The sequence below is a fragment of the Burkholderia sp. Bp9012 genome (genome assembly GCF_003853825.1).
GTDB lineage: Bacteria > Pseudomonadota > Gammaproteobacteria > Burkholderiales > Burkholderiaceae > Burkholderia > Burkholderia diffusa.
Genome location: NZ_QTQA01000010.1, coordinates 221,422 through 279,092 on the forward strand (window position 1 = coordinate 221,422; position 57,671 = coordinate 279,092).

Sequence of the window (57,671 nt, forward strand, 5' to 3'; positions counted from 1 at the left end):
GCGCTGAAACTGTGCTTTCCCCTGGGCCGAAGATGTGTGTACGGAAAACCCGTTGCGGGGCCGCGAGGCCCTCAGCTGTACTGCTTTCCGCACCGCGACGCTGTGCATCCGCCGCACGGCCGAACGCCCGTACCATCGACTCGTAGCCTGCCGGTGGCGAGCCGGCGCGACACCGCGCACCACCCCGGCATAATTCGCGCCCATCGCTCGGCGCACGCGCCGAGCGATCTCCCAGGAGAAAACAGCATGGAGCCCAACGACTGCCCCGACGATCCGGCCGGGAGCTGCGCGTGTCACGTGACGCGTCATCGTGCCGGCGAAACATGGGACACCGTCGATCGCGTCGTCGACGAAACGCCGGTTGCACTCGTGTTCAACGGCATCGCACACGCGGTGATGATGGCGACGCCGATCGACCTCGACGCGTTCGGCCTCGGCTTCGCGCTGAGCGAAGGGATCGTCGAGCGCGCGTCGGACGTCTTCGACATCGAAAGCGAATATCGGCCGACCAGCGCCGAAGTACGGCTGACCGTATCGCAGCAGGCGTTCATGGCGCTGAAGGCACACCGGCGCGCGCTGGCCGGCCGCACCGGCTGCGGTGTCTGCGGGATCGAAAGCATCGCGCAGCTCGACCTCCATCCGCCGCGCATCGCGGCCGCGGGTGCGGCGGCCGGCATCGGTGCCGACGCCGTCGCGCGCGCGGCCCGCGCGTTGCCGCAGCGGCAGCCGCTGATGCGGGCGACCGGCGGCATCCATGCGGCCGCATGGTGCGACAGCGACGGCGCCGTTCAGGAAGTCTTCGAGGACGTCGGCCGCCACAACGCGCTCGACAAGCTGATCGGCTGGCTCACGCGGCGTCGCGCCGACCTGAGCGCGGGCTTCGTGTTCCTGTCGAGCCGCGCGAGCTACGAGCTCGTGCGCAAGGCGGCGCGCGTCGGCATCCCGATGATCGCGACGATCTCGGCGCCGACGTCGCTCGCGATCGACGTCGCGCGCGAAGCCGGCGTGCGGCTGCTCGGCTTCTGCCGCAACGACGGCTTCGTCGAATACGTGTCGCCCGACGCGCTCCCGCTACCCGAACCAACGCGTGCGCTCACCGCTTGATGAAACCCCTGACCGATTTCGATACCGCCCAACGGCAGTTCGCCGCCGCGTTCGCGCCGCCGCATGCGGCCGTCTCCATTCCGGTCGAGCAGGCGGCCGGCCACGTGCTCGCCACGCCGCTCTCCGCCGTGCTCGACCAGCCGCCCGCCGACCAGAGCGCGATGGACGGCTATGCGGTCCGTCACGCCGACCTCGAACACGGCGAGCCGCTGCGCGTCGCGCAGCGCTGCTACGCGGGTGACGCGCCGTCGCCGCTGGCACCGGGCACGGCAGCGCGGATCTTTACCGGCAGCCTGATTCCGCCCGGTGCCGACACCGTCGTGATCCAGGAGCACGCGCGCGAGCAGGACGGCGGCGTCACGTTCGACGCACCGCAGCGCAGCGGATCGCATATCCGCCGCCGCGGCGAGGAAGTGCGCGCCGGCGACCTGCTGATGCCTGCCGGCGTGCGGCTCGGCGCGATGCACGTCGGCGTCGCAGCCGCGCAGGGTTGCGCGCGCATCGCCGTGCGGCCGCCGCTGCGGGTCGGCATCCTGACGACCGGCGACGAACTCGTCCCGTGCGGCGAGCCGCGTGCGCCCGGGCAGATCTACAACTGCAACGCGCCGATGCTCGCGGCTCTGGTATCGGGAACCGGTGCCGGCGTCACCGCGAGCGAACACGCCGCCGACACGCCGGCCGCCGTCGATCAGGCACTGCGCGAAATGGCCGCGCGCTGCGATCTGGTCGTCTGCGTCGGCGGCGCATCGGTCGGCGACAAGGACCTGCTGCGCCCCGCGCTGACCGCGCTCGGCGCGTCGTTCGTGGTGTCGGGCGTGCGGATGAAACCGGGCAAGCCCGTCGCGCTCGCGCGGTTCGACGAACGGCCCGTGGTGCTGCTGCCCGGCAATCCGGGCGCGGCGATGATCGCCTTCGCGCTGTTCGTCGCGCCGCTGATCCGCTGTCTGCAGGGACGCGACGACTGCCTGCCGGCCGTACCGTCGCTGCCGATCGACATCGACGCCGAACCGGATGCGCAGCGCGAACGCTTCGTGCGCGTGCGCCGCACCATCGACGCCACCGGCGCGCCCGTCCTCGACACACTGCGGCAGCAAGGCGCCGGCACGCTGCAATCGCTGCTGCAGGCGAGCGGGCTCGCACGGCTGCCGACCGGCCGACGCATCGCACGCGGCGACGCCGTGCCGTATTACGATTTCGCGCACTGGCTCGCATGAGCACGAACATGAGCATGCGGCGGCTCGCCATGCCCACCTTTCGCGCATCCAGGATGACGAACTGTATTCCTGTATTCCAGGCGGGATTGTGTCTCTGCCGATGGAATCCGGCGACCTATCCTCACGATGAGGCTCGTCACGACCCGTACGCCGACACGTCGGCACACGCACGGCCGATCGGCGACGCCGTTCCGCTCACTTCCTGCAGGCAGACGAACCCATCGTGAATGCCATCGCTTCCGCGCCGGCCGCCGCCGAATCCGGCAGCGCATCGCCCGGTGCCTTCTCCCGCCCGCTCGACACGCTCGCGCGGCCGCTGCGCGATCTGCGGCTGTCCGTCATCGACCGGTGCAATTTCCGCTGCGGCTACTGCATGCCGCGAGACAGCTTCGGTTCCGACTATGCGTTCATGCCGTCGTCCGAGCGACTGTCGTTCGCGCAAATGGAGAAGATCGCGCGCGCGTTCGTCTCGCTCGGCGTCGAAAAGATCCGCATCACCGGCGGCGAGCCACTGCTGCGCCGCAACCTCGAAGCGCTGATCGAACGGCTGGCGACGCTGACGACCGTCAACGGCAAGCCTATCGAAATCGCGCTGACGACCAACGGTTCGCTGCTCGCCGCCAAGGCACGCGCGCTGCGCGATGCGGGGCTGTCGCGCGTGACCGTGAGTCTCGACGCGATCGACGATGCCGTGTTCCGCCGGATGACCGACACAGACGTGCCGGTGGCGCGCGTGCTGGCCGGCATCGAGGCCGCGCAGGCGGCCGGGCTCGCGCCCGTGAAGGTCAACGCCGTGATCGAGCGCGGCGCGAACGACGGCCAGATCCTGCCGCTCGTGCGCCACTTCCGTCATAGCGGCGTGGCCGTGCGCTTCATCGAATACATGGACGTCGGCGGCGCGAACGCGTGGTCCGGCGACAAGGTCGTGCCGGCCGCGCGGATGCGCGAAATCATCGAAGCGAGCTATCCGCTCGTGCTCGTCGGCGAACCGGGACACGATGCCACCGCGATCCGCTGCCGGCACATCGACGGCGCGGGCGACGTCGGTTTCATCGCGAGCGTGTCGCATCCGTTCTGCGGCACGTGCTCGCGCGCACGCGTGTCGGCCGACGGCCAGCTCTATACATGCCTGTTCGCGATGCAGGGCACCGACCTGCGGCCGTGGCTCGACGATGCCGAATCGATCGACCGCCTTGCCGACACCGTGCGCGCGCGATGGATGCGGCGCGACGACCGCTATTCCGAACGGCGGGCCACGCGTGCGGCCAGGCCGTCGGGCAAGACCCATCCGATCGTGCGCATGTCGCTCGTCGGCGGCTGACGGGCTGCCGCGCGAAGCGGAGCGCACCGCCTACTGGAGAACCGTCATGACCAGATTCACCGAATCCCGTGCCGCGTCATCCGACGATCCGTCGCGTGACGGCGGACATTCCGAACCCGTCGACCCACACACCGAGCCGCCGCCGGCGATCGCAGCCGGCTTCGAGGTGCGTGTGCAGTACGCGACGATCGACGCCGGCGCCGAGATCGCGCCGTTCATTCGCAATCCGAATGTCGGCGCGGTCGTGAATTTCCTCGGTGTCGTGCGCAACGAAGGCGACGTCGACGACGTGATCGCGCTGGAAGTCGAGCACTATCCGACGATGACCGAGCAGGCGCTGTGGAGCATCGTCGAGGAAGCCAGCGCGCGCTGGCGGCTCGAGGCGGTCAGGATCGTGCATCGCGTCGGGCGCATTCCGCTCGGCCACGCGGTCGTGATCGTCGTGGTGGCCGCCGCGCATCGCGCGCCGGCGTTCGATGCGTGCGAATTCATCATGGACTTCCTGAAGACGCACGCGCCCTTCTGGAAGAAGGAGATCCGGCACGACGGCGTGGCCGGCTGGGTCGAGCCGAAGGCGCATGACGATCAGGCGATGCGTCGATGGGGATGAACGTGCCGGCCAACGCCTTTCCGATTCCGCCGATATCACCGACTTCACCGATTTCGCTCGGGACATCGCAATGAAACTGACGATCAAATACTTTGCGAGCATTCGCGAACAACTGGATACCGACGAGGAAGTCATCCAGATCGATGCGCATGAGCTCACCGTCGACGCGCTGCGCGCCACGCTCGCCGCACGCGACGCGCGCAGTGGTGAAGCGCTGCGGATAGACCGGCCCGTGCGCGCGGCCGTGAATCGCGAGATGGTGACCGGCGGATTCGTCGTGCGGGAGGATAGCGAGGTGGCGTTCTTTCCGCCGGTGACAGGCGGGTGATTCGTGCACATCCAGCGGCGACTGACAGATCGTAGCCGCTCGATGCGCAACGGGCTGGCTAATAGAGCCCGCGAAGAAAATCCGGAACCGGATGGTCGATCGAAGCGAGATAATCCGCCATCGCACCGGCCACTTTCCGCACGGCCGGACCCGCGGTCATCCGTTCGCGCCAGGCGAGCAGGTTCGGTGTCTCCGCCGTCATCGGCGCGCCCTTGCGCGCGCCGAACAACTGCGCCATGTAGAACGCGGTGTCGGCATACGAATAGCTTTCGGCGAGGAATTCCCGGTCCGCCAGCACGCGCTCCATGCGTCGACAGTATTGCCCCGCTTCGTCGCGTGCGGCCTGTGCCGCGGGATGATCCGGCGTCTCTTCGAGGCCCATCAGCCGGATCACGTGCGGAAAATAAACCTCGATCGAGCACGGTGCGCGGAAGCTGCTCGGATATGGTGCGGAGTTGAACGTGCTCGCGCTGCGGGAACTCGTGGTTCGATTGACCGACGAGGTTGCAGCGACGAAGGCGCTGTACTCACCCGCGCCGCTAACGATAGACGACGCTCCAACATTCGCGGCGTGATCAGCGCGAAGTTGCTCGCACTCGCCGTGTTCACCGCGCACACCACCGTGATGGGCGCTTTTCGGACGCCGCCGCCGGTCGAGACCGCCTGGATCGGCATCGGTGTCTTCATCCTGCTCTATCTTGCTCGTCGCGCTCGTCATCCGTTGGGATCCTGAAGCTTCCTGACCTCGACCGGTACGCCTCTGAATTTTCCACATAATGAAATCGCGCCGGTCGAGCGAATGCCTCCTCTGCGACCTGCGTACGCCCCACAGCGCCCCGATCCGCGGTCACTCCCTGCACCACGCCGCTACCTAATCCGCCGAATTCTTCCGCAAGGTGCGCCGCGACAGCACGCGTTTCTCGACGTCCCACATTCAACTCTTATATAAGACATAAGACATTTGACGCCTGACCATATTGGGATTAGAATCCCGTCCAAGCAGTGAAGCAGTGTCCGGAACAGCAGCCTCGGCGTGCCTGGAAAGCCCTTCCCCTGAAACGCAATCTCAGCAGGTCCCCCCATGCTTGAAAACTTTCGTGCTCACGTGGCCGCCCGCGCCGCGCTCGGTATTCCTCCCCTGCCGCTGACGGCTCAGCAAACCGCCGAACTGGTGGAACTGCTGGCGAACCCGCCCGCAGGCGAAGAGCAGACGCTGCTCGACCTGATCACCCACCGCGTCCCCGCCGGCGTCGACGAAGCCGCGCGCGTGAAGGCCGGCTTCCTGGCCGCCGTCGCGAAGGGCGAGACGGCCTGCCCGCTGATCTCGCGCGAGCGCGCGACTGAACTGCTCGGCACGATGCTGGGCGGCTACAACATCCAGCCGCTGATCGAGCTGCTGTCCGACGACGCAGTCGCGGCCGTCGCTGCCGACGCACTGAAGAAAACCCTGCTGATGTTCGACCAGTTCCATGACGTGAAGGAACTCGCCGACAAGGGCAACGCGCACGCGAAGGCCGTGCTGCAGAGCTGGGCCGACGCCGAATGGTTCACGAGCCGTCCGGAAGTGCCGGAAAGCCTGACCATCACCGTGTTCAAGGTCACGGGCGAAACCAACACCGACGACCTGTCGCCGGCCCCGGACGCCACCACCCGCCCGGACATCCCGATGCACGCGCTGGCGATGCTGAAGAACGCGCGCCCCGGCATCACGCCGGAAGAAGACGGCAAGCGCGGCCCGGTCAAGTTCATCGAATCGCTGAAGGAAAAGGGTCATCTGGTCGCCTACGTGGGCGACGTGGTCGGCACCGGCTCCTCGCGCAAGTCGGCCACCAACTCGGTGCTGTGGTTCACCGGCGAAGACATCCCGTTCGTCCCGAACAAGCGCTTCGGCGGCGTGTGCCTCGGCGGCAAGATCGCCCCCATCTTCTACAACACGATGGAAGACGCCGGCGCGCTGCCGATCGAGCTCGACGTGTCGCAGATGAACATGGGCGACGTGGTCGAACTGCGCCCGTACGAAGGCAAGGCGCTGAAGGACGGCAACGTGATCGCCGAATTCCAGGTCAAGTCCGACGTGCTGTTCGACGAAGTGCGCGCCGGCGGCCGCATTCCGCTGATCATCGGCCGCGGCCTGACCGCGAAGGCGCGTGAAGCGCTCGGCCTCGCACCGTCGACGCTGTTCCGCCTGCCGCACCAGCCGGCCGACAGCGGCAAGGGCTTCTCGCTCGCGCAGAAGATGGTCGGCCGCGCATGCGGTCTGCCGGAAGGCCAGGGCGTGCGTCCGGGCACGTACTGCGAACCGAAGATGACCTCGGTCGGCTCGCAGGACACCACCGGCCCGATGACCCGCGACGAACTGAAGGATCTGGCCTGCCTCGGCTTCTCGGCCGACCTCGTGATGCAGTCGTTCTGCCACACCGCCGCTTATCCGAAGCCGGTCGACGTGAAGACGCACCAGACGCTGCCGAACTTCATCAGCACCCGTGGCGGTATCGCGCTGCGCCCGGGCGACGGCGTGATCCACTCGTGGCTGAACCGCATGCTGCTGCCCGACACCGTCGGCACCGGCGGCGACTCGCACACGCGCTTCCCGATCGGCATCAGCTTCCCGGCAGGCTCGGGCCTGGTCGCGTTCGCGGCCGCCACCGGCACGATGCCGCTGGACATGCCGGAATCGGTGCTGGTCCGCTTCAAGGGCAAGATGCAGCCTGGCGTCACGCTGCGCGACCTCGTCAACGCGATTCCGCTGTACGCGATCAAGCAGGGCATGCTGACGGTCGCCAAGCAAGGCAAGAAAAACATCTTCTCGGGCCGCATCCTCGAAATCGAAGGCCTGCCCGATCTGAAGGTCGAGCAAGCGTTCGAACTGTCGGACGCATCGGCCGAGCGTTCGGCAGCCGGTTGCACGGTGCACCTGAACAAGGAACCGATCATCGAGTACCTCAACAGCAACATCACGCTGCTGAAGTGGATGATCGCGCAGGGCTATCAGGATCCGCGCAGCCTGCAGCGCCGTATCGTGGCGATGGAGCAGTGGCTGGCCGACCCGCAACTGCTGTCGCCGGATGCCGACGCCGAATACGCGGCCGTCATCGAGATCGACCTGGCCGACATCCATGAACCGATCGTTGCGTGCCCGAACGATCCGGACGACGTGAAGACGCTGTCCGACGTCGCCGGTGCGAAGATCGACGAAGTGTTCATCGGTTCGTGCATGACCAACATCGGTCACTTCCGTGCCGCATCGAAGCTGCTGGAAGGCAAGCGCGACATCCCGGTCAAGCTGTGGGTCGCGCCGCCGACCAAGATGGACCAGAAGCAACTGACGGAAGAAGGTCATTACGGCGTGTTCGGCACGGCCGGCGCCCGCACCGAAATGCCGGGCTGCTCGCTGTGCATGGGCAACCAGGCGCAGGTGCGCGAAGGCGCGACGGTGATGTCGACGTCGACCCGCAACTTCCCGAACCGCCTGGGCAAGAACACGAACGTGTACCTCGGCTCGGCGGAACTGGCGGCAATCTGCTCGCGTCTCGGCCGGATCCCGACCAAGGACGAGTACATGGCCGACATGGGCGTGCTCAATGCCAACGGCGACAAGATCTACAAGTACATGAACTTCGACCAGATCGAAGACTTCAAGGAAGTCGCCGACACCGTGCAGATCTAAGCATGCGGTCGAGCTACGGCGGGCTGTGCCCGTCGTGGCGACACGCAATGGCGCCACGGGCTGAATGCCTGCGGCGCCATTTTTTTATGCTGCCGGCATCGCGCATCGATCCGGCTCACGCGTCAGACCATCGTCCTCAGCCAGTCGCGCAGCGCCCACTGCGCGCTCCCGTCCTTCACGGGCGCCGGCGTCAGCAGACAATAGTGCGAGCCGTCCTCAACGAAACCCATCGGCGCGACCAGCACGCCGCTTTCGAGGTCATCGCGAACGAGATGCCACGGACCGATTGCGACACCCAACCCCGCGACGGCCGCCTGAAGGCTGAAATAGAAATGGTCGAACACCTGCCCGCGCCCGCTGCCCGGCGGTCGATGCGCGGCCGCCGCCCATTCCTTCCACGCGTCCGGCCGTGTCCGGGCATGCAGCCGCGGCACGCCGCGCTTCAGCGCGCGACCGTCCCGGCTGCCGGAAAACCACCTGTCCACCTTGTCGGGCCGGCACACCGGCCCCACCCTTTCTGCGAACAGTTTCTCCGCGTGATAACCGTCGGGCCACGCAAAGTCATTGCGGCGGATCGCCATGTCGATGCCGTGGTCGAACGAGAACGGGCCACCCGCCGCGGCGAGGTGGATGTCGACGCCCGGGTACATTGCCTGGAAGTTCGGCCAGCGCGGGATCAGCCAGCGCATCAGCAGCGTGGGTTCGCACGACAGCACCGAACGCTGCGCACGGGCCGCCTCGGTCCGCAATTCATGCGCGGTCTGCCTGATCAGATGCAGACCTTCGTGGACGGCCTGCGCCAGCTTGCGGCCCGCATCGGTCAGGAACACACGGCGACTGCGCCGCTCGAACAACGCCACGCCCAGATCGTCTTCGAGCAGGCGCACCGCGCGACTGACCGCGCCGTGCGTCACGTGCAATTCATCGGCGGCGCGGCTGAAATGCTCATGGCGCGCCGCCGCCTCGAAGCAGCGCAGCGCCATCAGCGACGGCAGACTGGCGCGGACATTCTGTGACTCCAACTCACCATCTTGGTCAGAAATCATCGCTTTTCCTGGTGAACCGTGATCCCTAATATTGGCGCATCACGGTGAAAATCAAAAGGACAATGCAATGACAGAATGGATACTCGTAGTCACCATCACTTTACTCGCGGTCATCAGCCCGGGGCCGGATTTCGCGATGGTCACGCGCAACAGCCTGATGCTCTCGCGCCGGTCGGGCTTGCTCACCGCATGGGGGATCGGGCTGGGCGTGACGGTACACGTGAGCTATACGCTGCTCGGCGTAGGCCTGCTGATCCGTCAATCCCTGTGGCTCTTCAATACCGTGAAGCTCCTCGGGGCGATCTACCTGATCTACCTCGGCGCGAAGATGCTCGCAGCCAGGCCCGCGCGCGGACAGCCCGTAACGCCTGCCGCGCCGCTGTCCGATCTGGCGGCGCTGCGCACCGGTTTCCTGACCAATGCGCTGAATCCGAAAACCACCGTGTTCATCGTCAGCCTGTTCATGCAGGCCGTTCGCCCCGATACGCCATTGATCGTGCAGATCGGTTACGGCCTGTTCATCGCGCTTGCGCATGCGGGCTGGTTCAGCCTGGTGGCCGTCTGCTTCTCCGCCCGGGCCGTCCGCGATCGTTTGTTGTCCTTACGTCACTGGATCGACCGCACCTTTGGTGTCCTGCTCGTCGGCTTCGGGATCTTGCTGGCCGTTGCGCGCGGCAGTCGCTGAGCATCACGCGCTCGACCGGATCGACGCACCTCGCGCGCGTGTCCGGGTTTCTGCGCGTAAGGGCCGGCCGATCGCCGCGCTCCGCCGTCCGGGCCGATGCGTGCGACGCGCACCGGCCTTCGCTTCATCGCACGCACGAGGCGGCGAGCTTCCCGACCGCGATCACCGCCCGCTCGATCTCCGGCGACCATGGGCTGCTGTAGTTCAGCCGGATGAAGTTCCGGTAATTGTCGGTGATCGAGAACATGTAGCCGGGGCCGATCGTGATTCCCTGCTCCAGCGCGAGCTGATACAGCCGCATCGCGTCGACCTGCACCGGCAACTCGACCCACAGCACGTAGCCGCCGGCCGGGCTGGAGATGCGCGTGCCTTCAGGGAAGAATCGCGACACCATCGCGCGCATCAGGTTCGCCTGCTGCGCATACGCCTTGCGCAAGCGCCGCAGGTGATGCTCGTAGCCGTCGCGTTCGAGAAACTCGGCGATCGCAAGCTGCGGCAGCGACGGCGTGGCCAGCGTGTTCAGGAACTTCAGCTTCTCGACCTGATCGCGATACCGGCCCGGCAACGCCCAGCCGACCCGGTAAGCCGCCGTCAAGCTCTTCGAAAACGATGCGCAATGCAGCACGATCCCGTTGCGGTCGTAGGACTTCAGCGTGCCCGGATGCGACTCGCCGAAATACAGTTCGTTATACACACCGTTCTCGATGATCGGCATGTCGACGCGGGTCGCGAATTCCACCAGTTCGCGCTTGCGCTCGTCGGGCATCTGGAAGCCCAGCGGATTCTGGAAATTCGGCATCACCATGCACGCGGCGATCGGCTGCGACTTTGCGATTGCCGCCAGCGCGGCGATATCGATCCCGTATTCCGGATGCGTCGCGACCTCGATCGCCTTCATCCCCATCCGCTCGATCGCATGCAGCATCGCGTAGAACGTCGGCGACTCCACCGCGATCGTGTCACCCGGTTTCGCGACCGCCTGCAGGCACAGGTTGATCGCCTCCGTCGCGCCGACCGTCACGATGATCTCGTTCGGGTCGACCGACATGCCGTTTTCCAGGTAGCGCCGTGCGATCTGCCGGATCAGGCGCGGATGGCCGGGCGGCAGCCCGTCGGTCACGCCCCACAGCGACTTGTCCCGGCCGGCCGCATACGCGTAGCGGTTCAGCTTCTCGAACGGAAAGAGGCTCGGATCCGGATACGGCGAACCGAGCGGCACCGCGTCGTCGGTGCCGATCGAGCGCAACGTCGACAGCACGAGCCGGCTCATGTCGACCGACGACGAAATCGCGATCGGCTTCGACGGCCGCAGATCGCGCACCGGCGCATGGTTGTCGTCGCGACGCAGGTTCACGAAGTAGCCCGACTGCGGACGGCTTTCCAGCAGCCCGCGGCTTTCGAGCAACAGGTACGCGTGCAGCACGGTCGTGATGCTGATCCGGTGCTGCTGGCTCGCCTGCCGCACCGACGGAATCCGGTCGCCGTGCCGGTACACGCCCTGGCGGATCAGACGTTCGATGTCGTCCGCGAGTTTTTCGTAGAGCTTCATTGCGTGCTCCCCGCCGCCCAGCGCATGCGCGCCGCCGCCCCGTGCACGCCCGTTCCGTGCGTGTGCTGCCTGCTGACCAGGCTGTCGTGATGCCTGATTGCTCCCTCGGGTTTTGCCTTTTCCATCGCAGTGGCTCGCTTTTGAAGATGCGCCGGAAGGCCCGTGATGTCTGGGCCTGCGGCACTGTGCACTTGATGATGGAATCTTAAAAGCAGAACAGTTGACGCAGAGTACACACATCGGACACGCACAGAAGAGTACAGTTCGGCGCGAATTCGCGCCTTCGGGCGAACTGTACGTCTTACGAATCTGGTGCGGGGAGCGGCGACCGGAGAGCAATACGACTTGACGCGCAGCGCCGTGGGCGCTGGCTGGTCATGCCCGACCGGCCAGACGGGAAAAGGTCGAGGCGGCCCGAGCTGCACCGCCATGAAGATGGCGCGAGAGCGATGGGGCGTGCGGCACGGGCGGCGGCGAGCCGAAGATGAAGGGCTCGGGACGAGATGCGGACGCTGCCCGGTGGCGCAACGCGCTGCGGCTGTTCACCTGCGCCCGGTGCGGGCACCGACGTCGGTCTGCCCGACACGGGGAGCGAACCGGCAGTATCGTCGCTACCGTGGACGAAACGCTGCCGCGACGTCGATGTGGTTGCGGGGTTGCCGGCGCAAGCGGCGCGCGTCAGACCGACCCGAACAGCGCGCGCGGCCGGTCCTTCAGTGTGCCGGCCAGAATCCGCAGCCCGTTCACGAGTTCGTCGCGCGTCGCCGGGCACGCGAGGTTGATGCGCACGCCGTGCTCGATTTCCGCGCGATCAACCGCGAACGTCGACGACGGCATCACGATCACGCCGCGCGCCTTCGCGTTCGCGGCGAAGTCGTCGGCGCGCCACGGCGGTGGCAGTCGCAGCCACACGAACATGCACGCAGGATCGGACTTCAGCTGCCCGGCCGGCAGCAGTTCCCGCGCGAGATCGACGCGCGCGCGGATCTCCGCGAGTTGCGCGGCCATGATCCGCTCGGCGGTGCCGTCCTCGATCCATACCGTCGCGATCAGCATCGACGTGGGCGCGGGCATCCATGCGGTCGTGCGCACTGCTTCCGCGCACAGCGCGACGCTATCGCGCGGGCAGCTCAGGTAGCCGAGGCGCAGCCCCGGCGCAAGAATCTTCGACGTCGCGCCGATATGGAACGTCAGTTCGGGGCACAGCCCCGCAATCGCCGGCAACCGGTCGCGCACGAGCGGGCCATACACGTCGTCCTCGATGATCGTCACGTGATGGCGCCGCGCGATGTCGACGAGCGCCATCCGGCGCGCGAGGCTCATCGTCGTCACGGTCGGGTTCTGCAGGTTCGGCACGACGAAGATCGCCTTGACCGGCATGCGCTGGCAGATCCGCTCGATCTCGTCGGGCAGCAGGCCGTCGTCGTCGGCAGGCGCGCTGACGATCTCGAACTGGAACACCGGCGCGAGCGCCTTGAGCCCGTAATACGTGAGGCGATCGGCGACGATCACGCCGTCGGTGCCGATCAGGCTGTTCAGCACCGCATACAGCCCGTGCTGCGCACCGCTCGTGACGACCACCTGGTCGCTCGACGGCGCGAAGCCGGGCGCGGCAAGCCACCGCGCGCCGGCCGCGCGCGCCCAGTCGGGCCCCTGCGGCGGCTGGTATTCCTGCAGCGCGACGAAACGCGGGTCGTTCGGCAGCGTGGCGAATGTCTGCGCGAGGCTCGCGAGAAAATCGCCGGTCGCCGGGCGATTCACGGTCAGGTCGATCACGCCGTTGCCTGCCGCGAGCGACGCACGGGCCGGCGCGATGCTCGGCATCGCGCCGCCGGTGACGAGCGAGCCGCGGCGCTTGCTGCCGATCACGAGGCCGCGCAACTGCAGTTCCTTGTACGCGCGGGACACGGTCGACACGTTGATGCCGAGCTCGGTCGCGAGCTGGCGCTGCGGCGGCAGGCGGCTGCCGGGCGGATACATGCCGTTGCGGATCTCCGCCTCGATCGAGCTCGATACCTCGACATAAGTCGGCCGCTTCGCCTGCACCGGCGCACCGCCGTCGCGCTCGCCGGAAAGTTTGTCTGATGCCATTTATCGCCTGTGACCACACAAAAAACGTTTGTCTGCCATTTTCACCTGCCCAGCGATTGTATATGACATCCCCTCCCCGTCAAACGCCAGCGGAAAAGTCTGTCGAATCAACCGATTCAAATCGGGTAAACACTAGCACCACACAATCTGATTTTGATTGCACACAAAAAATTACTGTGTGATTCTTAATCTCAACTTTGTGTGAATCATGTGTGCCGGAGGGGATGCGTCATGGCGAACGTCGCCATCGTGGGTGCAGGCTTCATCGGGCTCGGCGCGGCGGCATGGCTGCAGCGCGACGGGCATCGCGTGACGCTGTTCGATCCGGCCGGCGTCGGCCACGGCGCGTCGTTCGGCAACGCCGCGACGTTCGCGCCGTACGGCTGCGTGCCGGTGAACGGCCCGTCCGTGTTCCGCAACATCCCGCACTTCCTGTTCGCCGCCGACAGCCCGCTGCGCATCCGCTGGCCGTACCTGCTGCGCGGCGCGCCGTGGCTCGCGCGGTTCCTGCTCGCATCGACGCCCGCGCACCACGCGCAGAGCGCAAGCGCGCTGGCCGCGCTGCTGTCGCGCGCCGCCGACGGCTATGCGCCACTGCTGTCCACCGCGCGGCTTGCGGCGTTCGTGCGGCCGCGCGAATGCCTGTACCTGTACGCGCGGCAGGCGTCGTTCGATGCCGCCGAGCCGTCGCTCGCGCTGCGGCGCCGGCTCGGCGTGCCGTTCGAGCTGCTCGACGCGAACGCGATCCGCCGGCTCGAGCCCGCGCTCGCGCCGATCTTCTCGCGCGGCGTGCTGTTCGTCGGAAGCTGGCATTTCTCCGATCCGCACGGGTTTCTCGGCGAACTGTTCGCGCATCTGGCAACCGGCGGCGCGACGCTCGAACGCGAGCGCGTCGAGCGGATCGAGCCCGTCGGCAACAGCGTGAACGTGCATGCGGGCGGCTCGGTGCGCGCCTTCGATCACGTCGTCATTGCCGCGGGCGCCCGCTCGCGTGAATTCGCAGCCGCGTGCGGCGATGCCGTGCCGCTGGATACCGAGCGCGGCTATCACGTGCAATTCGCCGCGCATGAGCAGATCGTCACGCGGCCGGTCGGCTGGGCCGAGCGCGGCTTCTATATGACACCGCTCGACGAAGGATTGCGCGCGGCCGGCACCGTCGAACTCGGCGGCTTCGACGCGCCGATGAACCGCTCGCTCGTCGCGCTGCTTACGCGCTCGGCACGCGAGGCGCTGCCGTCGCTCGGCGCACCGACGCGCAGCTGGCTCGGCTTCCGGCCGACGCTGCCCGACGGCGTGCCGGTCATCGGCCGCGCACGCGACAGCACACGCGTGATCCACGCATTCGGTCATCAGCATCTCGGCGTGACGCTCGCCGGCATCACTGGGCGGATCGTCGCCGACCTCGTCGCCGAGCGCTCGCCACCGCTGGACCTCACGCCATACCGGACCGCGCGATTCTGACGCGCGCCGCGATTTCAACCACTGCAAGGAGGCATGCATCATGAATCGTCGTAACTGGCTGGTTTGGCTGGCCGTCTGCTCGATCGGCACGGTCGCCGCGTCCGCGCAGGCCGCGGCCCCGGAAACCATCAAGATCGGCTTCGCCGGCCCGCTGACGGGGCCCGTCGCGCGCGTCGGCAAGGACCTGCAATACGGTGCGCAGCTTGCGCTCGACGAGGAGAACGCGAAACATCCGATCATCGGCGGCAAGCCGGTACGTTTCGTGCTCGACGTGCAGGACGACCAGGCCGATCCGCGCATCGCGATCCAGGTCGCACAGAAACTCGTCGACGACGGCGTGGTCGGCGTGATCGGCCACTACAACTCAGGCTGCAGCATCCCCGCGTCGGCCGTCTACAAGCAGGCGAACGTCGCGATGATCACACCCGGCTCGACCAATCCGCAACTGACGATGCAGGGCTTCAAGAACGTGTTCCGCACGATGGGGCACGACGGCGTCGGCGGCGTGGTGGCCGGCCGCTTCGCGGTCGAGCAGCTCAAGGCGAAGCGGATCGGCATCATCGACGATCGCACCGCATTCGGCCAGGGGCTTGCCGACGCATTCGAGAAAGGCGTCAAGGACGCGCACGGCAGCATCGTCGGCCGCGAATACACGAACGACAAGGCCGTCGATTTCCGCGGCATCCTGACGACGATGAAGAGCAACAACGTCGACCTGCTGTTCTTCGGCGGCCTCGACGAACAGGGCGCGATGCTCGTCAAGCAGATGCGCTCGCTCGGCATCCGCGCGCAACTGTTCGGCGCCGGCGCGTTGAAAAGCAATGCGTTCCTGAAGATCGCCGGCAACGCGGGCGAAGGCACGCAGGATCTCGAGCCGGGCCCGGCGCTCGACAAGCTGCCGTCCGCCATCGCGTTCGCGCAGCGCTACAAGGCGCGCTTCAACCAGGACGTCGAGCTGTATGCGCCGTTCGCGTACGACGCGGCACTCGCAATGATCGCGGCCGTTCGCAAGGCCGATTCGGTCGATCGCGGCAAGATCGTCGCGAGCCTGCCGGGGGTGTCGGTCACGGGCGTGACGGGGAAGATCTCGTTCGACGAACGCGGCGACCTGATCAAGCCGCCCTACACGCTGTTCCGCGTCGAACAGGGGCAGTGGCACAGCATTCGCACGGTCGGCGGCGCGTCGAACTGATCGGCGCCGAGCAGCCCGGCAGCAGGCGGCGTCATCGCGCCGCCTGCTGCCGCTGCACTTCCTGTGCCTTCATCTGCAGATACGCCCCACGCTCGACTTCGTGCAGTTGCTTCGGATACTGCTCGGTCGCGTCGAACCAGCGCGCAAGGCGCTGGTCGAGCGGCTTGTCGAGCGTCGCGAGATACGTGTCGATCGCGAGGTAGTAGCGCATCGTGTTGCGCTCCAGCAATCCGCGCACGCCGCCGATGTACTGCGGCTGCGTCGCCGATGCGCCGCTGGCTGCCGTGAACCCGACCTTGTCGCTGCCGACCGTCGCGAGGTAGGTCTTCATCGCCATGCGGCCGACGGCGCCGAAGCCGTACGAATACGTCAGGTGCAGAAACGTGCGCGACGCGCCGACCGGCACGGCCTCCAGCGCGATCCGGTAGTCCTTCGTGCCCATCGGGCCGCTGTCGGCGGTCAGGTCGACCTGAAAATAGTCAGGCGTCGCGGCGGCCACGCGGTAGCGGAACTGCACGCGATAGGTATCCGACAGCTTCTGCTCGATCTTGCGGCCGAGGTTCACGTCGAGCACCGGGCCGTCGCTGCCGGTCGACGCGTGACAGTACTTCGTGTTCAGGTGCAGGATCAGCACCGCGCACCAGTTCGCGGGGCCCTGCGCGGGATCGTTGAGCTTGCCGTTCACGACGGAAAACGGATAGTCGACGACCGCGTAAATGTCGCCCTTCAGCGACGACGACGCCTCCGACGATTCGAGGTATAGCGGCCGGTGAAACGCGTTGTCCTTCAGTTGCGCACCGAGGCTGTGGTAACGGTCGAGCAGCGCCGCCGCGCCGTCCGCGCCGAACGACAGCGCGCACCAGCCGAGGCACAGGGCTGCGACGAGCGCGTGCCATGCGCGGCGCGCATATCGCGGTGCTTGCGGATGTTCGGATGTCTCCATTCTTGTGCTCCAGCGGGGGCGCGATGGTCGCGCACATGGTTCACAGAATACGCCGACTGCTATCGACCCCGCTTCACCGGCACCGGCAGTTGCGCAGCAGTGATCCGGATCAGCGTCGACAGCCATTCGCGGTCGTCCCCGATGACGAGATGCGGCTTCGCCGTCGGATACGGTGGCGCTTCGTCGCAGGTGCCGAGAAACGCACGCCCGTCAGGCGTCGGCTTGACGAACAACCGGTCGTCGCACACCAGCGCGACCATCTTGCCGTCGCAGTAGATGCCGTACTCGCCGAACATCTTGCGCGCCGACACGGTACCCGCTGCAGCCATCTGCTCGACGACGAAATCGACGGTTCCCTGACTCGATGCCATCCATCCGCTCCGTTACCGAATAACCCTTCTGACCGTTACCGACGCGGTGTCGTTCCGTTCAGATTTCATGCGATCACGCGCGCGCCCTGCTCATTTGTCAGCCGAAAACGCACTCGACATCTGCCGTGCCCGCTTCACATCGTCCCCGTGCAGATAAATCGACGTCGTCGAGATCGACGCATGCCGCAGGTTGTCCCGCACCGTCGTCAGCTCCGCGCCGCGCGCGAGCGCATGCGTCGCATGCGTATGACGCATCCAGTGCGGGCTCGCCTGGCGCAGCTTCTGCGCGAGCGACGGGTTGTCGTCATCGACGAGCGCGGCCGTCTGCGCGAAGAAACGCTGCATCACCTTCCACAGCCGCACGCTCGTAATTCCGGCCGCCCCGTCTTCCGCAAGGCTCGGAATCAGCGGCGTATCGGGCCGCCAGCGCACCGGCGTGACCGGCAGCCGCCGCGCGACCAGATGACGATCGAGCGCCGTGCGCGCGAGCGGCGGCAGCGCGACGCGCGCGGCCTTGCTGCCCTTGCCGATCACCTTCAGCCACGCATCGCCGTGCGCGTCCGTTTCGATGTCGCCAAGCGTCGCGCCGGCCAGTTCGCTCGCGCGCAGCCCGGTCGCATAGCCGAAATCGAGGATGAAACGCAGCCGTTGCGCGGCGGCCGGCGTCCAGCCGGACTGCGGTGCGCCGGACGGCTTGCCCTTGCGAAACTCGAGCCCGTCCGCGATCGTGCGCACGAGCAGCCACTCGCCTTCGGTGAACGCATGCGACGTGTCCAGCGCATTCGCGCCGCGCGTATCGCGCACCTTGACGCCCGCGAACGGATTCGCGAGCAGATAGCGCTGCTCGATCAGCCAGCGGAACAGCGCACCAAGGACCGATAGCGTGTACGCGGCCGAACGCGCGGACAGTCCGCCCGAAAACGGCCGCCAGTCCGGCGCGCCGCGCGGCCGCACCGGGCCGATCCAGCGTTCGTGCGGCGTCGGGTTGCGCAGGAACGCGCGATACGCAACCGCATCCTCGGTGGTCAGCGACGACAGCGCGCGCCCGCGCTCGACGATCGCCCACAGGATCAGCCGCTCGGCCTCCTTCCGGTACGCGCGGCGCGTCGCGGCCGATTCGTGCAGCGACAGCCACGCGTGCACGGCGGCGTAATCGTTGTCCGCGTCGAGCGTGCTGGTCGCGCGCGGCGCGCGGAACGTGCCGGCCGACCCGTCGACCTCGTGCGGCAACTTCAGCTGCTCCCACGGCACGATGGCGCTGCGCGGCGTCGCCGCGATCAGCGCCCGCGCCCGCTCGGTCAAGTCGGGATGCGCGGAAAAGAACGCCTCGATGTGGCGTGCGCTCGCCACGCCGAGCCCCGTTATTGCGCGCCACCACTGGCGCCGCCGCGGAATCCGCACGGTCAGGTCGGCCAGCGTCGCGATCCCGTGTGCGCGCAGCGCGACGACTGCGCGTGCGGGCAGCCACAAACCAACGTCGTCGCTGATCTGCGGCACCGGCGCTCGCGCATGGCGCAGCAGGCCGATCGCATCGGTCGCGGCCTTCGCCATCTGAATGCGCGCGCTGTCGGCATGACCCAGTTGCTCCGCGAGATCGGGCCGCCCTGCCTGCCGCGCGACACGCACGAGACGGCGACGAATCCCGCCGATCACGCCGCGCGCCGAGCGCCCTTCGCCGAGCCGATCGGGCAGGTAGCGCTCGACGGCCTGCCGCACGGTCATGCCCGCGTACCACGCGCGCAGCGCGGCCAGTTCGTCGGCGTCGGGGAAGCCCGCGGGCGCAGGTGTGGAATCGGAGGAAGGCGATAAGGCGAGGCGCGGTGTCATGGGCGCCAGTTTGACAGAACTGCGGACGCTCGAAAACGCCCGGCGTGCTGCAAGATGCGTGCGCGATGCCGCAGGCTACCGGCATCGCGCAGGAACGTTCAGCCCGTCACGGGCGTGCGCCGCACCTCGGACAGGTAGATCAGGATCAGCGACACCCACACGATCCCGTACAAGAACATGAAGCAGGTCGTGCGCACGCGCAGCAAGTCGAGCAGCAGGCCGAACAGGATCGGCAGCAGAAAGCCGCCGAGCCCGCCCGCGAGGCCGACGATGCCCGTGACGACGCCCATGTTGTCCGGGAAATCGTCGGCTACGTACTTGAAGGTCGACGCCATCCCGAACGCGAACACCGCACCGAGCACGAAGGTCAGCGCGACGAAGCCTGCCACCGGCATCGACAGATTCAGCGACGCGGTGCCGTCGATCGTGTGAATCACGAAGTCGGTCGCCGGATACGACAGCAGGAACAGGCAGATCCACGCGACCCACAGTCCCCACCAGGTGACCGCATGCGCGCCGAAGCGGTCGGACAGCGCACCGCCGAGCGCACGCAGCACGGAGCCCGGCAGCGAGAAGCCGGCCGCGAACGCGGATGCCATCACGAGCGACATCCCGTATTCGCTCTTCAGGTACTGCGGGATCCACAGCGAGAGCGCCGTGAAACCGCCGAACGTGATCGAGTAGTACTGGCAGAGCCGCCACACGCGCGGATCGCGCAACACCTTGAACGCGTCGAGCACCGATCCACCCCGTTTTCCTGCCCCTGGATCGGGTGCCGACGCGAACCAGAAGATCACGGCCGTGACGAGCAATGCGACTGCGTAGACGCGCGGCACGAAGCGCCATCCATATGCGGACAGCAGCAGCGGCGTGACGAACAGGTTGACCGCCGCGCCGCACGTGCCCGCACCGAACACGCCCATCGCGAGCCCGCGCCGCTTCGGCGGGAAAAAGCGCGCGACGTACGGCGTGCCGACCGCGAACGACGCGCCGACGCAGCCGAGGAACAGCCCGATCAAGAGGAACTGCCACAGCTGCGTCGCGTAGCTGACGATGTAGACGGGAATCGCGCACACGACGAGCAGCACCGTCATCACGATCCGGCCGCCGAAGCGGTCGGTCCACGTGCCCAGCGGCAAGCGCATCAGCGCGCCGGTCAGCACGGGCGTCGACGTGAGCAGCCCGAATTCCGTGCTGTTCAGCCCGAGATCGGTGCGCAGTTGCACGCCGAGCACGCCGAACATCATCCACACGACGAAACACACCATGAACGCGAGCGTGCTCGCGGCCAGCACCGACCATGCGCGCAGCGGAATGGCCGGCGTCTCCGCGGCCAGGCGGACGTTACCTTGTTGAATTGCCATACGCAAAACCTCGTTTCATTGGACGAGCGGGCCGTTCGCGCCGTCGAAGGTCACGCCTTCGACCCGCGCGCCGCCCGCGAGTATCGCCACGTACTGCCGTATCGCCCGCTGCCGCACGCGTTCCGACAGGTACGCGGCGATCTGGCCGGCGGCCTCGTCGAACGGCACCACGTCGCCAGGCACGCGTCGCTCGATGCGCACGATGTGGAAGCCGAAGCGGGTATTGACGAGTTTCGGCAGCACGCCGAGCCCGTCCGTATCGAACAGCGCAGCCTCGAATTCCGGCACGGTGTCGCCGCGCAGGAGCTGCCCGAGGCTGCCGCCGACTTGTGCCGACGGACAATTCGAAGACGCGCGCGCGACCGCTTCGAACGTGTCGGGCGCGGCCACCACGTCGGCGAGCGCACGTTCCGCGCGCTGCCGCAGCGGTGCGAGCGGCACGCGGTCGGTCACCGCGAACAGCACGTGGCTCGCATACACGATGTCGCCGCGGCGAAAACGCGTCGGATGCTGCCCGTAGTAGCGCTCGCAATCGGCGCGATCGGGCTCGGGCACGTGAGTCAACTCGCGCTCGAGCAAGGCATCGACCGCTGCGTCGTCGAGCGGTGTGCTTTCATCGATCAGCCCGAGCGATACCGCGCGCTGACGCAGCAGTTCGCGCACCGCGAGCGCGTGCCGTGCCGCGTCGAGTGGATCGGGCGCATCGCCGTGATGCTCGGCCTCGGCCGCAATGGCCGCGTCGTCGATCGCAACGCCGTTGATCGCCAGCGGCGCGGTCGCGACTTCGGAGAGAACGTCGTTCATGTGGCCTCCTCAGCGCTTGCGCACGAGCTGGTACGGGCGGATCAGGTACGCGACCGACGCGATGCCGCTCCAGATGTGCACCATCCGCGTGAACGGCGACACGAGGAAGATCGTGAAGCCCAACAGGATATGCAGCCTGTACGTCAGCGGCACGCCGACCAGCAGGCTTGCGATGTCCGGCCGGAACGTGACGACGCCCTTCACGTAATCGGTGAGCTGCTCGAACATCACACCGTCCATGTGACGCGTCGACAGCACGACGGTGCCGAGCCCGAGCGCGAGTTGCACCCACAGCATCAGCACGATCAGGATGTCGGACTGGCGGCTGTTCTTGCGGATGCGCGGGTCGCCGAGGCGGCGCCAGATCAGGATCGTCAGCCCGATGATCGCCGCGACGCCGGCCGCACCGCCCGCCACCATCGCGACGAGCTGGTGCCCGGACGCCGACAGGAACGGCGACACGAGCCAGTGCGGTGCGAGGAAGCCGCCGAAGTGCCCGAGCACGACGACCAGCACGCCCCAGTGGAACAGGTTGCTGCCGAGCCGCAGCATCCCGTGGCGCAGCAGCTGCGACGAATCGCTCTTCCACGTGTACTGCTCGCGGTCGAAGCGGATCAGGCTGCCGACCAGCAGCACCGCGAGACAGATGTACGGGTAGATCCCGAACAGGAACTGATGCAAATAAGCGTTCATGTCTTTCCCCAGTTGAGCCCGCGCTTATGCGCTGCGGGCCGGCCGCTTGTCGTGGAACCGCACCGTCTGCTCGGCCGGCGTTGCCGCGCCGACGAAGCGCACTGCCTCGTCCGCATACGACGCGTCGAGCGCGCGGTAGTCGTCGGCACTCGGCCGCTCGCCTGCGACGTCGTCGTCCGCGGCCGCCGGTGCGTCGACCGACGCGAGGCCGGCCATCGGCAGCAGCGCGCCGACAACGAAGCTGTAATGGCTGCCGCGCTGCGCGAGTTGGCCGGCCAACGCGCGCAGGATCTCGCCGGTCTCGCCGAGCAGGTTGCGCGCATCGGTCGCCGGCAGCCGCGACAGGTATTCGAGGAACACGGGCAGGTAGTCGGGCAGCTCGCCCGGATTCAACGTCAACCCGTGCCGCTCGTACATCTGCAGCAGGTCGACCATCGCCTGCCCTCGGTCGCGCGATTCGCCGTGCACGTGCTCGAACAGGTGCAGCGACGTCGCGCGGCCACGATCGAACAGCGCGACGTAGTTCTCCTGCAGCGTCATCAAGTCACGCTCGCGCACGTAGGCGAAGAAGCGGTCGAGGCCCGCGCGCACCGCCTTCGGCACGCGCGCGCATTCGCGCAGGTGGGCTTCGATCGAGTCGAGCACGTCGACGAGCGCATCGTCGGGATAGTCAAGCAGCGCAGCGAACGCCGCGTAGGTCGGATCGGGTGCGGTGCTCATCGGGACGCCTCGTGGATCGGAATGGTTTTCGTGCCCTTCTTCGGACTGAACAGGCTGCCCTCCGAACGGCCGTCGGAACAGCCGTTGCCGAACGAGAAGCCGCACGACGCGCGCAGATCGTATGCGTTTTCCGCATACTCGCGGTGCGTCGTCGGGATCACGAAGCGATCCTCGTAGTTCGCGATCGCGAGATAGCGGTACATCTCCTCGACCTGCGCAAGCGACAGACCGACCTGGTCGAGCACGCCGCGCGCGTCGACACCGTCGACGTGGCGCGCGCGCATGAACCCGCGCATCGCGAGCAGCCGTTCGAGCGCGAGCTTCACGGGCGCCTCGTCGCCCGCCGTCAACAGGTTCGCGAGATAGCGCAGCGGAATACGCAACGATTCGACGTCCGGCAGATAGCCGTTCATCCCGAGCGCGCCGCTGTTGGCGGCCGAGTTGATCGGCGACAGCGGCGGCACGTACCACACCATCGGCAGCGTCCGGTATTCCGGATGCAGCGGGAACGCGATCTTCCAGTCGATCGCCATCTTGTAGGTCGGCGAGCGCCGCGCGGCGTCGAGCCACGCGGCCGGCACGCCGTCGCGCTCGGCCTGCGCGATCACGGCCGGGTCCTCCGGATCGAGGAACAGCGACAGCTGCGCTTCGTACAGGTCCTTTTCGTTCTCCGCGCTCGCGGCTTCACTGATCCTGTCGGCGTCGTACAGCAGCACGCCGAGGTAGCGGATGCGGCCCACGCAGGTTTCCGAACACACCGTCGGCTGGCCGGCCTCGATGCGCGGATAGCAGAAGATGCACTTCTCGGCCTTGCCGCTCTGCCAGTTGTAATAGATCTTCTTGTACGGGCAGCCCGACACGCACATGCGCCACCCGCGGCACTTGTCCTGGTCGATCAGCACGATGCCGTCTTCCTCCCGCTTGTAGATCGAACCCGACGGGCACGACGCGACGCACGCCGGATTCAGGCAGTGCTCGCAGAGGCGCGGCAGGTACATCATGAAGGTGTTCTCGAACTGCCCGTAGATCTCCTTCTGCACCGACTCGAAGTTGTAGTCCTTCGCGCGCTTCTCGAACTCGCCGCCGAGGATTTCCTCCCAGTTCGGACCCCACTCGATCTTTTCGAGCCGCTGGCCGCTGATCAGCGAGCGCGGCCGCGCGACCGGCATCGCGCGCGTGTTGCCCGCTTCCTGAAGATGGCCGTAGTCGAATGTGAACGGCTCGTAGTAATCGTCGATCTCGGGCAGGTGCGGGTTCGCGAAAATCTGCGCGAGCAGCCGCCACTTGCCGCCCATACGCGGCTCGATCCGGCCGTCCGCACGGCGCTGCCACCCGCCGCGCCAGCGGTCCTGATTCTCCCAGTCCTTCGGATAGCCGATGCCCGGCTTCGTCTCGACGTTGTTGAACCACGCGTACTCCATCCCTTCGCGGCTGGTCCACACGTTCTTGCAGGTCACCGAGCAGGTATGGCACCCGATGCACTTGTCGAGGTTCAGCACCATCGCGATCTGTGCGCGTACCTTCATGACGTTTCTCCATCCCGTACGGCCTGTGTGGTCGGGTCGACCGCGGCTTCCTCGCCGTCGAGCCAGTCGATCTTGCTCATTCTGCGCACGATCAGGAACTCGTCGCGATTCGAGCCGACCGTGCCGTAATAGTTGAAGCCGTACGACAGCTGCGCGTAGCCGCCGATCATGTGGGTCGGCTTCAGCGCGATGCGCGTGACCGAGTTGTGAATGCCGCCGCGCGTGCCGGTGATCTCGGAGCCCGGCGTGTTCACGATCTTTTCCTGCGCGTGGTACATCATCACCATCCCGGACGGAATCCGCTGGCTCACGACCGCCCGCGCGCACAATGCACCGTTCGAGTTGTAGCACTCGATCCAGTCGTTATCGACCGCGCCGATCGCTTTCGCGTCGTCCTCCGACATCCACACGATCGGGCCGCCGCGCGACAGCGTGAGCATCAGCAGGTTGTCCGTGTACGTGCTGTGGATCCCCCACTTCTGGTGCGGCGTCAGGAAGTTGAGCACGCGCTCCGGATTGCCGTTCGAGCGCTTGCCGACCATGTGCGCATAGCTGCCCGTGTCGATCGGCGGCTTGTACACGCACAGCGACTCGCCGAACGCGCGCATCCACGCGTGATCCTGGTACAACTGCTGACGGCCCGTCAGCGTGCGCCACGGCACCAGTTCGTGCACGTTCACGTAACCGGCGTTGTACGACACGTGCTCGGATTCGATCCCGCTCCACGTCGGCGACGAGATGATCTTGCGCGGTTGCGCCTGGATGTCGCGGAAACGGATCTTCTCGTCCGCGCGCGCGGCGGCCAGGTGCGTGTGGTCGATGCCGGTAATGCCAGACAATGCGCGCCACGCCTTCACCGCGACTTCGCCGTTGGTCTCCGGCGCGAGCGCGAGAATCACCTCCGCGGCGTCGAGCGCGGTGTCGATGCGCGGGCGCCCCTGCGTGGCGCCGCCGGCGACCTGGTAATTGAGCTGGCCGAGCAGCTTCACTTCGTCCTTCGTGTCCCAGCCGATGCCCTTGCCCGCGTTGCCGAGCTTGTCCATCAGCGGGCCGAGCGACGTGAAGCGTGCATAGGTATTCGGATAATCGCGCTCGACCGCGATCACCGACGGCATCGTGCGGCCCGGCACCGGCTCGCATTCGCCGCGCTTCCAGTCCTGCACGTCGAACGGCTGCGCGAGTTCGCCCGGCGTATCGTGCGCGATCGGCGCGAGGACGACGTCGCGTTCGACGCCAAGATGCCCGTCGCACAGCTCGGAGAAGCGCTTCGCGATCCCCTTGAAGATTTCCCAGTCGCTCTTCGATTCCCATGCGGGATCGACCGCTGCCGACAGCGGATGGATGAACGGGTGCATGTCGGACGTGTTCATGTCGTCCTTCTCGTACCACGTCGCGGTCGGCAGCACGACGTCCGAATACATGCAGGTGGTCGACATCCGGAAGTCGAGCGTGACGAGCAGGTCGAGCTTGCCGCGCGGCGCTTCGTCGTGCCACTTCACTTCCTCCGGACGCGCGCCGCCCGTCGCGCCTAGGTCGTCGCCCTGCACGCCGTTGGTCGTGCCGAGCAGGTGCTTCAGGAAATACTCGTGGCCCTTGCCCGACGAACCGAGCAGGTTCGAGCGCCACACGAACAGGTTGCGCGGGAAGTTGTCGGGGGAATCCGGGTCCTCGCACGCCATCCGCAGCATTCCGGCTTTCAGATGCCGCGCGACCTCGGCGCCGGCCTGCGCGGGGTCGCCCAGACTCGCACCGACCTTCAGCGGATTCACCGCGAGCTGCGGCGCGGACGGCAGCCAGCCCATCCGTTCGGCGCGCACGTTGTAGTCGATCGGGGAACCGTGGAACTGCGTCTTGTCCGCGAGCGGGGACAGCAGCGCGCCCGGGTCCATCGTGTCGTAGCGCCACTGATCGGTGTGCGCGTAGAAGAACGACGTCGCGTTCATGTGCCGCGGCGGCCGGTTCCAGTCGAGCGCGAACGCGAGCGCGGTCCAGCCCGTCTGCGGACGCAGCTTCTCCTGGCCCACGTAGTGCGACCAGCCTCCGCCCGGCTTGCCGACGCAGCCGCACATGATCAGCATGTTGATGATCGCGCGATACGACATGTCCATGTGGAACCAGTGATTGATCCCCGCGCCGATGATCACCATCGACTTGCCTTGCGTCTTGTGCGCGTTCTCCGCGAACTGCCGCGCGACCGAGATCACGTCCGCGCGCTTCACGCCCGTGATCGTTTCCTGCCAGGCAGGCGTATATGGAAGATCGTCGTCGTAGCTCGCAGCCACGTCGCGCCCGCCCAGCCCCTGGTCGAGCCCGTAGTTCGCGACGAACAGGTCGTAGACGGTCGCGACCAGCATCTCGCCGTCGCGCGTCGCGACGCGCCGCACGCCGATCCGGCGAGACAGCTCGGAGCCGTGCTGCGTCGAGTTGAAATGCGCGTGCGGCTGGTTGCCGAAGTACGGAAACAGCACGTCGACCACGTCGTCGTGCCCGGCCGTGCAGGACAGCCGTGGTGACAGCGCCGCACCCTTCGACGTCTCGCCTCGCAGGTTCCACTTGCCCTTGTCGCTCGATCCGTCCTTGGCCTGCTGCCCCCAGCGGAAGCCGATCGAGCCCACCGGCACGACGAATTCGCCGGTCGCGTCGTCGATCATCACTGTCTTCCAGTCCGGATGTGCAGCCTCGTCGAGCGCGTCGTCGAAATCGGACGCGCGCACGAGGCGCTCGGGCACGTAGCCGTCGCCGTGCGGCACGAGGCGCACGAGCGCCGGCATGTCGGTATAGCGCTTGCAGTAGTCGATGAAATAGTCGCTCTTGCCTGCGAGGTGGAACTCCTTCAGGATCACGTGACCCATCGCGAGCGCGAGCGCCGCGTCGGTGCCTTGCTTCGGATGCAGCCACAGATCACCGAACTTCGCGCCTTCCGAGTAGTCGGGGAACACCGACACGACCTTCGTGCCGCGATAGCGCGCCTCGACGAGGAAGTGCGCATCGGGCGTGCGGGTCTGCGGGACGTTGGAGCCCCACATCATGATGAACGTCGAGTTGTACCAGTCGGCCGATTCCGGCACGTCGGTCTGCTCGCCCCAGGTCTGCGGCGACGCGGGCGGCAGGTCGCAATACCAGTCGTAGAAGCTCAGGCACACGCCGCCGATCAGCGACAGGTAGCGCGAGCCCGCCGCGTACGACACCATCGACATCGCCGGAATCGGCGAGAAGCCGACGACGCGATCGGGGCCGTGCCGCTCGACCGTGTAAACGTTTGCGGCCGCAACGATCTCATTGACCTCGTCCCAGCTGGCGCGTACGAAACCGCCGAGCCCGCGTCGGCTCTGATACGAGCGCCGCGCGTCGTCGTCCTCGACGATCGAACGCCATGCGTCGACCGGCGCGAGCGTGCGGCGGCGTTCGCGCCACAGCTTCACCAGCGCACTGCGCACCATCGGATGCTTGAGACGGTTCGCGCTATACAGATACCAGGAGTACGAAGCGCCGCGCGAGCAGCCGCGCGGCTCGTGGTTCGGCATGTCGGGGCGCGTGCGGGGGTAGTCGGTCTGCTGCGTTTCCCAGGTGACGATCCCGCCTTTCACATAGACCTTCCAGGAGCACGAACCCGTGCAATTCACCCCATGGGTCGAACGGACGATCTTGTCGTGCTGCCAGCGCAGCCGATAGCCGTCTTCCCATTTGCGGTCCTCGTCCGTGACGGCGCCATGTCCGTCGGAGAATGTTGGCCTTGTGGTGGAGAAATAACGCAATCTATCCAGGAAATGGCTCATGGGGATCTCGTTTTTCCGGTCTTTTCGCAGACCCTGAGTATTTAAGGAGGTGATATTCCGGATGTAAAGGACGATCGGCATTCGGCTCGTGGCGTCCGGTTCCATCCCTTGCGTCCGGATCGAATGAATTCTCTTTCGGATCGACATATCACGACTTGATACAAATCACGATATCGTTGCCCCCGCACGCATCGGTATTAAATGGGGATCGATTCAGGAGCGCTAATGGCATGCCCGGCACCGGACCTTCGCATCACGCGTTCGTCCATCGCGGCCATTCGTAGCCGGAGCGAGGCTCGGGATTCACCTGCACCGTGCGGCGTTGAATCAACCGGTGTTTGCCATCTGGAATCGCCGCGCGGCTCCCGCCTTCACGAAGGACTTCGAAACGGGTTTGACGGGTTGCAGGCCGGCGCTCGATCACACGGTCATGCATGTGAGCCGCTTTGTCACGACATCACGCGCTTTCGCGGCGCGATGCGATCACGCACGGGTCGCTGCCACGCGCGCGCTAACGGTTGCCGTGTCAGGCCGGATCAATGCGGGTGCGCCACCGAAGGAAAGCTGCGAGGACAGGACTCGACCGCCGCGATGAGGTAAGCAGCGGCGTGCTCGCGCATGCGCGAGTCATTCAATCAAAGCGTGCGCTGCCTGATGCGGAATCGATGAGACGGGAGATGCCGGCCAGGGCAATGCCGGCCGGGCAGGATGACGCGAATGCGCCGGACATGACGGACGGAGAGAGGCGGAAAGACGGACCGGCGGTGCTGCTGCGGCGATTGCCGGTCTTGCATGAAACCGAGGAAGCGCCGCGCGTCACCCCTCGCCCTTCGGCCCCGGGTTGAGCATGACGACAAAGCAGGCCACGCCGACGATCAACGCGACCGCGCCGCCACGCAGCGCGATCGTTTCGTCGAACAGCAGCCCGGTCACCACGGACATCATCCCCGCGAGCGACACGAACACGGCGATCGCCGCGACGACGATTCGGTATTGACGACGTATCATCGCGCGTCCGCCAGATCAGGCTGCCGCGGCGGAAGCCGGCTCGCCGGCATCGTCGCCGCGAATCAGCAGCACCGGGCACTTCGAGCCACGCACGAAGCGCTCGGCGACGCTCCCGAGCACTACGCGCCGGATGCCGCGCCGCCCGTGCGTGCCGACCACCGCGAGGTCGATCCCGCGCTCCTTGACGTAACGCTGCAGGCGTTCCGCGACGTCCTCGCCAATGCTCTCGGTCTCGACGAGTTCGCCCTCGCCCTTCGCGCCGGCCCGCGCGAGGACCTCTTCGGCTTCACGCAGCACCTTGCGCCCGTCGTCGCGGATTTCCTCGATGAGCGCATGCGGATCGAAACGACCCGCGTACGTAAACAGCACCGACTTGTCGACCACGTACACGACGCTGACGTGCGTGTCGCCCGCCAGTGCCACCTTCATTGCCTCGGCAAGCGCCTGTTTCGACGAAGCGCTGCCGTCGACGGCCACCATGATCTTCTTGTACATGCGAACCTCGCTGGGGTGAGTTGCCGCGCGCGGTCGCGCGTGGCCATGTCCCCATCATCGGCGGACGGCCGGCTGGAAGCTTGACGGCGATCAAAATCCACCCAAAACGCGGCGTGCGGCAAAGCGCCACGCGCAAAAATCGGCGCGCCATCCCCGAGGCCGCGCCGGGCAACCGGGCGGCCATGCCGCCGAAAGCGCTATCATCGACGTTGCGACCTTCGTCCGGCCCTTTTTTTGCCGGCTCACTTTCAACTCGCTCAACCGACATGACAACGACTACCGAACGCGTGGACGGCGCCGCCCAGCATCTCGTCGCCGCCCGCCATGCCGGCGTGCCCGGCCCGCTGCTGCCCGACGCCTTGCGCCCCGAGAGCGTCGATACCGCGCTGGCGATCCAGCATCGCGTCGCCGACCTGCTCGGCGAAGCCATCGGCGGATGGAAATGCGCGCTGCCGCCGCCCGACCGCGTGATCGTCGCGCCGATCTTCGCGTCGACGATCCGCGAAGCCGATGTGCCGTATCGCGTCGTCGGCGGCCCGATCGTGCGGATCGAGCCGGAGATCGCGTTCGTGCTCGATCGCGACCTGCCCGCGCGCGCGCAGCCGTATGACGAGAGCGACGTGCGCGGCGCGATCCGCGAAGTGCGCATCGTGCTCGAGGTGCTGGGTTGCCGCTATGCGGAGCCCGCGCGCGCGTCGAAGTTCGAACTGCTCGCCGACGGGCAGTTCAACCAGGGATTGTGCGTGGGTCCCGTCGTGCCCGATGGATTGAACGTGCCGCTCGAGACGCTCGCGCTGTCGTTCGAAGGTGCGCTGAATCGCACGATCGACGGCCGTCATCCGGACGGCGATCCGCTCAAGCCGCTCGTGTGGCTGGTCAATTTCCTCGCATCGCGCGGCGACGGCGCGCGTGCCGGCCAGATCGTAACGACCGGGTCGTATGCGGGCGCGATCGACGTGCCGATCGGCGACGCGCTGACGGTGCGCTTCGGCGAACTCGGCAGCCTGTCGGTGACGCTGACGGCCTGACGGCCGGCGGTGGGGAACGCGGCGCGTATCGTCGTCGGCGCGCAGCGGGGTGTCGGCATCGTCGCGCTGAACGACTCACGCCGGCCGACACCCGTCACATATTCATCGCTGGCCGCCGGCACGTCGCGCCGTTTCCGCGAGCCTGCCGCATGCGCGGCTCGCCGCACGCTACGCCTGCGCCTCCACCTCGGCCAGTCGCGCCGGCAACTGGTTCACGAGCGCATCGATGGCCGCGCGCACCTTCAGCGGCAAGTGCGACGTATGCGGCCACACCGCATGGATCGCATAGGTCACGCCCGGCTGATCCGGCAGCAGCTCGCGCAACGCGCCGCGGCGAATCTCGTCGCGCACCAGCCAGTAAGGCAGCCACGCGACACCGAGCCCCGCGACAGCCGCGTCCAGCACCGCGCGCAAATCGTCGGAGAGCAGACGGGCCGTCGGCTGCAACTCCTCCGTCCGGCCACCGACGACCACTTGCCAGCGATGCATCTGACCGTAACGCGTATAGGCCAGCGCCTTGTGCTGCGCGAGCGCGTCGACGGTCGCGGGTTCACCGCAGCGTGCCAGATACGCCGGTGACGCACAAAAGGCCATCTTGTGCTCGCCGAGCGCACGCGCGACGAGGCCGCTGCTGTCGGGCAGCGCACCGACCCGCACCGCCAGATCGACGCGCTCCTCGACGAGGTCGATCGTCCGGTCGCTGAACGACAGGTCGAGATCGAGTTCGGGATGGTCGCGCGCCAGCCCGATCAGGATCGGCGCGACGCACAGATGCCCGAACAGCGCCGGCATCGACACGCGCAGCCGCCCCTTCATCTGCCATTTGCCGCTTTCGAGCAGCGCCTCCCCCGCGTGGATCTCCTCCACCGCGCGCAGGCAGTATTCATAGAACAACGCGCCCTCGTCCGTCAGGCTCTGGCTGCGCGTCGTGCGCTGGAACAGCACGACGCCCAGCCGCGCCTCGAGTCGCGCGATGCTCTTGCCGACCGCAGAACGCGTGATGTGCAGCGTCTCGGCGGCCTGCGCGAAGTTGTCGGCTTCCGCCGCGGCAACGAACACGGCGATGCCGTTGAGGTTGTTTCGCATGCAATTGGATCGATAAAGTCTACATTGACGGGAAATCTTATCGCTTTTTGAGACAAAAAGTGGATGATACGATCGGCTCCGTTGTTCATATATGAACGGAGAGGTCCCGATGGCCCGCATTCTCGTACTCAAGTCCAGCATCAACCGCGACCAGTCGCAAACCAACGCGCTGATCGACGCATTCCTCGCGCAACGCAAGGCCAGCGGGCACGCGGACGACGTGGTCGTGCGCGATCTCGTCGATCTCGACCTGCCGGTGCTCGACGGCGAACTGTTCCATGCGCTGCGCGGCGCGGAGAATCCGGGCGAGCGTGCGCGGCAGGCGGTCGCGCTGTCCGACGAGCTCGTCGCCGAACTGAAGGGCAGCGACCTGCTGCTGATCGGCGCACCGATGTACAACCTGAACGTGCCGACCCAGCTGAAGAACTGGTTCGACCTGGTGGCACGCGCACGCGTGACGTTCCGCTACACGGACACCTATCCGATGGGGCTCGTCGAAGGCGTCGACGCGATCGTGTTCAGTTCGCGCGGCGGCGTGCACGTCGGCCGGCCGACCGACGCCGTCACGCCGTACCTGCGTGCCGTGCTGGGCCTGATGGGCATCCATCAAGTCCGGTTCGTCTACGCGGAGGGCCTCGACATGAAGCCGCACGGCTTCGAAGCGGGGCTGGCGAACGCACGCAAGCAGATCGAAGCGCTCCACGCGTAACGCACGTCGGGCACGGCCCGCGCCACGCGAACGGCGGCTTCGCCGTGGCACACGATGCAGCATGTCGGCACTGCGTGATACCGTTGCACATCGCCCGTCACGCGCGAACCGCGTGCCCCTCCCGTCACTCGCCATGCCGCCGACACCGTTGCCTGCCCTGCTGGACGAAGTCCTGAGCACAGTCGATCGCCGCTACCGGCTGCCGCCGTTCGTGCGCGCATCGTCGCTGACCGATGCCGCGAACCCGGCCGCCATCATCGCCATCGTGATCGAGGAAGCGCGCCGGATGCACGCCGACGGCCTCACGCCCGCCCCGGCATTGCAACGCCGGTTCATCGACGCGCTCGCGCGGATGATCGGCGACGCGATGGACGCACGATCCGGCGACCCCGCATTCCAGGCCGCGGTGCTTCGACATGGTGCCCCGGCCGTGCGCGAATACGCATCGCTCGCCTCGCATGCCGAGCAGGATCGGCGCACGCTGCGTTCGGCCGTCAACACGATCGCGCATCCGGCCAGGCTCGAACGGCGTGCGCAGGCATGGCAACGCGAGCCGCTCGCACGGCTGCATGCGGCCGCGGCGGGCGCGTCGTGGGACGATCTCGATGCCGCGCTGCGCCACTTGCTCGCGCAACCGGAGACGGCGGCCGACACCGCGTTCGAACAGGACATCGCCAAACTGAAGGACAGCGCCGCGCTTGCCCGGCTGCAGCGTCTCGACGCATTGTTGCCGGATCCGGACGTCCAGCGGTACCGCACGCTGTGGAGCCGCCAGGGTCCGCTCGAAGGCAGCGCGCTCGCCGTCGCGCAAGGCGTCACGTCGCAACAGCGGGGCGCGGCCGTCGAAGCGCTGGCCGCGCAGGCGCTCGACGCCCTGGCCGCGCAGCTCGATGCGAGCGACGCGCACCGCACGTATCGCGTGGTCACGTCGATGCGCGTGCCGGCCTCGATACCCGGCAAACACGACCGCGCGAAAACCGAGTGGGATGCGGTGCTGCTCGAGCGCGCGCGCGGCGACGATCCGTCGGCCGCGTGGCACGTCCTGTTTCTCGTCGAAGCGAAAGCGTCCGCGGATGCCGCGACCACCGACCTGCCGCGCCTGCTGCGCGGCCTGAGCCTGCTCGCACAAGCCGATCCGGACACTGTCTACACGTTCGACACGCGCGAAGGCGCGGTACGCCTGCACGGTGCGTCGCTGCACGCACTGACGATCGACGACGCGTCACTGCAACGCGAGGTGTTGTACTGCTGCGATGCATCGGCAGACCCCGCGCCGCGCCTGCTGGGGGCCGCAAGCCGGATGCAGTTGCTGTCGGCGCCGGCGAGCCTTGAATACGCGAGCGCGCTGGCGCAGCACGCGGATGCCGATCCGCACGGCCTCGGCGCCGTATGGCAAGCGTTGCTGGAACTACCGTCATGGCGCGCAGTGCTGCATCAGTACGAATCGCTGCGGCAGGTTCGAGCGTTGATGGTGAGCGTCGACGATCTAATGGCCGCGATCGAAGGCGATGTCGGCGACAGCGCCGCAAACAATGCGTGACGTGTGACGCGCGCGGCGCGACCCGGCTGCACGCGCGTTGCCGCCGACGCACCGGTTCAGCGGCAAGACGACACCGCGCAGACTCAAGTCGACGCGGTGTCCCCGCTCCGCGCAACGCACAGGACACCGAATCAAATCGGCGCCGAGGCGACCGGCGTGACCGGTCGGCGCGGCTCAGCCCGCGAAAGCGGGCATGCGCCGCTAGCGTTACGACTGGATGAAGGCGAGCAGATCGGCGTTCAGCACGTCCGCATTGACCGTCAGCATCCCGTGCGAATAGCCCGGATACGTCTTCAGCGTGCCGTTCTTCAGCAGCTTGACCGACTTCAGCGCCGAGTCCGCGATCGGCACGATCTGATCGTCTTCGCCGTGCAGCACAAGCGTCGGCACCGAGATCGACCGCAGGTCTTCGGTCTGGTCCGTTTCCGAGAACGCCTTGATGCCTTCATAGTGCGCCTTCGCGCTGCCGATCATGCCCTGACGCCACCAGTTCTGGATCACGCCCTGATGCACCACCGCGCCCGGCCGGTTGAAGCCGTAGAACGGACCTGACGGCACGTCCAGGAAGAACTGCGCGCGGTTGTCGGCGAGCGCCTTGCGGAAGCCGTCGAAGACCTCGAGCGGCAGGCCTTCCGGGTTCGCGTCCGTCTTCAGCATCAGCGGCGGCACCGCGCTGACCAGCACCGCCTTCGCGACACGTCCGGCCGGCTCGCCGTGGCGGGCCACGTAGCGTGCGACTTCGCCGCCGCCGGTCGAGTGACCGATATGAACCGCGTTGCGCAGGTCGAGCGCTTCGGCCACCGCGAACGCGTCCGCCGCGTAGTGATCCATGTCGTGGCCGTCGGAAACCTGCGCCGACCGGCCGTGGCCGCGGCGATCGTGCGCGACCACGCGATAGCCCTTCTGAACGAAGAACAGCAACTGCGCATCCCAGTCGTCGGAAGACAGCGGCCAGCCATGGTGGAACATGATCGGCTGCGCGTCCTTCGGGCCCCAGTCCTTGTAGAAGATGTCGACGTTGTCCTTCGTGGTGATGTACGGCATGGCTGCAGGCTCCTTTGAGGTAAGTGAACATACGTGCCGGCCGGCCACCCGGGCGGGTGTCGGTGACGAGCTGCGGCGCGGTGGCACACCGCGTCGGTCGACGCAGCACCTCAGTGTTGTAGCGGAAAACCGCGACCGTGTCATGAAGCCAATTACGTCGCGCCGTGCATCGGCACCCTGGTACTCACCGTGTGACGCGTCACGCACGACCGATCGCGCGTCAACCGTCCGTCGACACGGTCACCGCCTCCCACGTGCGAATTTCGTCTTCCAGCGCCGACCATTTGGCGCGCACGAGCCGAAGCGCATCGCTGCCGAGCAACAGATGGGCCGGCGGATGGTCCGCCGCGATGACCGCAAGCATCGCGCGCGCCGCCTTCGCGGGATCGCCCGACTGGCGGCCGTTTTTCTCCTCGCGCGCCTGGCGGATCGGATCGAAGAGCGCGTCGTAATCGGCGATCGAACGCGGCGTTCGCGTCATCGAACGGCCAGCCCAGTCGGTACGGAACGAGCCCGGCGCCACGGCAGTCACCGCGATGCCAAACGGCTCGAGCTCCTTGCCGAGCGTCTCCGAAATCCCTTCCAGCGCGAACTTGCTGCCGCAGTAATAGGCGATGCCCGGCATCGTGATGTGGCCGCCCATCGACGTGATGTTCAGGATGCGGCCGCGCCGGCGTTCGCGCATGAACGGCACGACGGCCTTCAACATCGCGACGGCGCCGAATACGTTCACGTCGAACTGTCGGCGCATCTCCGACAGCGGCGACTCCTCCATGATGCCTTCGTGTCCATAACCGGCATTGTTCACCAGCACGTCGACGGGCCCGACGCTCGACTCGATTTCCGCGACGACGCCGTTGATGCGCTCGAAGTCGGTCACGTCGAGCACGCGCCCGATGGCCGCACGCGGGGACAGCGCCTCGAACGCCCGTTTTGCCGCTTCGCTTCTCACGGTGCCGACCACCGTATGACCCGCGGCCAGTGCCGCTTGCGCGAGCGCACGGCCGAAGCCGCTGCTGACGCCGGTGATGAGCATGATGTTGCCGGATGCCATGTGAGCTTCTCCCGAATGTCGATAGAAGCATGCATGCTAGTCTGACGAACCACGTCGAATAAGCCCGATTCTGCTGAATTTCTTGCCTGAAACTATGAACGCCGCCCCCTCCTCGCCCCGCTCGCCATCGCTGCCCGCGCGCGGTCGCAAACGCCTGATCGCATTGCTGCATGCGTTGGCGCCGGACGAAGGCTACAACCTGACCGCGCTACCGAGCGTGCGCATCCTGCGTTCGAACCGCGCGCTATCCCGCACGCCGGTGCTGTACGACCCGGGCATCGTGATCGTGTGCCAGGGCAGCAAGCGCGGCTATTTCGGCGGCGAACGCTATCTGTACGACGAGGACCACTACCTGGCCGTATCGGTGCCCGTGCCGTTCAGCATGGAAACCGACGCAACGGCGGCGCACCCGCTGCTCGCGCTGTATCTGCACCTCGATTTCCCGATGGCCGCCGAGTTGGCCGCGCAGATCGATCGCGAGGGAATCGCCGAACCCGTGCAAGCGCCGAAAAGCATGATGTCGACGCCGATGGACGATGCGATGCACGCGACCGTGCTGCGGTTCGTCGAGGCGATGCACCGCCCGCTCGAAGCGGCGGTGCTCGGCCCCGGGTTGCTGCGCGAACTGTATTTCCGCGTGCTCACCAGCGCGCAGGGCGGCGCAATGCGCAGCGCGCTGGCGATGCGTGGACAGTTCGGCCGGATCGGCCGTTCGCTGCGCATGATCCACGCCGACTACGCGAAGTCGCTCGACGTGACGCAACTGGCCGGGGAAGCCGGCATGAGCGTGCCGAGCTTCCACAGCCACTTCAAGACGATCACGCAGGTGTCGCCGATGCAGTACCTGAAGTCGACGCGGCTGCATCAGGCGCGCCTGTTGATGGTGCGCCAGGACCTGACTGCGGAGGCGGCCGGCCATGCGGTCGGTTATGCGAGCGCGTCGCAGTTCAGCCGGGAATTCAAGCGGCTGTTCGGCCTGACGCCCGCGCAGGAGACGAAGCGCATGCGCGCGCAGTTCGCGATTCCGGCGCCATTCGACGATGCGGTGTTCGTGTCGTCGCATTGACTGGCTGAGCCGCGAGCCGCACGTATGACCTTCGCGGGCCCGATGCCCGGTGCGCGAACCTGGTCGGGACGCGCACGCTCGCCGCGTGCGGCGTCGCGCACCAGACCCGCCAGCGACTTCAGGATGAGCGCGGTCACGCCCAGATGTCCTGCGTCTGGTTCGCCCAGTACCAGGCGCACCCGGGCCGATCCCACATAGTGACCCGCATAACATCATACGATTGCATTATCACATTTATTGTGATTTTATTCTCATCCATGGTGGCCGCCGTCGATCGTATACGCCCCCCATTCCAAGGAAGAGACGCAGATGGAGACAATCGCCGTCATCGGCAGCAACATGGTCGATCTCGTGACCTACGTCACGCGCATACCCGCCCGGGGCGAAACGCTCGAGGCGCCGAACTTCGAGCTCGGCTGCGGCGGCAAGGGCGCGAACCAGGCCGTCGCGGCCGCGCGCCTCGGTGCGCGTGTCGTGATGGTCACGAAGGTCGGCGACGACGTGTTCGCCGACAACACGATCCGCAACTTCGAGCGCGAGGGCATCGACACCACGCACGTGCGCAAGGTCGCCGGCGTGCCGAGCGGCGTCGCGCCGATCTTCGTCGAACCCGATTCGAGCAACAGCATCCTGATCGTCAAGGGCGCGAACCGCCACCTGACGCCCGCCGACATCGACGCGGCCGCGCCGCAGCTCGTCGAATGCGCGCTGATCGTGCTGCAGCTCGAGATCGAGCTCGACACCGTCTATCACGCGATCGAATTCGGTGCCCGGCACGGCATTCCCGTGCTGCTGAACCCCGCGCCCGCCGTGGCCGATCTTGATTTCGAGCGGATCCGGTCCGTCGAATTCTTCGTGCCGAACGAGACCGAACTCGCGATCGTGTCGGGCATGCCGGTCGATTCGCGCGCGAGCGCCACCCGCGCCGCCGAATCGCTGATCGCGCGCGGGCTCAAGCACGTGCTCGTCACGCTCGGCAGCGACGGCTCGCTGCTCGTGTCACGCGACGGCGCGCGGCACGTGCCGGGCGTACAGGTCGATGCGCGCGACACGACGGGCGCCGGCGACGCGTACATCGGCTGCTTCGCGCGCTGCTACGCGGCGACGCGCGATGCGATCGACGCGATGCGCTACGCGTCGGCCTACGCCGCGCATTCGGTCATGGGCCTCGGCACGCAGAAGTCGTACGCCGACGCCGCGACGTTCGAACGCTTCCTCCGCGACGCCGGCATCTGAACGGCGCCTTCATCGACGAGACAACCGGGAAGGAGACACCCATGGGCCGTACCAGAATCGAACACGCCCCCGACGGCTATTACCTGAACCGCACGCCGCTCTTCGCGTTCACGCTGCTGTGCTGCCTGTTCGCGCTGTGGGGCACCGCCGCGAACCTGAACGACGTGCTGATCGCGCAGTTCAAGAAATCGTTCTTCCTGTCCGATTTCGAATCGGCGTTCGTGCAGTCCGCGTTCTATCTCGGCTATTTCTTTCTCGCGATTCCAGCCGCGACCGTCGTGAAGAAGTTCAGCTACAAGACGACGATCCTCGTCGGCCTGCTGCTGTACACGACCGGCTGCCTGCTGTTCTTCCCGGCCGCGTCGATGGCGAAGTACGGGATGTTCCTCGTCGCGCTGTTCGTGATCGCTGCGGGCCTGTCGTTCCTCGAAACCGCGTCGAACTCGTATTCGACACTGATGGGCCCGCGCGAAACCAGCACGCGGCGGCTGAACATCTCGCAGACGTTCTATCCGTTCGGCGCGATGGCCGGCGTGTACATGGGCAGCTTCCTGATCTTCAAGGAGGGCGATGCGTCGCATGCGCAGCTCGCCGCGATGTCGGCGGCCGAAGCCCACGTCCACCAGCTCGCGATGATCCAGGCCACGCTCGAGCCGTACAAGTGGCTGATCGTCGTGCTCGCGGGCGTGTTCGTCGTGTTTGCGCTCACGCCCTACCCGGCCTGCAAGGGTAACGGCCCCGGCGTGGCCACGCACCGGATCGACGCGCGCGGCACGCTGGCGCGCCTGTTCGGCAACCGGCGCTTCGTCGCGGGGATCGTCGCGCAGTTCCTGTACGTCGGTGCACAAGTGGGTGTCTGGAGCTTCACCATCCGGCTCGCGATGCAGATCGGCGGCCTCACCGAGCGCGGCGCGTCGCACTACCTGCTCGCGACGTTCTTCGCGTTCTTCGTCGGCAAGCTGATCGCGACGCTCGTGATGAAGCGCGTCGGCCCGGCCAAGGTGCTGATCGTCTACGGCATCCTGTGCATCGTGCTGCTCGCGTACACGATCAGCGTGCACAACATCACGGCCGTCTATGCAGCCGTGGGCGTGAGCGTGTTCCTCGGCCCGTGCTGGCCGACGATCTATGGCCTCACGATCGACGGGCTCGGCAAGGACACCGAATACGGCGGCTCGATCCTCGTGATGAGCATCGTCGGCGGCGCGGTCGTACCGCTGATCCAGGGGCTGATCTCCGATCACACGGGCGGCAACATGCAGCTCGCATTCGTCGTGCCGCTCGCGTGCTTCGTCGTGATCGTCTACTACGGCTTCTACTGCCTGCGGCACCAGCCGGCGGCGATGCCCGACGCAGCCGCCGACGGCAACGCGCCCGCGCGCTATGCCGCTGCGCGCAACACGTCAGGAGCCTGACGATGCGAGGCGAGATCGAACTGCGCCGCCATGCTGCATCAGGTCACGAGCGCGATCCCGTGTTCGCGGATCGTCGTTTCGTACCGGCGGCTCAGCTGCCCGTCCGAGATCACGTAGTTGAAGTCGGTCAGCTCGGCGAAATAGGCCGCGCGCACTTCGTCGAACTTCGTGTGGTCGACGAGCAGGAAGCGGTTCTGCGCGCGTTCCATCACTTTCTTCTTCGCGTCGACTTCGTGGAAGTTGAAGCACGTGACGCCGCAGCGGTCGCTCACGCCGGCCGCGGAGATGAACGCCTTCGACACGCGCACCGTGTCGAGGATGCCCGTCTCGGCCACCGACTCGAACACCATGTTCTTGCGGTGATACACGCCGCCGCACAGGATCACGCTGCAATGCGGTTTCTGCTGCAGCTTCGCGAACACGTTCAGCGAATTGCAGACGGCGGTGAATTCGAGGTCGTCGGGGATGAAGTCGACGATGAACGGCGTGGTCGAGCCGCAGTCGACGAAGATCGTGTCGCCGGTCGTCACGAACTGCGCGGCCAGCTTGCCAATGCGGCGTTTCTCCTCGGTCTGCCGGTTGTTCTCGGCGCTGACGACGTACTCGCCGATGTCGCTGCGCTGCGCGGCGAAGTGGCGCGTCACGTAGCCGCCGATCAGGCTGAGGCCGTGCGGATTGTCCGCGAGGTCGCGTCGGATCGTCATTTCCGACACGCCGAACAGTTCGGCGACTTCCCTCAGATGAATCGCGTTCTGCCCTTGCAGCACGTTCATCAGCGTCTTGATCCGTTCGCCCTTCTTCGTTTCCATGCCAGTATCCTGCGTACCCGTCGCATCCGTCGCTTGTCATGCCGGGCGCGCGGGCCCGGCCGGAATGTCGTATTTGTAACAAACCGATGTGAAAACATCAACTTTACGTGTGCCCTTACCGCACACGATCCGTGGAGTCCTGAAACATGCCGCTTTCCAACGCCCAACTCGCTCAAACCATCGATCACACGCTGCTCGCGCCCGACGCGAGCGACGCACAGATCCGCGAACTCTGCCGCCAGGCGGCCGAGCATCGCTTCTACTCGGTCTGCGTGAATTCGGCGAACGTGCCGCTCGCCGCGCGCGAGCTGGCCGACACCGGCGTGCTTGTGTGTGCGGTGGTCGGCTTCCCGCTCGGCGCGGGCCTGTCCGCCGCGAAGGCGTTCGAGGCGTCGGCCGCGATCGCGGCGGGCGCGCGCGAGATCGACATGGTGATCAACCTCGGCGCGCTGAAGAGCGGCCGCGCCGACGACGTGAAGGCCGATATCGACGCCGTGCACCGTGCCTGCGGCACGGTGCCGCTCAAGGTGATCCTCGAAACGGGGTTGCTGACCGACGACGAGAAGGTACACGTGTGCGAGATGTGCCGCGACATCGGCGTCGCGTTCGTGAAGACGTCGACCGGCTTCGGCCACGGCGGCGCGACGCTCGCGGATGTCGCGCTGATGCGCCGCACGGTCGGCCCCGTGCTCGGTGTGAAGGCGTCTGGCGGTGTACGCGACCGCGCGACCGCGCTTGCGATGATCGAGGCCGGCGCGACGCGGCTCGGCACGAGCTCGGGGGTTGCGATCGTGACCGATCAGGGGGGCAGCGACGCGGTGTACTGACCGATGGCGGGCCGGCTGCCTGCGCGTCGGCGCGTAACGACGCGCAGGCAGCCGTCGCCGAACAGTTCGGCACGCCCCCCCCCCGAGCAGGCGGTGTGCCGATTGCGATGCCCTGCCCGGTCACCACGCACGACCGATCGCGGCAACCCTCATTGTGTCGGGTCTTTCAACTCGATCAGCAGATCCTTCGCCGCCACCCGTTCGCCCGGCTTCACATGCACGGCCGCGATCTCGCAGTCGCGCTCCGCCGCGATGTGTGTTTCCATCTTCATCGCCTCCAGCGCGATCAGCGTAGTGCCGGCCGCCACGCGCTGCCCCGGCTGTACGGCCACCGTCACGACCGAGCCCGGCATCGGCGCGGCAACATGCATCGGATTCGCCGGATCGGCACGCTGCAGACCATGGCGCTCCTTGCCCGCCTGCACGACGCTCTTCTGCTCGACCAGCGCGGAACGCGACTGGCCGTTCAGCTCGAACAGCACCTTCACGATGCCGTCCTGCGCATCGGCATGCTGGCCCTGCAGCGATACGAGCAGCGTCTTGCCCGGCTCGATGTCGATCGCCACTTCCTCCTGTGGCTGCAGGCCGTACAGGAACGCGGACGTCGGCACGACCGACGTATCGCTGTACGCGCGAACGTGCGCGTAATAGTCGACCGTCTGTTTCGGATACATCAGGTAGGACGCGAGTTGCCGGTCGTCGAGCGGCTGCTCGCACGCAGCCTCGGCCTGCTTGCGTACCGTGTCGAGGTCGACCGGCGGAATCTGGTCGCCGGGACGATACGGTGCCGGCGGCTCGCTCTTGAGCACCTTGCGCGACAGTTCGGCCGGAAAGCCGTCGGGTGGGAAGCCCAGCTCGCCCTTGAACAGCGATACGACCGATTCGGGGAACGCGAGGTCCTTGTCCGGGTTGCGCACGTCGTCCACGCTCAGGTCGTTCGCGACCATCATCAACGCCATGTCGCCGACCACCTTCGACGTCGGCGTGACCTTGACGATGTCGCCGAACAGCCGGTTCACGTCCGCATACGCACGCGACACCTCGGTCCAGCGATGATCGATACCGAGCGAACGCGCCTGCTCGCGCAGGTTCGTGTACTGGCCGCCGGGCATCTCGTGACGGTAGACGTCAGCCGTGCCCGCGCGGATCTCGGATTCGAATGGCGCGTAATACCGGCGCACGCCTTCCCAGTACATCGACGCTTCGTGCAGACGGTCCTGATCCAGCCCCGGATCGCGTTCGCCGCCGGCCAGTGCCGCCGCGATGCTCGACAGGTTCGGCTGCGACGTGAGCCCGCTCATCGCGTCGAGCGCGCCGTCAACCGCATCGCAGCCCGCACCGACTGCCGCAAGCACCGACGCCGCGGCGATGCCGCTCGTGTCGTGCGTATGGAAATGCACGGGCAGCCCGGTTTCCTCCTTGAGCGCCTTCACGAGCGTCGCGACCGCCTGCGGGCGGCAGATGCCGGCCATGTCCTTGATGCCGAGCACGTGCACGCCGGCCTGCTGCAGTTCGCGCGCGATGCCGACGTAGTACTTGAGGTCGTACTTCGAGCGCGACGTGTCGAACAGATCGCCGGTGTAGCAGATCGCGCCTTCGCACAGCATCCCGCTCTCGCCCACCGCATCGATCGCCACGCGCATGTTGCGCACCCAGTTCAGCGAATCGAACACGCGGAACACGTCGACGCCGGCACTCGCGGCCTGCTGCACGAAGAAGCGCACGACGTTGTCCGCGTAGTTCGTATAGCCGACCGCGTTCGAGCCGCGCAGCAGCATCTGGAACAGGATGTTCGGCACGCGTTCGCGCAGCAGCGCAAGCCGCTCCCACGGGTCTTCCTTCAGGAACCGCAGCGCGACGTCGAACGTCGCGCCGCCCCAGCATTCGAGCGAGAACAGCTGCGACAGCTCGCGCGCATAGAACGGCGCGATCGGCAGCATGTCGGCGGTGCGCATGCGCGTCGCGAACAGCGACTGGTGCGCGTCGCGCATCGTCGTGTCGGTCAGCAGCACCTGCTTCTGGTCGAGCATCCAGCGCGCGAATTTCTCGGGACCAAGCTCACGCAAGCGATCGCGCGTGCCCGCAGGAATCGCCACGGCCGTATCGATCTTCGGCAACACCGGCTTCGGCAACGGCAGTGCCGGCAGCGTGCGGCCGCTCATCTCGGCGTTTCCGTTCACGTTCAGCTCGCCGAGATAGCGCAGCAGCTTCGTCGCACGATCGCCGCGCTTCGCGAATGCGAGCAGCTCCGGCGTCTTGTCGATGAAGCGCGTCGTCACGTCGCCCGCGATGAAGGCCGGGTGATTGATCACGTTCTCGAGGAACTGCAGGTTCGACGTGACGCCGCGAATGCGGAACTCGCGCAGCGCGCGATCCATCCGGTGGATCGATTCGGCGGCCGTCGGCGCCCAGGTCGTCACTTTCACGAGCAGCGAGTCGTAGTACGGCGTGATCACCGCGCCGCCGTAGGCGGTGCCGGCGTCGAGGCGCACGCCGAAGCCCGCCGCGCTGCGATAGGCCGTGAGCCGCCCGTAGTCGGGCAGGAAGTCGTTCTCCGGATCCTCGGTCGTGATCCGGCATTGCAATGCGTTGCCGTTCAGCGGAATCGCCTGCTGTTCCGGCACGCCTGCCGCACGTGCGACGAGCGCGCCGTCGCCGTCCGTTGCGTCCTCGGCGAGACCAATACGGGCGCCTTCCGTGATGCGAATCTGCGCCTTCACGATGTCGATGCCGGTGATCATCTCGGTCACCGTGTGCTCGACCTGGATGCGCGGGTTCACCTCGATGAAGTAGAACTGGCCGGTGTCGGCATCCATCAGGAATTCGACGGTGCCCGCATGCGTGTAACCGACCGCGCGCATCAGGCGCAGCGCGGATTCGCACAGCGCCTGCCGGCCCGCGTCGTCGAGATATGGCGCCGGTGCGCGTTCGACGACCTTCTGGTTGCGTCGCTGCACCGTGCAGTCGCGCTCGTACAAATGGACGACCGTGCCGTGCAGGTCGCCGAGCACCTGCACCTCGACGTGCCGCGCATTGCGCACGAGTTTCTCGACGTACACCTCGTCGTTGCCGAATGCGGCCAGCGCCTCGCGGCGCGCGACAGGCAGCAGGGTTTCGAGGTCCTGAGCGTTTTCCAGTACGCGCATCCCGCGTCCACCGCCGCCCCAGCTCGCCTTCAGCATCAGCGGATAGCCGACCTCCGCGGCCAGCGCCCGGCACGCGTCGAGATCGCCCGGCAGCGGCGCGGTCGCGGGCATCACCGGCACGCCGGCCGCGATCGCCGCATTGCGCGCGGCAACCTTGTTGCCGAGCGTGCGCATCACGTCCGGCGACGGACCGATCCAGCGGATGCCGGCGTCGATCACGGCCTGCGCGAAGTCCGGGTTCTCGGACAGGAAGCCGTAACCGGGGTGAATCGCGTCGACCTTCGCCTGCCGTGCGACACGCAGGATGTCGTCGATGTCCAGATACGCGGCGAGCGGCTTCTTGCCCTCGCCGATCAGGTAGCTCTCGTCCGCCTTGAAGCGATGCAGCGCGAGCCGGTCTTCCTTCGAATAGACCGCCACCGTACGCATGTTCAGTTCGGCGGCGGCACGCATTACGCGAATGGAGATTTCCGAGCGGTTCGCGATCAGGATGGACTGGATGGGGGTAGGCGTCACGGCGGCCATGGATAGTGAAGAATTGAATTGAGCTCGCCGACGCGCCGTCCTCCACCCGCCTGCCTCGCTGGGCGGCGTGCGGATTCTCGCGTCGGTCATTCGAGGTTGCATCGTCCCGGCTTTCGCCAGTCGACATGTTCGCCAGATCGCCGGACAGCCGCTATCGACATCGCGACGACGAATAGCATCCAGCCGACCAGCCGGAAATAAGGGACCGGCTCGCCGGCCGGTTCGGTCGCCGGTCTAACCACGGCGAGCCCGTGGCACGACCTGCGCTCGCGGGAGGATCAATCGCGGGGATCGAAAAGCGGCGCGTGATCCATCCAGTCGTAGCCTGACGTTCCTTTCGCCCAGGCCCAGTTCGTGTCGAGGCGGCGTGCGCCGACCCATCCGGGCGTCAATGCGGATCGATTGGCGTCCGCCAGGCGTTCCTGCGCATCGCAATGCGCGTCGCCGTCAGATACGGTGCTTCGTTTGTCGTAGTCAGTCATTGCATCACCTTACGATTGAAAATCGGCGGCATCCGTCGAACTGTCGGGTTCGTTTCCGTTTATCCGGAAAGATCCGTCAAACGAGCGGACATCCAGCATGTCGCTCCGGTAATGCAAAAAGCAGGCCACATCGAGAATGGAACGGACGGCGTTGATGTACCGTGACCGGCCGCGAGGCCCGGCGCCGCACCGCGTCAAATATGGAACCGAAGTTTCAATTCTGAAATCGACGCCGTATCAAGCAGGTCGTGAACGAACCACCCCCAGCCAAGCGCGACGCCGTGTCCGTAGCGCGCTGTCCTGCCGCAGCCACGCCGGAGAGCAAACGGGAAAGACTTCCTTGTCGAACAGCGCGATCGAGCGATGCAGCCGATGCGCTAGCCCGCGATCTCGACGCCGGTGTCGAGCCAGCCGTGCATCATCACGCCGACCTCGTCGCTCAGCCACTCCCGGAACATCCGATACTCCGGGCGCGGCTGCGCATTCCGGTGCGTGATCAGGTAGTGATGGCGATCGCGAAACACCAGCACGTCCTGCACCGGCCGCATCAGGATGCCCTGGTCGATCTGCCGGTGCACGAGGTGATGCCAGCCGAGCAGCGTGCCCTCGCCGGCCTCGGCCTGCGCGACGAGCAGCCGGTAGTCGTTGCTTTCCAGATACTTGTTCTGACTCAGCATATCGGTGCCGTCGCTCTGCTGAAACCAGTTGCGCCACACGCGCCAGTCGACGTGCTCGCACACCTGCGCGCGGCCGAGCATCGACAGATTCAACGTCGGGCTCGTCAGCAGGTCCAGCGGCTTCAGCGACCGGCCGTGGAAATGCCGCTCGTAAAACGACGGGCTGCAGACTGGATACACGATGTCATGAAACAGCGGCTCGGATTCGAACTCGGGCTCGCGCGGCGGGTTCTTCGTGATGATCACGTCGGGCTCGATGAGCCCGTCGAGCTCCATGAAATGTTCGGTGACGATCACGTGCAGCTGGATATTCGGAAACTGCTCGCGAAACGCGGGCAGCCGCGACGACAGCCACAGCGCCGAGAACGTGTGCGACACGCAGACCATCAACGCGTGCTTGTCGGTGCGCCGCACGGCCTCCGCCGCCTCGGCGATGTTCATGATCGACAGATACGACGCGTTGTAGAGAATCCGTCCGGCATCCGTCAGCGCGATGTGCCGGCCGGTGCGCTCGAACAGAGCGACGTCGAGCGAATCCTCGAGTTCCTTGATCTGCCGGCTGATCGCGGCCTGCGTCACGCACAGCACCTCGGCCGCCTGGGTGAAGCTCTCGTAGCGCGCCGCCGTCACGAAGCACCGCAGCGCGCGAAGCGACGGCATCTGCGCGAGAAGTCGGTCGGCAAACAATTGCTTCTTCAACATGGCTTTCACTCTCAAAACGGAGGTCGGACGCTGCGTCGACGCACCCGTCGACAACAGTCCCGCACGCTGGCCGCGGGCTGTCTCATCGCAAACCATTCAATTATCCGAATATTGCAGCTTGCGCGTCGGCCGGGCGGCTGACAAGGGCGGCCCGGCCGCCGCAACAGCGTCGCGACGACGCCATTTTCGATCGATTGTGCACCGCGCCGCCATTATCGAAAGCGATTACGGGGACTGCAAGTCGCACCTCGGTTCGGCGGCCGCAAGGGTCGCCGCTTGTCGCGCTGTGCGCGACTCCCGCAGGCCGAACGACCGGCGACCATGCGGGCGACGCATGGTTCGGCGCACCATCGCGCGTCGTGCCCGGCCCGCGCACTCAGTCGAGCTTCAGCCAGGTGGTCTTCAGCTCGCAATATTGATCGTGCGCGTAGACGGACTTGTCGCGCCCGCCGAACCCCGATTGCTTGAAGCCGCCGAACGGCGTCGACAGGTCGCCTTCGCCGAAGCAGTTCACGGTGACCGTGCCCGCGCGAATCCGCGCGGCGATCTTGTGCGCGCTATTCACGTTGTCGGTCCACAGCGACGCGGCCAGCCCATAGCACGTATCGTTCGCGATCCGAACCGCATCGTCGACGTCGTCGTATTCGATGAAGCAGACGACCGGCCCAAACACCTCATCGCGCGCGATGCTCATCTCCAGCGTCACCCGGTCGAAGATCGTCGGTTCGACGAACCAGCCGCCGGTCTCCGCGAGGATCGCGCGGCCGCCGCACACCACGTGCGCGCCTTCTGCCTTCGCCTTCTCGATATGGCCGAGCACCTTCTCGTAATGCTTCTGCTCGATCAGCGCCCCGAGCTTCACGTCCGGGTCGAGCGGATCGCCAGTCTTCCAGCCGGCGAGCACGGCCTGGATCTTCTCCAGCAGTTCGGCCTTGCGGCTCGACGGCACGAGGATCCGCGAGCCGGCGCTGCAGTTCTCGCCCATGTTCCAGAATGCCGCTGCGACCGCCTGCTCGGCCACCGCGTCGAGGTTCGCGACGTCCGGCAGGATCACCTGCGGATTTTTGCCGCCGCACTCGAGCACGACGCGCTTCAGGTTGGTGTCGGCCGAGTAGTGGAGGAAGCGCTTGCCGGTCGCGGTCGAGCCGGTGAACGCGACGAGATCGACGTCCGGATGGCGGCCGATCGCCTCGCCCGCTTCGCCGCCGAACCCGGTCACGACGCTGAACACGCCGGGCGGCACGCCGGCTTCCAGCGCGAGATCGGCGATGCGCAGCGTCGACAGCGACGTCTGCTCGGCAGGCTTCACGACCACGCTGTTGCCAACCGACAGCGCGGGGCCAATTTTCCACGCTAGCATCAGCGCCGGGAAATTCCACGGCAGCACGGCGCCGACGACGCCGATCGGTTCGCGCGTGATCATGCTGACGACGCCGGCGCCGGACGGTGACAACGCGTCGTAGCGCTTGTCCGTCACTTCCGCGTGCCAGCGAATGCACGCGGCCGATTCGGGAATGTCCAGCCCCAGGCATTCGCCGATCGGCTTGCCGGCTTCCAGCGCCTCGAGTAGCGCGAGTTCCTCTGCGTGCTCGTCGATCAGCTGCGCGAGGCGCAGCAGCACCGCCTTGCGATGCGCGGGCGCGGCCTTCGACCAGACACCCGACTCGAACGCGTCGCGCGCGGCCGCGACCGCCCGCTCGACGTCGCGTGCGTTGCAGCGCGCGACCTCGGCGAGCACCTTGCCGGACGCGGGGTTGAGCGTGGCGAACGTTTCGCCCGACGCCGCCGCACTGCGTTGCCCTGCGATGAATGCGCGACCGTCGAGCGACAACGCATTCGCCTTCTGTTTCCAATCCTGATGGGTCGTCATGTCGTTTCCTTGAAAATCAAAGCTCGGCACCTGCCGAGAATTCCTTGGCCCAGATCGTCGCCGACACGGCCAGGTCGAGGATCGGTCGGACCGGCAGCGGGCGCGGATGCGGCTGCTTTAGCAGCTGCTGCACGAGGCTGTTCGATTCGCCGAGCGCATATTCGGCGATCAGCTTGCCGGACGACGATCCGCGGCTCAGCCCGAGGCCGTTGCAGCCGATCGCCTCGTAGAGACCGTCGGCGCGCTTGCCGAACAGCGCGCCGTTGTTCGCGGACAGGCACAGCGGCCCGCCCCACGTATATTCGAGCTCGACGCCGCCGAGCACCGGGAAGCGGCGCGCGAACGAGCGCTGATGCAGATGCCGCGCCTTCGCCAGATCAGCCGCAGACACCTTCACGTCCGGCCGGAACGCGAAATGGTTGCGCACGCAAATGCGATCGGTGATCAGGCGCCGCACGGTCGTGCCCATCGGATCGGCCGGAATCACCGCCCACGAGCGCGTGCCGCCGAGCTTCGCGACTTCGTCGGCATTCATCGGGCGCGTGAGCGACGCAAACGTATAGACCGGCAGCAAGCCGTTCGAATGCATGCCGAAAGTCGCCGCGTACGCGTTCGTGCACAGGATCACCTGCTTCGCGACGATCGTGCCGCCGGCGAAATGCAGCACGCGCGTGTCGCCGCGCGGCCCGATCAGCGTGACCGGGCTGAGCTCGAACACCGTCACGTTGTCCGGCTGCGTGGTCGCGAGCCCGCGCATTAGCGCAGCCGGCTGCACTGTGCTGCAGCCCGGCGTGAACAGCGCGCCCGTGTAGAAGTCGGTGCCGGTCACAGCCTTGATCGCGGCTTGGTCGAGCCATTCGAATGCTTCGCCGATGCGGGTCAGGCCGTCGGCAAAATGCGCGAGCGCGGCGGCGCCCTTCTTGTTCGCCGATGCGTGAAATTTGCCGTCGTCGCGCCAGTCGCAGTCGATGCTGAAGCGCCTCACGATGTCACGCACATAGTCGATGCCGTGCCGCTGAAACCGCACGTCGGCGCGATCTTCCTCGATGCTGCGTGAGTAGCTTTCGCTGCTGATGTCGTGCGGCAGGTCGACGAAGAATCCGGAATTGCGCCCGGCCGTCGTGCGGCCGATCCGGTCGGCCTCCACGAGCGCGATGGACGCGCCGGGCGCGAGTTCCGCGAGCCGGCGGGCCGCGCACAGCCCGGTGATGCCGCCGCCGACGACGACCCAGTCGAACCGGCTCTCGGACGCGACGGTGCGGGCGTCCGTCGCGGGCGGCAGGCTCTCCCACCAGCCATTCATCCCGTCTGGCGCCGGAAACCGCGCGAATTCCAGATTCGTGCTCATGATGAATTACCGGCGCTCGCGCAGCAGCGGCTTCACGAGCTTCGCGAACGCGTCACGCTCGTCGCCCGACAGCGCGCCGAGCGGTGCGCGCGCGACGCCTACCGGCAAGCCGGCCAGCTCGCACCCGTAACGCACGTACTGAATGAACTTGCCGCTGCGCTCGAGCAGTTCGAGCACCGGCAGCAGTTGCGCCATCAGATTGCGGCCGGTCGCGAAATCGCCGCGCGTCACGCATGCGTCGAACAGGTCGGTGTGCGCTTCGGGCAAGAAGTTCGATGCGCCGCCGACCCAGCTGCGGGCGCCCCATGCGAAGAACTCGAGCGCCTGGTCATCCATGCCGCAGCTCAGCACGAGCCGGCCGCCGAAATGCGTGGACAGGTGATGCAGATGCGCGATGTCGCCGGTGCTTTCCTTCATCGCGACGAAATTCTTGCGCTCGAGCAGCGTTTCGAGAATTCCGTCGCCGATTTCGGTGCCGGTGCGCGCCGGGAAGTTGTACAGCATGATCGGCATGTCGAGCGCGTCGTCCACGGCGAGCAAATGCGCGAGCAGTTCCTGCTGGGTCGGTTGCGCGTAATACGGCGCGGCAACGAGCAGCGCGTTCAATCCCGCGCGTTTCGCTTCGCGGCCGAGACGCAGCACTTCCTTCGTCGTCGTCGCATTGATGCCCGCGGTCAGGAACGTCTTGCCGCCGGCTGCGGCCGCGACCGTGTCGAACGTGCGCACGCGCTCGTCGAAACTCAATGCATAGTATTCGCCCGTCGTGCCGCCGATGCCGAGGCCAGACACGCGGCCGGCGAGATCGGCCGCATGCCGGCCGAGCAGTTCGTGATCGATTTCGCCGTCCGCGTCGAACGGGGTGACCAGCGGTGTGTGTACGCCCTCGAAGCTCATTTCGATTCCTCATTCAGGTGGGTGCGCCAGGTTCCCGCCGTCGGGCAGGAAACCGGCAATTCGACTCAATGTCGTCGGCACGTTGATGCATGCGCGCCGACCGGTTAGCTACGTTATCCGAACGATATTCCTGACCTGGCCCGCTTCCGAGCTCAGGCGAACACCTCCGCATGCGCGTAGATTGGAAACTGGTTGCACAGGTCGCGCACGCGCGTGCGCACCGCGCGCTCGACCGCTTCGTCGCCGGCCGGGTCTCGCTCGATCGCGTCCAGCACGTCGAGGATCATTTCGCCGATCTGCTCGAACTGCGCGATACTGAAACCGCGCGTGGTGCCGGCCGGCGTGCCGAGCCGGATGCCAGACGTGACGGTGAAGTTTTCCGTATCGAACGGAATGCCGTTCTTGCTGCAGGTGATGCCTGCGCGCTCCAGCGCCTTCTCTGCCTGCGTGCCGGTGATGCGCCGCGAACGCAGGTCGACCAGCAGCAGGTGGTTGTCCGTTCCGCCCGTGACGAGCGTCAGGCCGCCTGCCGTCAGCACGCCCGCGAGCGCCTGCGCATTGCGCAGCATCTGGTCGATATAGCGGGTAAATTCGGGACGAAGTGCTTCCGCGAATGCCACGGCCTTGCCCGCGACGACGTGCATCAGCGGCCCGCCTTGCAGCCCCGGAAAGACCGCCGAATTGATCTGCTTCGCGACCTCGGCGTGGTTCGTCAGGATGAAGCCGCCGCGCGGGCCGCGCAGCGTCTTGTGCGTGGTGGACGTCACCACGTCCGCGAACGGCACCGGATTCTGATGGTGGCCGGCCGCGATGATGCCGGCGATGTGCGCCATGTCGACCATCAGCTTCGCGTCGACGCTGTCCGCGATCTCGCGAAACGCGGCGAAGTCGAGCGCGCGCGGATACGCGGAATAGCCCGCAATGATCAGCTTCGGGCGATGACGCTCGGCGAGTCGGCGCACGTCGTCGTAATCGATGCGCAGCGTGTCCGGGTTCACGCCGTACTGCACCGCGTTGAACCATTTCCCCGACAGCCCGGCCCGCGCACCGTGCGTGAGGTGGCCGCCCGCATCGAGCGACATGCCCATCACCGTGTCGCCGGGCCTGGCCAGCGCGAGCATCACTGCACCGTTTGCCTGCGCGCCCGAGTGCGGCTGGACGTTCGCATGGTTCGCGTCGAACAGTGCGCACGCGCGGTCGATCGCGAGCGCCTCGATCCGGTCGACATGATCGCAACCGCCGTAGTACCGCCGGGACGGGTAGCCTTCCGCGTACTTGTTCGTCAGCACGGTTCCCTGGGCTTCCAACACCGCCGCGGACGCGATGTTTTCGGACGCGATCAGCTCGATCTGGGTTTGCTGGCGACGCAGCTCCAGTGCGATCTCCGATGCGATCACCGGATCTCGGCTCTGGAGGGTTTCGGAAAAAAATCGGGCGTTCTCGTTCACTTGGTGACTCCGCGGCGCGGTTCGTGATGGGCTGCATCGACTGCGTGTACCGTCCGCTGCCAAGCCGGCACCATCGTTGCGGCACCGGCCATCGGCTTGCGGCGATACACCTGGCCGGTTCACGCGGACGACGTCGAACGCGTCGCCTGCGCTACCGCCGCACGACGTTACTGCTGCAGCCAGGCCTTCAGCTTGTCCGGGTGGGCATCGACGAATTTCTTCGCAGCCGTCGCGTAGTCGTTCGTGCTGTTGCCTTCGAACTCGATCGCCTCGACGTCGGCCAGCGTCAGCATCAGGTGCTTGAAGAACACGTCGGCGCGCGGGAACTTGCCCGCGAACTTCTTCGACGCGAACGCGTGGACCTGTTCTTCACCGCCGAGCGTGCCCTTCGGGTCCTTCAGGTAACGCATCTGCCACTTCTGGAACAGCCAGTGCGGGCTCCAGACCGTCGCGACGATCCACTGCTTCGACTGGTACGCACGCGACACGCTCGCCAGCATCCCGGCCTCGCTCGATGCCTGGAGGTTGTAGCCTTCCAGGTTGTAGGCCTTGATCGTCTTCTCCGACGCCTGCATCAGGCCGCCACCCGGCTCGATGCCCTGGATCGTGCCGTTCAGCTTGCTCTTGACTTCCGGCTTGTTCAGGTCGGCGATCGACGACAGCTCCGATTCCGGAACGTAGGTCGGCACGGCCCAGCCGTTCTTGCCGCCGGTGTAGATGATGCCGACGTCTTCCAGATCGTTCTTGTACTTCGCGTAGTACGTGCCGTGCGTGACCGGCAGCCAGCCACCGACCATGATGTCGAGATCGCCGCGCGCGACGCCCTGGTACTGGATGCCGATGTCGGCCTGCACGAACTGCACCGGCTGCTTGAGTTGGGTCTCCAGCACGTACTTCGCGACATTGGCCACCGCCAGCACGTCCGCCCAGTTGGTCACCGCGATCTTGACCGGTTCGGCCGCCGCCGCCGCGCCCACACCTGCGCTGCAGGCAACCACCGTCGATACCGCAAGTTTCGCCAGAAGCGACTTGAACGTATGGATTTTCATCTAGTACTCCTTTTTAATCACGCGAGTCTTTCAAGAATGAGGAACGCCTTTATCGGCGTTTCTGGTCTCCATGCACTGCTACACCGGCTGAGCCGCGGCACCGTGGCCGCGGCGCTTGATCGTCCGTCAACTGCGTTTCACCTCTGTGCTCATCAGGTGCGTGCCTCGCCGTGCGGGCCGGCCTTGCCGGTGCGGGCCATCGGCTTCTTCGCCTTCTTCTTCGCCTTCACGCCAAAGCTTTCCGTCAGGCGGTCCAGCACGATCGCGAGCAGCACCACGCCCAGCCCGCCTTCGAAGCCGATCCCGATGTCGAGCCGCTGGATCCCGCTCAGCACGTATTCGCCGAGGCCGCCCGCGCCGATCATCGACGCGACCACCACCATCGACAGCGCCATCATGATCGTCTGGTTCACGCCGGCCATGATCGACGGCAACGCGTTCGGCAGCTGGATCTTCCACAGCAGCTGCCAGTCGGTGCTGCCGAACGAGCGGCCGGCTTCGATCAGTTCCTCGCGCACCTGCCGGATGCCGAGCGTCGTCAGCCGCACGACGGGCGGCATCGCGAACACGATCGTCGCGATCACCGCCGGCACGCGTCCGAGCCCGAACAGGATCACGGCCGGGATCAGGTACACGAACGCGGGCATCGTCTGCATGAAGTCGAGCAGCGAGCGCAGGATCATGCCGATCCGGTTGTTGCGTGCGCCCCAGATGCCGAGCGGCACACCGATCACGAGGCTGAAGAACGTCGCCGCGGTCACGAGCGCGAGGGTCGACACCGTCTGCGCCCACAAGCCCATGTAGTGAATCACAAGCAGCGCGCCGCCGACGAAGACCGAAAACACGATGCCGCGGCGCCACAGTGCGAGGCCGACCAGGATCACGACCATCGCGATGAACGGCACGGCGGCAAGGCCGTCCTCGAGCAGCTTCACGACCGCGCCAAGCCCCGCCGAGAACGTGTCGAAGCCGCCGCGGAAATGCAGAAACAGGAAATTGACGAAGTTCTCCGCGAACTTCCCGATCACCGACGAATTCATGCTGCCCTCCGTTGCATCATCTGCTTGAGTATCGTCCGGCAGGACACGACGCCCGCCAGTTGTCCCGCTGCGTCCGTCACCGGCACGTCGTGCTGCTGCGTCAGCGCGATCGACGCGAGCCGATGCAGATCGGTATCGATCGGAACCGCATTGAAGTCGTTCAGGAATGCCTCGCGAATCGGCCGCGTGCCGGACCGGTGAAGCGTCGCGGGCGTGACGCAGCCCAGGTAATGGCCGGCCTCGTCGCATACGTAGCCGCATTCCGCGCCGCTGTCGATCAGCTGGTTCAGGTAACGGTCGGACGGCGTGCCCGCATCGCAGCGAAGCAGTCCGCGTTCGATCTTCGTCATCATGCTCGACGCCTTCAGGAAGCGCGACACGTCGACGTTGCGGAAGAAGTCCTGCACGTACGCGTCGGCCGGCGTCTGGATCAGTTCGGCCGGCGTACCGACCTGGATCAGGCAGCCGTCCTTCATGATGCCGATGCGCCCGCCGATCTTGACCGCTTCCTCGATATCGTGGGAGATGAACACGATCGTGCGCTGCTCTTCCTTCTGCAGGCGCAGCAACTCGTTCTGCATTTCGAAGCGGATCAGCGGATCGAGCGCGGAGAATGCCTCATCCATCAGCAGAACCGACGGATTCACCGCCAGCGCACGTGCCAGGCCCACGCGCTGCTGCATGCCGCCCGACAGTTCGCTCGGCAGCAGCTTTTCGTACGACCCCAGGCCGACGCGCTCCAGCGCGGCACGCGCGACGTCGTAGCGCTGCGCCTTCTTGATACCCGCGACTTCGAGCCCGTACGCGATGTTGTCGATCACGGTGCGGTTAGGCAGCAATGCGAACGACTGGAACACCATCGCCATCTTCTGGCGCCGGACGTCGCGCAGTTCTGGCGTCGACATCGGTGCGATGTCGCGGCCTTCGAGCACGACCTGACCGGACGTCGGCTCGATCAGGCGATTCAGCAGCCGGACGAGCGTCGATTTCCCGGATCCCGACAATCCCATGATCACGAAGATCTCGCCGGCGCGCACGCTCAGGCTCACGTCGTTGACCGCCACCATGTTGCCGGTTTCAGCGAAAATCTCGTTGCGGCCGACGCCGCGCTTCATCATCTCGATCGCACGCTCCGGCTTCGGACCGAAAATCTTCGACAGATGCCTGACGGTCAGGATGTCGGTTCCGGTCGCGATACTCGAACGGGCGATCGACGGCGCACCGTCGGTGTGGATTGCTTCGGGGGGAAGTACGTCGCCCGGCGCAAACGTCAGATTTGGAGTCATTCTGTCGTCCCGACTAACTGGTAAGGGAAACCGCGAACTTCGTCTGATTCGGCATCGATAGCCCGATTGGCGGGTGGGCCCGATGCCGCTTCTGCGTGGTTGACGGCGCTGATACAGTGATTGCAGCGTATCAATCCAATTTCGTTGTTCCAGATACATTTTTTGTGCGCTTTCCCATACCTTTGGTAATGCATCGGCTACGGACGAAAAAAGCCGGCGCTTGTGGAAAAGTACCAGTGACGCTACAGCCAGTATTGGCGCGGCCGGGCGCGATTTGACGGGAACTACTGCTGCGCCGGGCACTGGGCGCTCGCGGAGGCGAACTACGGGAAAAACCCGACACAGCCATTTAAGGGAAAACACTAGGAAATGGCTTAAAAATGGTTCATCACAGGAAACCGTGGAAGATTTGATGCCGATTGCGAATCTGACGCCTGACTGTAAGGAGGTCAGGAGGAGGAATTGCTCGATCGCAAGGCACTTCAGGCACCGGGTTGCTGGACAGGTCAGCGATTTGGAGCGTGTGGAATAGCCGGAAGGCGAAGGCCGCAGGCTGTCGCTGTATTTGAAGCCGGTCAGCAAGGTCATGTACTGCGAGCAATGTGGGACACGCTGCCCGCAGATCCACGAGACAACGGTTCGCCGAGTGCGTGACCTGCCGCTGTTCGAGTACCGGGTGATGCTGCATCCCCCCGTTGGATTTGGTGCGAACGCTGCGGCTGTTGATGTCCACGCGGAATTGACCCACCGGGGATGCGGTGGAAATCAACAGAACTGTTCCATCTCGCGCAGAATCGCATCCTCGAGATCACGCTCCAGATAGTGATCATTGAGGCCGAGAAAGTCGAGGATGTATGGATCTTTCAGCACGAGATCAGGTGTCATCTGCTACGCGTCGCGCAGGTGCGCCACTTGGCGCCGGATCACTTCGTCGGGCCGGCGCGACCGTGCGCTGCGCTCGAGCAGCATCGACTGCATCCGCTCCTGCAGCTGCTGTTGAAGGAAGCCGTTAAAAAGGCCCGGAAGCTCATCGCCATGGCCAACTAACGCGCTGCAGTCCAATGCACGGAAACTGGCGCTGTGCGAGTTCGTGAAATTCCCGGTTCAACAGTGCCACGCGCAATTGCACGACACTGTGTGCTCCCACGCGACTCCAGCGCATCTGCTGGCCCTTGCACATGCGACGGCCAATGATTCGATTGATTGACGATTCCACGAATCCGGTGGAGATCCGCCCTGCCGAGCATTGCCAGGTGCGATAGTCAATCAGCGACTCGACGTTACTGTTGAGATACGTGACCACATTCAACAGGCTATAGCTCGCTTTCCTGACTTCACGTCTCACCGCAGGATCGCGCTTCTCGCGGAGGTCAAGCAAGCGAGCGAGTCTGGCTGCAAGCTGCTTCCAGGCAAATGTGCGTCCGACCCAAACGTAATGGCGGAAGCGGACAAACAGATCACATAACTCAAACGCTGATCCACCGTCCGTGAGTCGCTCGTATACCAAAGGCGCGATAGCCTGATCAACGCGTCGCATCATCCGTCCGATGTGTGCTCAATCGAGAACCCACTCGTTGTCGTATGGCAGATTGTTG

Annotated in this window: 45 protein-coding genes and 3 pseudogenes (1 of these 48 running past the window's edge); 17 read left to right on the forward strand and 31 right to left on the reverse strand. The window is 66.3% G+C overall.

Annotation, left to right across the window (positions count from 1 at the left end; all coding sequences use genetic code 11):
• Positions 1-246: 246 nt before the first annotated feature.
• The 5 genes from fdhD to moaD all read left to right on the forward strand — a co-directional run bounded on the left by fdhD (position 247) and on the right by moaD (position 4,577).
• Complete coding sequence (gene fdhD / locus DIE11_RS16310) at positions 247-1,104, forward strand: formate dehydrogenase accessory sulfurtransferase FdhD (protein ID WP_124625493.1); 858 nt, start codon at positions 247-249, stop codon at positions 1,102-1,104.
• Positions 1,104-2,318, forward strand: a complete 1,215-nt coding sequence (gene glp / locus DIE11_RS16315) for a gephyrin-like molybdotransferase Glp (protein WP_124625495.1) — start codon at positions 1,104-1,106, stop codon at positions 2,316-2,318. The genes fdhD and glp overlap by 1 nt, the downstream gene beginning before the upstream one ends.
• A 202-nt stretch (positions 2,319-2,520) precedes the next feature.
• The gene (gene moaA, locus DIE11_RS16325) at positions 2,521-3,639 is read left to right on the forward strand and encodes a GTP 3',8-cyclase MoaA (protein ID WP_124625497.1); all 1,119 of its coding nucleotides are present in this window, start codon (positions 2,521-2,523) and stop codon (positions 3,637-3,639) included.
• A 46-nt stretch (positions 3,640-3,685) separates the two neighbouring features.
• On the forward strand, positions 3,686-4,249 hold the full coding sequence (locus tag DIE11_RS16330; protein ID WP_124625499.1) for a molybdenum cofactor biosynthesis protein MoaE: 564 nt from the start codon (positions 3,686-3,688) through the stop codon (positions 4,247-4,249).
• Between the two features lie 70 nt (positions 4,250-4,319).
• Positions 4,320-4,577, forward strand: a complete 258-nt coding sequence (gene moaD / locus DIE11_RS16335; protein WP_124625502.1) for a molybdopterin converting factor subunit 1 — start codon at positions 4,320-4,322, stop codon at positions 4,575-4,577.
• Positions 4,578-4,635: 58 nt separating this feature from the next.
• Here moaD and DIE11_RS16340 read toward each other — a convergent pair whose 3' ends face one another.
• Entirely contained in the window at positions 4,636-5,295 is a 660-nt protein-coding gene (locus tag DIE11_RS16340) for a glutathione S-transferase family protein (RefSeq protein ID WP_260437126.1), read from the reverse strand.
• Positions 5,296-5,658: 363 nt separating this feature from the next.
• Here DIE11_RS16340 and acnB point away from each other — a divergent pair, with 363 nt between their 5' ends.
• A complete protein-coding gene (gene acnB, locus DIE11_RS16345; RefSeq protein WP_124625504.1) occupies positions 5,659-8,244 on the forward strand; it encodes a bifunctional aconitate hydratase 2/2-methylisocitrate dehydratase in 2,586 nt (861 codons plus the stop codon).
• Positions 8,245-8,366: 122 nt separating this feature from the next.
• Here acnB and DIE11_RS16350 read toward each other — a convergent pair whose 3' ends face one another.
• A complete protein-coding gene (locus DIE11_RS16350) occupies positions 8,367-9,290 on the reverse strand; it encodes a LysR family transcriptional regulator (protein WP_124625506.1) in 924 nt (307 codons plus the stop codon).
• A gap of 67 nt (positions 9,291-9,357) precedes the next feature.
• Here DIE11_RS16350 and DIE11_RS16355 point away from each other — a divergent pair, with 67 nt between their 5' ends.
• Entirely contained in the window at positions 9,358-9,975 is a 618-nt protein-coding gene (locus DIE11_RS16355) for a LysE family translocator (protein WP_124625508.1), read from the forward strand.
• A gap of 124 nt (positions 9,976-10,099) precedes the next feature.
• On the opposite strand, the gene DIE11_RS16360 is transcribed toward DIE11_RS16355, so the two are convergent.
• Complete coding sequence (locus tag DIE11_RS16360) at positions 10,100-11,524, reverse strand: PLP-dependent aminotransferase family protein (RefSeq protein ID WP_124625510.1); 1,425 nt, start codon at positions 11,522-11,524, stop codon at positions 10,100-10,102.
• A 678-nt stretch (positions 11,525-12,202) separates the two neighbouring features.
• Positions 12,203-13,615 (reverse strand): PLP-dependent aminotransferase family protein, encoded by a 1,413-nt coding sequence (locus DIE11_RS16365; protein ID WP_124625512.1) that lies wholly within the window; start codon positions 13,613-13,615, stop codon positions 12,203-12,205.
• A gap of 231 nt (positions 13,616-13,846) precedes the next feature.
• Between DIE11_RS16365 and DIE11_RS16370 the strand changes: the two genes are divergently transcribed.
• Complete coding sequence (locus DIE11_RS16370) at positions 13,847-15,076, forward strand: FAD-binding oxidoreductase (protein ID WP_124625515.1); 1,230 nt, start codon at positions 13,847-13,849, stop codon at positions 15,074-15,076.
• Between the two features lie 40 nt (positions 15,077-15,116).
• Positions 15,117-16,268: a branched-chain amino acid ABC transporter substrate-binding protein gene (locus DIE11_RS16375; RefSeq protein WP_124625517.1), complete on the forward strand. Its 1,152-nt coding sequence runs from the start codon at positions 15,117-15,119 to the stop codon at positions 16,266-16,268.
• A gap of 31 nt (positions 16,269-16,299) precedes the next feature.
• Here the strand turns inward: DIE11_RS16375 and DIE11_RS16380 are convergent, their stop codons facing one another.
• The 11 genes from DIE11_RS16380 to DIE11_RS16430 form a co-directional block, all read right to left on the reverse strand.
• The gene (locus tag DIE11_RS16380) at positions 16,300-17,211 is read right to left on the reverse strand and encodes a hypothetical protein (protein WP_124625519.1); all 912 of its coding nucleotides are present in this window, start codon (positions 17,209-17,211) and stop codon (positions 16,300-16,302) included.
• Between the two features lie 59 nt (positions 17,212-17,270).
• Positions 17,271-17,582: a TfoX/Sxy family protein gene (locus DIE11_RS16385; RefSeq protein WP_124625521.1), complete on the reverse strand. Its 312-nt coding sequence runs from the start codon at positions 17,580-17,582 to the stop codon at positions 17,271-17,273.
• 90 nt (positions 17,583-17,672) lie between these two features.
• Positions 17,673-19,409 carry a site-specific integrase gene (locus tag DIE11_RS16390; RefSeq protein ID WP_124625523.1) on the reverse strand — a complete coding sequence of 579 codons (1,737 nt, stop codon included), beginning with the start codon at positions 19,407-19,409 and terminating at the stop codon, positions 17,673-17,675.
• A gap of 98 nt (positions 19,410-19,507) precedes the next feature.
• Positions 19,508-20,773 carry a nitrate/nitrite transporter gene (locus DIE11_RS16395; RefSeq protein WP_124625524.1) on the reverse strand — a complete coding sequence of 422 codons (1,266 nt, stop codon included), beginning with the start codon at positions 20,771-20,773 and terminating at the stop codon, positions 19,508-19,510.
• Between the two features lie 15 nt (positions 20,774-20,788).
• Positions 20,789-21,577, reverse strand: a complete 789-nt coding sequence (locus DIE11_RS16400; RefSeq protein WP_124625526.1) for a peptidylprolyl isomerase — start codon at positions 21,575-21,577, stop codon at positions 20,789-20,791.
• Positions 21,578-21,586: 9 nt separating this feature from the next.
• On the reverse strand, positions 21,587-22,270 hold the full coding sequence (gene narI, locus DIE11_RS16405; protein ID WP_059605860.1) for a respiratory nitrate reductase subunit gamma: 684 nt from the start codon (positions 22,268-22,270) through the stop codon (positions 21,587-21,589).
• Between the two features lie 24 nt (positions 22,271-22,294).
• The gene (narJ, locus tag DIE11_RS16410; RefSeq protein WP_124625528.1) at positions 22,295-22,990 is read right to left on the reverse strand and encodes a nitrate reductase molybdenum cofactor assembly chaperone; all 696 of its coding nucleotides are present in this window, start codon (positions 22,988-22,990) and stop codon (positions 22,295-22,297) included.
• Positions 22,987-24,516 (reverse strand): nitrate reductase subunit beta, encoded by a 1,530-nt coding sequence (gene narH / locus DIE11_RS16415; RefSeq protein ID WP_124625530.1) that lies wholly within the window; start codon positions 24,514-24,516, stop codon positions 22,987-22,989. The genes narJ and narH overlap by 4 nt, the downstream gene beginning before the upstream one ends.
• Positions 24,513-28,292, reverse strand: coding sequence for a nitrate reductase subunit alpha (locus tag DIE11_RS16420; protein WP_124625531.1), 3,780 nt, complete (start codon positions 28,290-28,292; stop codon positions 24,513-24,515). Before DIE11_RS16420 ends, narH begins: the two co-directional genes overlap by 4 nt.
• Positions 28,293-29,108: 816 nt before the next feature.
• Entirely contained in the window at positions 29,109-29,300 is a 192-nt protein-coding gene (locus tag DIE11_RS16425; protein WP_059605848.1) for a DUF2964 family protein, read from the reverse strand.
• Between the two features lie 15 nt (positions 29,301-29,315).
• On the reverse strand, positions 29,316-29,795 hold the full coding sequence (locus tag DIE11_RS16430) for a universal stress protein (protein ID WP_059605845.1): 480 nt from the start codon (positions 29,793-29,795) through the stop codon (positions 29,316-29,318).
• 266 nt (positions 29,796-30,061) lie between these two features.
• On the opposite strand from DIE11_RS16430, the gene DIE11_RS16435 reads away from it, so the two are divergent.
• Complete coding sequence (locus tag DIE11_RS16435; protein ID WP_124625533.1) at positions 30,062-30,823, forward strand: 2-keto-4-pentenoate hydratase; 762 nt, start codon at positions 30,062-30,064, stop codon at positions 30,821-30,823.
• A 168-nt stretch (positions 30,824-30,991) separates the two neighbouring features.
• Here DIE11_RS16435 and DIE11_RS16440 read toward each other — a convergent pair whose 3' ends face one another.
• The gene (locus DIE11_RS16440; protein ID WP_124625534.1) at positions 30,992-31,909 is read right to left on the reverse strand and encodes a LysR family transcriptional regulator; all 918 of its coding nucleotides are present in this window, start codon (positions 31,907-31,909) and stop codon (positions 30,992-30,994) included.
• 109 nt (positions 31,910-32,018) lie between these two features.
• Between DIE11_RS16440 and DIE11_RS16445 the strand changes: the two genes are divergently transcribed.
• Positions 32,019-32,618, forward strand: coding sequence for an NAD(P)H-dependent oxidoreductase (locus DIE11_RS16445; RefSeq protein ID WP_124625536.1), 600 nt, complete (start codon positions 32,019-32,021; stop codon positions 32,616-32,618).
• A 133-nt stretch (positions 32,619-32,751) separates the two neighbouring features.
• Positions 32,752-34,158 (forward strand): hypothetical protein, encoded by a 1,407-nt coding sequence (locus DIE11_RS16450; protein ID WP_059605990.1) that lies wholly within the window; start codon positions 32,752-32,754, stop codon positions 34,156-34,158.
• Between the two features lie 207 nt (positions 34,159-34,365).
• On the opposite strand, the gene DIE11_RS16455 is transcribed toward DIE11_RS16450, so the two are convergent.
• Together DIE11_RS16455 and DIE11_RS16460 are read right to left on the reverse strand one after the other, a co-directional pair.
• Entirely contained in the window at positions 34,366-35,202 is an 837-nt protein-coding gene (locus tag DIE11_RS16455; RefSeq protein WP_059605832.1) for an alpha/beta fold hydrolase, read from the reverse strand.
• Between the two features lie 220 nt (positions 35,203-35,422).
• Complete coding sequence (locus DIE11_RS16460; protein ID WP_059605830.1) at positions 35,423-36,256, reverse strand: oxidoreductase; 834 nt, start codon at positions 36,254-36,256, stop codon at positions 35,423-35,425.
• Between the two features lie 94 nt (positions 36,257-36,350).
• Here DIE11_RS16460 and DIE11_RS16465 point away from each other — a divergent pair, with 94 nt between their 5' ends.
• The 3 genes from DIE11_RS16465 (at position 36,351) to fucP (ending at position 39,973) form a co-directional block, all read left to right on the forward strand.
• Positions 36,351-37,322 (forward strand): AraC family transcriptional regulator, encoded by a 972-nt coding sequence (locus DIE11_RS16465; protein WP_124625538.1) that lies wholly within the window; start codon positions 36,351-36,353, stop codon positions 37,320-37,322.
• 309 nt (positions 37,323-37,631) lie between these two features.
• A complete protein-coding gene (rbsK, locus tag DIE11_RS16470; RefSeq protein ID WP_124625540.1) occupies positions 37,632-38,558 on the forward strand; it encodes a ribokinase in 927 nt (308 codons plus the stop codon).
• Positions 38,559-38,599: 41 nt separating this feature from the next.
• A complete protein-coding gene (gene fucP, locus DIE11_RS16475; RefSeq protein ID WP_124625542.1) occupies positions 38,600-39,973 on the forward strand; it encodes an L-fucose:H+ symporter permease in 1,374 nt (457 codons plus the stop codon).
• Positions 39,974-40,011: 38 nt separating this feature from the next.
• Here fucP and deoR read toward each other — a convergent pair whose 3' ends face one another.
• Positions 40,012-40,782: a DNA-binding transcriptional repressor DeoR gene (gene deoR, locus DIE11_RS16480; protein ID WP_124625545.1), complete on the reverse strand. Its 771-nt coding sequence runs from the start codon at positions 40,780-40,782 to the stop codon at positions 40,012-40,014.
• Between the two features lie 146 nt (positions 40,783-40,928).
• Between deoR and deoC the strand changes: the two genes are divergently transcribed.
• On the forward strand, positions 40,929-41,609 hold the full coding sequence (deoC, locus tag DIE11_RS16485) for a deoxyribose-phosphate aldolase (protein WP_124625547.1): 681 nt from the start codon (positions 40,929-40,931) through the stop codon (positions 41,607-41,609).
• 149 nt (positions 41,610-41,758) lie between these two features.
• Here the strand turns inward: deoC and DIE11_RS16490 are convergent, their stop codons facing one another.
• The 10 genes from DIE11_RS16490 to DIE11_RS16535 all read right to left on the reverse strand — a co-directional run bounded on the left by DIE11_RS16490 (position 41,759) and on the right by DIE11_RS16535 (position 56,076).
• Positions 41,759-45,280: a pyruvate carboxylase gene (locus tag DIE11_RS16490; RefSeq protein WP_124625549.1), complete on the reverse strand. Its 3,522-nt coding sequence runs from the start codon at positions 45,278-45,280 to the stop codon at positions 41,759-41,761.
• A gap of 278 nt (positions 45,281-45,558) precedes the next feature.
• Positions 45,559-45,762 carry a hypothetical protein gene (locus DIE11_RS16495; RefSeq protein WP_124625551.1) on the reverse strand — a complete coding sequence of 68 codons (204 nt, stop codon included), beginning with the start codon at positions 45,760-45,762 and terminating at the stop codon, positions 45,559-45,561.
• Positions 45,763-46,139: 377 nt separating this feature from the next.
• On the reverse strand, positions 46,140-47,141 hold the full coding sequence (locus tag DIE11_RS16500; protein WP_124625552.1) for a LysR substrate-binding domain-containing protein: 1,002 nt from the start codon (positions 47,139-47,141) through the stop codon (positions 46,140-46,142).
• 376 nt (positions 47,142-47,517) lie between these two features.
• On the reverse strand, positions 47,518-49,011 hold the full coding sequence (locus DIE11_RS16505) for an aldehyde dehydrogenase (RefSeq protein ID WP_124625554.1): 1,494 nt from the start codon (positions 49,009-49,011) through the stop codon (positions 47,518-47,520).
• 16 nt (positions 49,012-49,027) lie between these two features.
• Positions 49,028-50,359 (reverse strand): FAD-binding oxidoreductase, encoded by a 1,332-nt coding sequence (locus tag DIE11_RS16510; protein ID WP_124625556.1) that lies wholly within the window; start codon positions 50,357-50,359, stop codon positions 49,028-49,030.
• Positions 50,360-50,365: 6 nt separating this feature from the next.
• Entirely contained in the window at positions 50,366-51,253 is an 888-nt protein-coding gene (locus DIE11_RS16515; protein WP_124625558.1) for a dihydrodipicolinate synthase family protein, read from the reverse strand.
• Positions 51,254-51,405: 152 nt separating this feature from the next.
• Positions 51,406-52,701: a serine hydroxymethyltransferase gene (gene glyA, locus DIE11_RS16520; RefSeq protein WP_124625559.1), complete on the reverse strand. Its 1,296-nt coding sequence runs from the start codon at positions 52,699-52,701 to the stop codon at positions 51,406-51,408.
• 167 nt (positions 52,702-52,868) lie between these two features.
• Positions 52,869-53,750 carry a glycine betaine ABC transporter substrate-binding protein gene (locus DIE11_RS16525; protein ID WP_124625561.1) on the reverse strand — a complete coding sequence of 294 codons (882 nt, stop codon included), beginning with the start codon at positions 53,748-53,750 and terminating at the stop codon, positions 52,869-52,871.
• Between the two features lie 152 nt (positions 53,751-53,902).
• Positions 53,903-54,790 (reverse strand): proline/glycine betaine ABC transporter permease, encoded by an 888-nt coding sequence (locus DIE11_RS16530; RefSeq protein ID WP_124625563.1) that lies wholly within the window; start codon positions 54,788-54,790, stop codon positions 53,903-53,905.
• A complete protein-coding gene (locus tag DIE11_RS16535) occupies positions 54,787-56,076 on the reverse strand; it encodes a glycine betaine/L-proline ABC transporter ATP-binding protein (RefSeq protein ID WP_124625565.1) in 1,290 nt (429 codons plus the stop codon). The genes DIE11_RS16530 and DIE11_RS16535 overlap by 4 nt, the downstream gene beginning before the upstream one ends.
• Positions 56,077-56,538: 462 nt before the next feature.
• Here DIE11_RS16535 and DIE11_RS36360 point away from each other — a divergent pair.
• A pseudogene (locus DIE11_RS36360) lies at positions 56,539-56,796 on the forward strand (ISL3 family transposase); the annotation flags it as partial.
• Positions 56,797-56,847: 51 nt separating this feature from the next.
• Here DIE11_RS36360 and DIE11_RS36915 read toward each other — a convergent pair.
• Positions 56,848-57,072: pseudogene (locus DIE11_RS36915) on the reverse strand (DUF1016 domain-containing protein); the annotation flags it as partial.
• 31 nt (positions 57,073-57,103) lie between these two features.
• A pseudogene (locus DIE11_RS16545) lies at positions 57,104-57,671 on the reverse strand (ISKra4 family transposase) (its annotated part continues 389 nt past the right edge of the window); the annotation flags it as partial.

What these genes read in the sequence shown, in the direction of transcription:
- fdhD (WP_124625493.1), top strand. Translation starts at nt 247, where the DNA reads ATGGAGCCCAACGACTGCCCCGACGATCCGGCCGGGAGCTGCGCGTGT.
- glp (WP_124625495.1), top strand. Translation starts at nt 1,104, where the DNA reads ATGAAACCCCTGACCGATTTCGATACCGCCCAACGGCAGTTCGCCGCC.
- DIE11_RS16330 (WP_124625499.1), top strand. Translation starts at nt 3,686, where the DNA reads ATGACCAGATTCACCGAATCCCGTGCCGCGTCATCCGACGATCCGTCG.
- moaD (WP_124625502.1), top strand. Translation starts at nt 4,320, where the DNA reads ATGAAACTGACGATCAAATACTTTGCGAGCATTCGCGAACAACTGGAT.
- DIE11_RS16340 (WP_260437126.1), bottom strand. Translation starts at nt 5,295, where the DNA reads ATGACGAGCGCGACGAGCAAGATAGAGCAGGATGAAGACACCGATGCC.
- acnB (WP_124625504.1), top strand. Translation starts at nt 5,659, where the DNA reads ATGCTTGAAAACTTTCGTGCTCACGTGGCCGCCCGCGCCGCGCTCGGT.
- DIE11_RS16350 (WP_124625506.1), bottom strand. Translation starts at nt 9,290, where the DNA reads ATGATTTCTGACCAAGATGGTGAGTTGGAGTCACAGAATGTCCGCGCC.
- DIE11_RS16355 (WP_124625508.1), top strand. Translation starts at nt 9,358, where the DNA reads ATGACAGAATGGATACTCGTAGTCACCATCACTTTACTCGCGGTCATC.
- DIE11_RS16360 (WP_124625510.1), bottom strand. Translation starts at nt 11,524, where the DNA reads ATGAAGCTCTACGAAAAACTCGCGGACGACATCGAACGTCTGATCCGC.
- DIE11_RS16365 (WP_124625512.1), bottom strand. Translation starts at nt 13,615, where the DNA reads ATGGCATCAGACAAACTTTCCGGCGAGCGCGACGGCGGTGCGCCGGTG.
- DIE11_RS16370 (WP_124625515.1), top strand. Translation starts at nt 13,847, where the DNA reads ATGGCGAACGTCGCCATCGTGGGTGCAGGCTTCATCGGGCTCGGCGCG.
- DIE11_RS16375 (WP_124625517.1), top strand. Translation starts at nt 15,117, where the DNA reads ATGAATCGTCGTAACTGGCTGGTTTGGCTGGCCGTCTGCTCGATCGGC.
- DIE11_RS16380 (WP_124625519.1), bottom strand. Translation starts at nt 17,211, where the DNA reads ATGGAGACATCCGAACATCCGCAAGCACCGCGATATGCGCGCCGCGCA.
- DIE11_RS16385 (WP_124625521.1), bottom strand. Translation starts at nt 17,582, where the DNA reads ATGGCATCGAGTCAGGGAACCGTCGATTTCGTCGTCGAGCAGATGGCT.
- DIE11_RS16390 (WP_124625523.1), bottom strand. Translation starts at nt 19,409, where the DNA reads ATGACACCGCGCCTCGCCTTATCGCCTTCCTCCGATTCCACACCTGCG.
- DIE11_RS16395 (WP_124625524.1), bottom strand. Translation starts at nt 20,773, where the DNA reads ATGGCAATTCAACAAGGTAACGTCCGCCTGGCCGCGGAGACGCCGGCC.
- DIE11_RS16400 (WP_124625526.1), bottom strand. Translation starts at nt 21,577, where the DNA reads ATGAACGACGTTCTCTCCGAAGTCGCGACCGCGCCGCTGGCGATCAAC.
- narI (WP_059605860.1), bottom strand. Translation starts at nt 22,270, where the DNA reads ATGAACGCTTATTTGCATCAGTTCCTGTTCGGGATCTACCCGTACATC.
- narJ (WP_124625528.1), bottom strand. Translation starts at nt 22,990, where the DNA reads ATGAGCACCGCACCCGATCCGACCTACGCGGCGTTCGCTGCGCTGCTT.
- narH (WP_124625530.1), bottom strand. Translation starts at nt 24,516, where the DNA reads ATGAAGGTACGCGCACAGATCGCGATGGTGCTGAACCTCGACAAGTGC.
- DIE11_RS16420 (WP_124625531.1), bottom strand. Translation starts at nt 28,292, where the DNA reads ATGAGCCATTTCCTGGATAGATTGCGTTATTTCTCCACCACAAGGCCA.
- DIE11_RS16425 (WP_059605848.1), bottom strand. Translation starts at nt 29,300, where the DNA reads ATGATACGTCGTCAATACCGAATCGTCGTCGCGGCGATCGCCGTGTTC.
- DIE11_RS16430 (WP_059605845.1), bottom strand. Translation starts at nt 29,795, where the DNA reads ATGTACAAGAAGATCATGGTGGCCGTCGACGGCAGCGCTTCGTCGAAA.
- DIE11_RS16435 (WP_124625533.1), top strand. Translation starts at nt 30,062, where the DNA reads ATGACAACGACTACCGAACGCGTGGACGGCGCCGCCCAGCATCTCGTC.
- DIE11_RS16440 (WP_124625534.1), bottom strand. Translation starts at nt 31,909, where the DNA reads ATGCGAAACAACCTCAACGGCATCGCCGTGTTCGTTGCCGCGGCGGAA.
- DIE11_RS16445 (WP_124625536.1), top strand. Translation starts at nt 32,019, where the DNA reads ATGGCCCGCATTCTCGTACTCAAGTCCAGCATCAACCGCGACCAGTCG.
- DIE11_RS16450 (WP_059605990.1), top strand. Translation starts at nt 32,752, where the DNA reads ATGCCGCCGACACCGTTGCCTGCCCTGCTGGACGAAGTCCTGAGCACA.
- DIE11_RS16455 (WP_059605832.1), bottom strand. Translation starts at nt 35,202, where the DNA reads ATGCCGTACATCACCACGAAGGACAACGTCGACATCTTCTACAAGGAC.
- DIE11_RS16460 (WP_059605830.1), bottom strand. Translation starts at nt 36,256, where the DNA reads ATGGCATCCGGCAACATCATGCTCATCACCGGCGTCAGCAGCGGCTTC.
- DIE11_RS16465 (WP_124625538.1), top strand. Translation starts at nt 36,351, where the DNA reads ATGAACGCCGCCCCCTCCTCGCCCCGCTCGCCATCGCTGCCCGCGCGC.
- rbsK (WP_124625540.1), top strand. Translation starts at nt 37,632, where the DNA reads ATGGAGACAATCGCCGTCATCGGCAGCAACATGGTCGATCTCGTGACC.
- fucP (WP_124625542.1), top strand. Translation starts at nt 38,600, where the DNA reads ATGGGCCGTACCAGAATCGAACACGCCCCCGACGGCTATTACCTGAAC.
- deoR (WP_124625545.1), bottom strand. Translation starts at nt 40,782, where the DNA reads ATGGAAACGAAGAAGGGCGAACGGATCAAGACGCTGATGAACGTGCTG.
- deoC (WP_124625547.1), top strand. Translation starts at nt 40,929, where the DNA reads ATGCCGCTTTCCAACGCCCAACTCGCTCAAACCATCGATCACACGCTG.
- DIE11_RS16490 (WP_124625549.1), bottom strand. Translation starts at nt 45,280, where the DNA reads ATGGCCGCCGTGACGCCTACCCCCATCCAGTCCATCCTGATCGCGAAC.
- DIE11_RS16495 (WP_124625551.1), bottom strand. Translation starts at nt 45,762, where the DNA reads ATGACTGACTACGACAAACGAAGCACCGTATCTGACGGCGACGCGCAT.
- DIE11_RS16500 (WP_124625552.1), bottom strand. Translation starts at nt 47,141, where the DNA reads ATGTTGAAGAAGCAATTGTTTGCCGACCGACTTCTCGCGCAGATGCCG.
- DIE11_RS16505 (WP_124625554.1), bottom strand. Translation starts at nt 49,011, where the DNA reads ATGACGACCCATCAGGATTGGAAACAGAAGGCGAATGCGTTGTCGCTC.
- DIE11_RS16510 (WP_124625556.1), bottom strand. Translation starts at nt 50,359, where the DNA reads ATGAGCACGAATCTGGAATTCGCGCGGTTTCCGGCGCCAGACGGGATG.
- DIE11_RS16515 (WP_124625558.1), bottom strand. Translation starts at nt 51,253, where the DNA reads ATGAGCTTCGAGGGCGTACACACACCGCTGGTCACCCCGTTCGACGCG.
- DIE11_RS16525 (WP_124625561.1), bottom strand. Translation starts at nt 53,750, where the DNA reads ATGAAAATCCATACGTTCAAGTCGCTTCTGGCGAAACTTGCGGTATCG.
- DIE11_RS16530 (WP_124625563.1), bottom strand. Translation starts at nt 54,790, where the DNA reads ATGAATTCGTCGGTGATCGGGAAGTTCGCGGAGAACTTCGTCAATTTC.
- DIE11_RS16535 (WP_124625565.1), bottom strand. Translation starts at nt 56,076, where the DNA reads ATGACTCCAAATCTGACGTTTGCGCCGGGCGACGTACTTCCCCCCGAA.